A 46,562-nucleotide genomic window follows, 5' to 3' on the forward strand; every position below is an offset into this window, starting at 1 on the left:
AGCACATCCTTTCGGGCGCTAAGATGGTGCGGCGCGATTCGCGGCTCTTCGCGGTGTACCTCACCAACCACGGCTGCGGTCCCGACACCATGCTCGACAAGCTCTTCGCCGAGGAGATGGGTGAGAAGCCCTACCTCACGATCGAGTGCGATGAGCACTTCAGCCGCGTGGGCGTGATCACGCGCGTGGAAGCGTTCCTGAACGCGCTGGCACATCTCTCTGAGGAGGACGCGGAGCGGGTGAGCTCGCCTGCGGGTGTTGGCGCGGATGCGGCCGCGGCCGACGTCGTGTCCGGGCCGTCGTGCGTGCACCGGGATGCGGCTAGCGGGGTCGCGCGCGCGGCGAGTGCGGCCGGTGCCGACTGTGCCGCTCCCTCGATGGCGCTCTCCGTCATACCCGAGGGTGGCGAGGCACTCGATCCCGCGGTGCCCGTGGCGGTGCCCGGGGTGGGCGCGTACGGCGACCTCGCGGCCGCATGGCTGCGCACGCGGGGCTTCGACGCCCGTGCGATCCCACTCGACGCCGTGGCACTCGAGGCCGGGCGTACGGCGACGTCCACCAAGGAGTACGGCTCGTTCACGGCGTTCCTGGGCGCGGCGCTCGTGGCGGCGCAGGCCTCTGTTCCGGGGCCGCTCTCGCTGGCATTGCCTGCCACCTGCGGCGCCGAGGCCGATAACCAATATGACCGCGTGGTCCGCGCGGTGCTGCGCCAGCGTGGCTGCGGTGACGTGGCAATCGCCGCGCCGCGTTTTGAGGTCCTTCCCTGGGAGCTCAACCGCCGGCTGGGCGCAGGGGCGGTTTCCGAGCTCTTCGGCGTGCTGCTCGCGGGCGATGCCGCCTATGCGCTGCCGGTGTCGACACGGGCGGGTTTCGTGCGCGCCTGCGTGGAGCAGCTTGTCGCCGGGGGAGCTTCCTCGCTGGACGTGCCGCGGATCGCGCGGCTCGTCGCGGAGTTCGCAGGGGGCGATGCCCCCGATGTTGTCAAGTGGCTCGCCTTGGTGGGGGAGTGGCCCTGGGTCTATGCCGACGAGCTTACGGGCGAGCTGTGGGACGAGGTCGCGCAACGCGGCTATCGGCTCGCGCGCATGCCGCTCTCGGAGTTCTTCTGGATGATGTGGCAAGACGAGTGGGAGCAGGACTCCTCGCAGGGGTCTCGCAGCGGGGTGAAGGGCATGCCCTGGGGGCCGGGAACGCAGACGGGGGTCGCCGCGGCTCCTGCCGCTGCGCCGTCCGATGCCGTGTCCGCCGTCGAAGTGCCGGCCGATCCCTTTGCCGTCCCGGCGGACGAGTTGGCGGACCGCGCGGCCTTGCTTGATGCCTTCCGCTGCCAGATGGCTGCGCTCTCGGCTGCCCTTGAGAATGTGCTCGGCGCGGGTTCGAGCTCGTTCGCCGTGAATCCGGGCGAGCTCATCGCCGCGGCGGATGCAGGCATCCCGCGCTTCCGCGGAGCCGGTGCGCGGTATCGCTTCGCTAAGGTCGCGCTTGAACGTCTGCGTTCGGCGGGCGTGGTGACGGTGGCGTCGATGTACGAGAACGTCGACACCATCCTGCGGCTCAAGGCCGATAACGATGAGGCGCGGGAGGACATCGAGCGCGGTGGGGCCGCCGGCGCGCCGGTGCTGCGCCTCGCGTTCGACGGCACGCTCGACACCTCGAACATCGAGAAGCTTCGTTCGTACCTTTACTATATATAGGTGCCATCTTAGAAGGGAGGCCCCATGGGGCTACGAAACCTGCCGACCGACGTCGCGCGCCCGCTGACGTCGCTCATTGACGACGCCGAGCCCGGTCGCGTCTCGAGCTGCTCGCTCACACGGCTCTCGGACGCATGCCAGATCATGCTGCTGTCCTTTGCGGCGGGAGAGAGCGTCTCGGACGAGGAGTACCCGGCGGACACCATGTACTACCTGCTCGAAGGCTGCGCGTGCATCACCTTCGCGCGGGAGGGACGCGTGCCCGTGCCGCTTGCCGCCGGCGAGGTGCTCCTTGTGCCCGCAGGTGTGCGGCACGCCGTGGAGCCTGCGGGTGCCATCAAACTGCTGCAGCTATCCTTGTAAGGGGACGTCTATCCAAAGAAGGCCATCGCAGAAAGGAACAACCATGGCAGAGCTCATCAAGAACATCGAGAAGGAGACCGTCTTCAAGCTGGCCGAGCAGGTGAAGCTCGAAGGCGGCAAGGTCAACAGCCTCACCCTCGCGCAGACGCCGGCCACCAAGATCACCGTTTTTGCTATCGACGCCGACGAGGGCATGTCCAGCCATGCGGCGCCCGGCGACGCGCTCATCACGGTACTCGAGGGTACCGGCGAAATCACGGTCAACGGCGTCCCGCATCAGCTGGGGGCGGGCGAGAGCACCGTCATGCCCGCCGGCGCGCCGCATGCGGTGCGTGGCATCACCCCGTTCAAAATGCTGCTCGTGGTGGTATTGGCTGCGTAGGACGGCCGACGGGAAACGAAAAGGCGGCGCGACCACGCTCGACGAGATGGAGAAGGCTCACTTTGAGCCGAACGTCAAGGGCGGCGGATCCAATGGGGTCCGCCGCCCTTTTTCGTGCGACAATCAATGGCGTTGAACGTGAGCACATGGCAAGGAGCTATGCAGATGAAAGACGAGAACGAGACGAATGCACCGGTAGCCGACGCCGCGCCTGCCGTACCCAAGCCTGCACCAAAGCCTGCGCCCAAGCCGCGCGACCCCTACATTCGCGCCGAGAACGAGGACGATGACGGCTACGATCCCTACAGCGATCGCCGCCCCGAGCGCGAGCCGATGTTCGAAGCCGACCCGTGGCGTTAAAGTAGCTAAAAGACCCCCGTCCCAAAAAGACTGCCCTCGCTGCGGCCGGCTAGTCCTGAGCCTTGATGCTGGACAGCAGAAAAACTTGATTATCTATTAATCAAGTTGCACGCAATCTTGCTCTCCTGCTAATCAAGAATCGTTATAATCTTGATTAGCAGGAGAGCAAGATTGGAGAATTATGGCATTCAACGACTTGGTGGCTCAAAAAATAAAGGACTTTGAGCAACAGGGGATTCCGCAGGTCTTTGAGCGCGACCTTGATCTGGGCAACCCGCAGGAGCCAAAGCGCGACAACATCGTATATGTGATTGTGGGCGCCCGTCGTTGTGGAAAGACGTATCGCCTGTATCAGGAGATACGGCGGCTTCAGGGCCAAGGCGTCGAGCTTGACCGGATGCTATATTTCAATTTTGAGGATGAGCGCTTGCGTCCGTATGAGCCATCGCTACTAGCGGACGTGCTCGATACATTCTATGCACTATATCCTGCTGCTCGAGGCGAGGGCGCCTACCTTTTCTTTGACGAGATCCAGGAAATACCCGAATGGGGTGCGTTTCTGCGACGCGTGGTCGATACGGAGAAGGCGACCGTTTACGTGACGGGATCTTCTTCTAAGATGCTGTCCTCAGAACTTAAGAGCGAGTTCAGGGGCCGTTCTCTTGTGCGAGAGCTTTTTCCGTTGAGTTTTTCGGAATACGTCCGATATAAGACGGGGGGCGTTCCTGAGTCGAACGCGCCCTTCTCCTCGAGCGATGCAGCGTTGCTCCGACACCATCTGGTCGGATATCTCGAGCGAGGGGGATTCATCGCGACACTTGAGCAGACGCCCGCAGACGCGATTCAGCTGCTACAGGAATATGCGTCGCGAACGGTCGCCATGGACGTCGTTGAACGTTACGACGTCAAGAACCCCCGTTTGGCCTCGCTGTTTCTGGCGCGGTGCATGGCATCTTCGGGACGAGAGCTGTCAGTGAACAAAGTGTACAACGAGTTCAAGAGCAGACAGATATCCGTCAGTCGAAATACGCTCAGCGACTTACTTGAGTATTACGAGGACGCCTACCTGCTGTTTTCGGTGCCGGAGTTCACGCGTTCGCTTGCAAATAATACGCGGTCTGCGTCTAAGGTCTACGCCGTCGATCCTGCGATGTTCGGAGCGTTCTCCCCCGCATCGGCATTGGATCATGGTCAGAGGCTCGAGACCGCGGTGTTCAATGCGCTCAGAAGAAGGACCCCCGCCGTGCGGCCCGGTTCGGTTTGCCGCCTGCTGATTAAAGATAAGAATAAAAGCCATGAGGTGGACTTTGTGGCTGGGGATGCACTGCTCATGCAGGCTTACGGCCTGATTCAGGTAAGTGTGGATATGACAAGCGAGAAAACGCGCGAGCGCGAAATTGCCGCGCTCGATGCCGCGATGGCCCAGTTTGATCTTGGCGAGTCGGTAATCGTTACCATGGATGAGCAGGCCGATATTCCATGCAAACACGGCGTGGTACATGCTGTGCCCGCATGGAAGTGGCTCCTTTCCTAATCGTCTATGGATTTGCGAGGCCAGGACTCAGGTGTCATGGTCCGCTAGTCCTGGGCCTTGATGCTCGGCAGGAGAATCTGGGCGAGGTAGTCGGTCTCGAGTTTGGTCGCGGCGTCTGCCTTGCCGTCTTTGCCGACCAGTACGTTCTTGATCTGGCTATAGGTGTAGCGGTTACCGGTCGTGAGCTCGACAAGCTCAATGGCCGAGTCCATAGGGTAGGTCGACACGGGATTCTGCGTCCGTCCGTTGATGGTCTGGGGCACCACGTACGGATAGACGGGACCGCTGGCGTAGACGGTATAACCGTTGCCTAGGTTGGCCGCACCCAAAACCGTATCGCCCTCATCGGGCGTAAAGCTCTCGCCCTCGCGCACTGCGACGAGCGTCACAATCGGTGTATCGCTGTCGCCGGCAAGATAGATGCATAGCGTGCTGCCATTTTGCCAAGTCTCGACCTTGCCGTACCACTCGACGGGGATATCGAGCTGGTAGAGGTCGGTTGCCTTGTGGCGGGCGTCGGCATCACGGGCCGCCTGTGCCTTTTGCGCGCTCACGGCATTGACGGCGGCGTCGCGCCGCGCGGTTGCCGCCTGCTGGAGCACCTTGGCGGTGGCGGCGGAGCTCGCGCCTCCCTCCTCGGCATATTTGGCGGCGGCATCGATCTGGTCGTCAGTCACCGTGTCGGCCGAAGGCACCTTGAGCTTAAAGGCGGCCTGGCTGCTTAGGTCCTGTCCGTCGCTCTTGATCGTGACCTGCGCCTTGGTGGTCGGGACGGTATAGATGGTGCCGTCGGCCGCGATGGGAGAGGCAGCGATGGAGAGCGTGTAATCGCCGGGCAGCAGTTTGATGCCGCGGCCGTGCTCGTCAACATAGAGCGTTTCGCTCACGGAGGATCCGTCAGAATCCTGGCCACTCACTTGTACGGGAATCTTGGAGCCGGTGGAACAGTCGAGGCCCGCGGCATGTACGCCAATCTGCACCGACATCATCGTGTGGGCATTGGCGGCGGCGATGGCAGCCTGCTCTTGCCGGTATCCGTTCCAGGCTGCGTAGCCTGCGCCGCCGGCGACGAGCGCAACGGCCACAGCGCCGGCAACCATCAGGTTGCGGCGCTTGGGCGACATCTTGCGATGGCGAGCCTCGGCTTCGCGTGCCGAGGGGACGGACGGTAGGGGAATATCGCCCATGGCGATGGTCTCGTCCACGGCAGGCGCGGAGCCTAAGCCAGGGAGCTCGCGGGTCAGCGAATCTTCGGCCGGTAAGCTGTCGAGCAAGACGGTTTCCTCGCCCGTGTCGGATTCGAGCTGATTGCCGGCCTCGCTTTCGGTGTCTTCGTGACCTGCCTCATCTTTGGCAGGCTCAACGTCGTCTGCATCCTGATCATCGGACTGCGCCTCGATTTCCGGCTCATCCTGCACATCAACGCTCGAATCGTCAAACGTAATCTCGGCCAGCGCGATCTGGTCTAGACTCTCCAGGGCCTCGGCACACGCTTCTGCATCTTGGACCGCATCCTCTTGGCCCATCGTCTCATCTTTCATATATCCCCCAAGCTCAATATCGGGACAACAATGTACCCAAAAACGGGGCTCCATAGAGCCGCCGCATGATTTGAAATCCGATTTTATATATGCGCGTGTTTTTGAATAGATGAATAGAGGCGCAACGACAAAAAGCCCCCGGAAAGCGAGCGAAACGCTTTTCGGGGGCTCTGCGAGACATTGGATTGAAAGGCCTGGTGAGCGGGCCTATGCCCAAGTGCCAACAGCGGCCAACATGTTACTCGGCGTGCGCGTAATCAACCTTGGCACGGCGAGCGGTGGCCTTCTCCCAATCGCTGGTGCCCTCAAAGACATCCTGCTTGTAGGGATTGCGGCCGAGCTTCTTGGCGCGGTAGGCGATGTAGATGATCGCGGCGACGTTGGCGACCAGTGCGGCGATCGAGACCGCGGTAGCGGCGCCGGGGTCGAGCGTGGAGTGGGTCACAAAGATGGACTCCTCCTGGAAGTACGGGAACACCTGGGCAAACATGCACCAAATAGCAAGCGTAAAGGCGCGGTTCTGGATCCAGCCGCCCTTGTTCCAGATAAAGGCGGCGACGGTGGGCGCCAGCAGCAGCGCAAAGCCGCAGAACCAGGAGTGGGTGGGCAGGCAGTTGTAGGTGTAGCAGAAGTTCCAGATATCGTAGGCGATGATGTAGACCCAGGTCATGTCGGGCCACAGCATGTCGGTCTTGTCCTCGGAGGCGTAGACGCTCCACCAACCGGTCATGCAGAAGATGTTGATGATACCGGCGATGCCGTTGAACACGTTGTTCCAGCCGGCCAGCTGCGTAGCACCTTCGGAGGTGACCCAGGTGGACTCGCCCAGGACAAAGAAGTGATAGGCGCTCTCGAAGTCGGACACGACGGCGATCATGATGTTGATGGCGACGATCACAAACGGCCACGCGCGGAACCAATGCGCCTTGCCGATCTTGCCCCACTGGTACTTAATGGCAATGAAGCCCCAGCAACCGGCCAGCGCCGCGTACACCTTGGCGTAGTGGAACCAGCTGTTCTGGTACACATGGGTGGGGTTGGTGAGCGCCCACTCGGCACCCTGCGAGACGCCGATGGCGATGGCGACGCAGTAGATGGTCATGGCCAGCGGAGCCACGCCAAAGATGATGGCCGCGCCCAGCTTGGTGCGGCGGCCGACCTCGTTGAGCACGATCAGGCCAATAAAGACCATGGCCCAGCCGGCCCAGTGGATAAGGGTATCGCTACCCCAAACATCGAACAGCATGCTGCTCTCCTTTCACACGCCCGCGGCCCCTCTTCCGATCGCGGGCAGTTTGGCCAAATGTCGTCAGTTTTGGGGCTTGCGCTCCGGATACTTGGCGGTATAGCCCTCGATGTGGAGTGTCGAGGCGATGATTTCCTTGACCGTCTCGTCGGGCACATCGGGGTGCGTGCGGATATACATCAACAGTCCCATGATGAGGGTGTAGAACGTCTCGTAGACATGGTCGATGCGCAGCTCATGATGGGCGACAAAATCCACCACGGTGGTGTCGCAGATATACTGCGCCACGCGCTGGACCACGTTGTGCAAAAAGCCGCCGTAGAGCGCGCCGCTGCTCGAGGTGAGCGTGCTCGGCAACTCGTGGCCGCTCACGACCAGGCGCTTAAAGAGCGGAGCAACGGTGTCGAGTGCGCCTTCGATGTCGCCAACCGTGCGGCTGGCGTTCCACTGCTCGAGCTCGGCGATAAAGCCGTCGATTGCCTCGTCCATAACGGCGGTGACGGCGGCATCCATATCGGCAAAGTAGTGGTAGAACAGCGAACGCGTGCAGCCAGCCCGCTTGGTCACGGCCGATACCGAAAGATGGGACACACCAAGCTCGGCGCTCACGGCGCGCACAGCGGCGAGGATCTCGCGACGGCGCTCGTCGCCCGTCAGGCGTTTTGCCGCGCTATCGGATGCGGGGACGGCATCGACCACAGAGATATCTGCTGCGTTGTTGCCCATGTTTTGCCGCCTTTCATCCTCTTTTGCCTGACCGTTCGCCTAACAGTCTTGAATATTGTTGACGGTTCGTCAATACTATTTTTGACACAATGTCAACAATGGCGGGTGAAAGGCATGGGGGCATGCCCGGCCTGCAAAAAAAGAGGGGCGCTGCGGTCTCGCCGGGCTGTGGCAAGAGAAGGGACGACTATGATTCTCAACGGACCGGGGATTAGCTATACCGAGCCCGATATCGGCGCGGAGTTCGTGCCGCCGATACCGGAGCATCCGCGCGAGGCCATCGTCAAACTGTGTGAGCACTGCACCAACCGCCTGCTGCACCGCGACGAGCTGCTGGGCTACGAGTACTGGTCGTTTGCCGAGGCCGCAACCGACGAGCAGGCCGAAGTGCTCTGCAAGATGAAGATGCGCCGTCCCTATACGCTGCCCGAGATGGTCAAGCTCACCGGCATGCCCGAGGCCGATATCGAGAAGATGCTCGACGACATGAGCTACACGGGTCTGCTCGAGTACAACTGGGAAAACCCCGAGCGCGCCAAGCAGTGGGTGCTGCCCATGCTGGTGCCGGGTTCCGCCGAGTTCCTCAACATGCGCGTGAGCCAGCTCGAGGAGCATCCGGTCTATGCCAAGTTCTTTGAGCAGGCGTCCAAGGGACCGCTGTCCAAGGCCACGCCGATGGTGCCGCCCGGCGGTGCCGGCATCGGCATGCATGTCATTCCGGTCGAGAAGGCCATCGATGCCGCGAGCACCTCGGTGCCGATCGAGCATATCGAGCATTGGCTCGACAAATACGAAGGTAAGTATGCCGCTAGCACCTGCAGCTGCCGCGCGAGCCGTCGCGTGATGGGAGAGGGCTGCGCCGACGACCCGGCCGATTGGTGCATCGCCGTGGGCGATATGGCCGACTACGTGGTCGAGACCGACCGCGGCCATTATGTGACGCGCGAGGAGGTCTACGACATCCTGCGCCAGGCCGAGGACAACGGCTTTGTGCACCAGATCACCAACATCGACGGTGAGAACAAAATCTTCGCCATCTGCAACTGCAACGTCAACGTGTGCTACGCCCTGCGCACTTCGCAGCTGTTCAACACGCCCAACCTGTCGCGCTCGGCCTACGTCGCCAAGGTCGAGAAGGACAAGTGCGTGGCCTGCGGTCGCTGCGTTGAGGTGTGTCCGGCCGGCGCCGCCAAACTGGGCCAGAAGCTCTGTAGCAAAAAGGCTGGCGGACAGGTGCCCGAGTATCCGCGCCAGGAGCTGCCCGATGCCACCAAGTGGGACCACACCAAGTGGTCGCCCAACTACCGCAACGACAACCGTATCGAGACGCATGAGTCCGGCACCGCTCCCTGCAAGACGGCCTGCCCCGCGCACGTTGCCGTTCAGGGCTATTTGAAGCTCGCGGCGCAGGGCCGCTATGACGAGGCGTTGGCGCTCATCAAGCGCGAGAACCCGTTGCCCGCTATCTGCGGCCGTGTGTGCAACCGCCGCTGTGAGGATGCCTGCACCCGCGGTCGCGTGGACGAGGCCGTGGCCATCGACGAGGTCAAGAAGTTTATCGCCCAGCGCGATCTGGATGCCGCGACTCGCTATGTCCCACCTGTGGTGACCCCGACGCGTGCCGGCGGCTTCGACCAGAAGATCGCCATCATCGGCGCCGGTCCGGCCGGTCTGTCCTGCGCCTTCTATCTGGCCGAGAAGGGCTACAAGCCCGTCGTGTTCGAGAAAAACGAGCGCCCGGGCGGCATGCTCACCTACGGCATTCCCAGCTTTAAGCTGCAGAAGGACGTTATCGAGGCCGAGGTCGAGGTCATTCGCCTGATGGGCGCCGAGTTCCGCTATGGCGTGGAGGCCGGTCGCGATGTGACGCTCGACGAGCTTCGCGCGCAGGGCTTTAAAGCCTTTTACGTGGCCATTGGCTGCCAGGGTGGCCGCCTTGCCGGTATTCCGGGCGAGGATGCCGAGGACGTGACCGTGGCCGTCGACTTTTTGCGCGAGGTCAACAGCGGCAAGATCGACGCGCTGCCCGGGCGCACCATCGTGGTGGGCGGCGGCAACGTGGCCATCGATGTCGCGCGCAACGCCTGCCGTCTGGGTTCCGAGCACGTTGAGATGTTCTGCCTGGAGAGCGAGGTCAAGATGCCTGCCAGCGAGGAGGAGCGTCGCGAGGCCATTGAGGACGGCGCGCACATTAGCTGCGGCTGGGGCCCCAAGGAGATTCACCTGGACGAGGCCGGTCGTGTGTGCGGTATCACCTTTAAGCGCTGCACGCGTGTCTTTGACGACGAGGGCCGTTTTGCGCCCGAGTATGACGAGAACGACTTGCGCCGTGTCGATGCCGACCGTGTCGTCATGTCGATTGGCCAGTCCATTGTGTGGGGCGACCTGCTGGCTGGCTCCAAGGTGGAGCTCGGCCGCAGCCAGGGTGCCCTTGCCGATCCGCAGACGTACCAGACCGCCGAGCCCGACATCTTTGTGGGCGGCGACGTCTACACCGGTCCCAGCTTTGCTATCGACGCCATCGCCGCCGGTCACGAGGCCGCCGTGTCCATCCATCGCTTTGTGCAGCCGGGCTCCACGCTCACCATCGGCCGCAACCAGCGCCGCTACACCGCGCTTGACCGCGACGATGTTGTGATTGAGAGCTATGACAACGCAAGCCGCGAGGTGGCACGTGTCGACCGCGAGCGCGAGAAGGCTGCGCCCTTTAGCGAGTACGTCGAGACCTTTACCGAGGAGCAGGTGCGCGCCGAGACCGCTCGCTGCTTGGGCTGCGGTGCCTCGATCGTCGACCCCAACAAGTGCATCGGCTGCGGCCTGTGCACCACCAAGTGCGCGTTTGACGCCATCCATCTGGATCGCGACCGCCCCGAGTGCTCCACGATGGTCAAATACGAGCAAAAGCTCCCCAGCCTGGGCAAGTACGCACTCAAGCGTGCCATCAAGATTAAATTCGGTCGCAAGTAAGTAGCCATAACGGGAACGGCAGAAGGAATCAAAAGTGCACGAGCTCGGAATCGTCTATCACATCATTCGCGATGTTGAGAATGTGGCGCGCGCCAATGGCGTGCGTCGCGTTTCGAGCGTGACGTTGCTGCTGGGCGAGGTCTCGGGCGTCGTTCCCGACCTACTGCTCGACGCTTGGCGTTGGGCGGCGGATAAAATGCCTATCACCGAGGGCTCGGAGCTTATCGTGGAGCCCGTTGAGGCCGTGACACATTGCGAGGCGTGCGGCCGCGACTACGCGACGGTCGAGCACGGCAAGACCTGTCCTCATTGCGGTAGCGGCGATACCTATCTGCTCCAGGGCCAAGAGGTCATGATCAAGCAGATCGAGACCCTCGACGAGGATCCGGCAGACACTGCCCCCGACGGTCCTTCTGACGCCCCCGACGCCGTCGACGCCGCCAACCCCCTCCACATCGCCTAACTTAGTCGTTGGGGACGTTCTTAAACGACTAGTCATTAAAGAACGTCCCCAACGACTACTTTGCTAGAGCATATTTCTTACCAGTAGTCAAGCACCATCTGTTTAAACGAAATAGCCTCAACCCGAGCACATTTGTGTCTGTTTAAAACCGGCAATAATGAACAGCGTGCTCAATTCGGTCATGTAAATAGATCAGCTATCAATCCTCAGCAGCAAATCAGCCAAAATACTGGAATGTAATCAGCTTGTAACAAAACAAGACGTTTAAACAAATAATGCTACCTTTTGCAGTTTTTCAAACAATTCTGCTGTATTTGCAGCTATACTCCATAACTGTCGTGTAGGAATTACGTAGACAAAAAGGAGGTTATGTGATGGTAAGTATTGTTCTTGCTAGCCATGGTGACTTGGCGGCTGGAATCAAGCAGACGGGCTCGATGGTCTTTGGCGATCAGCCGTCTGTAGCCGTGGTCTCGCTCGAGCCGAGCATGGGCCCCGACGACTTCCGTGCCAAGGTCGAGGAAGCAATCGCTTCCTTCGAGGACCAGGAGCAGGTGCTCTTCCTCGTTGATCTGTGGGGCGGCACGCCGTTCAACCAGATCAGCGGGCTCATCGAGGGCCACGATTCCTGGGCTATCGTCACCGGTGTCAACCTGCCTATGCTCATCGAGGCATATTCGCAGCGCTTTGACGCAAAGAACACTGCACATGCGATCGCAAAACATCTCGTGACTGAGGCTAAGGCTGGCGTGCGTGTCAAGCCCGAGTCTCTGGAGCCCGAGGAGAAGAAGCCGGCTGCGGCCGCCGCTGCTCCTGCAGGCGCCATCCCTCCGGGAACGGTGATCGGCGACGGGCACATCAAGATCGCCCACGTCCGTATCGACACCCGTCTGCTGCATGGTCAGGTGGCCACCACGTGGACCAAGCAGATCAACCCCAACCGCATTATCGTGGTCTCCGACGGCGTTGCTCACGACGAGCTCCGCAAGACCATGATTGAGCAGGCTGCCCCTCCGGGAGTCCATGCCAACGTCGTGCCCATCAAGAAGATGGCCGAGGTCGTCAAGGACACGCGCTTTGGCGACACCAAGGCCATGCTGCTCTTCGAGAACCCGCAGGATCTGCTCAGGGCCATCGAGGCCGGCGTCGACATCAAGGAAGCCAACATCGGTTCCATGGCCCACTCCAAGGGCAAGGTCGTCGTCACCAACGCTGTCGCCATGGGCGATGACGATGTCAAGACCATCGAGGCTCTCAAGGCCAAGGGCGTCAAGTTCGAGGTCCGCAAGGTTCCTTCGGATTCCTCCGAGGATCTCGACGCCATGTTGAAGAAAGCTAAGGCCGAACTGGCCGCTCAAGCATAGTAAAGGAGGGTCCGATACATGTCTGCAATCACTATTCTGCTTGTTGCGATTGTCGCGTTGCTTGCCGGTATGGAAGGCATTCTGGATGAGTTCCAGTTCCATCAGCCGCTCGTGGCATGCACGCTTATCGGTCTCGTAACCGGTCACCTTCAGGAGGGCATCCTCCTGGGCGGTTCGCTCCAGATGATGGCCCTTGGCTGGGCTAACGTCGGCGCCGCCGTCGCGCCTGACGCCGCTCTGGCCTCGGTCGCTTCTTCGATCATCATGGTGCTCGCCCTCAACGGTGGCGCCACCGATTCGGCCAAGGCCGTTACCGCCGCCATCGCCGTCGCCGTCCCGCTGTCGGTCGCTGGTCTGTTCCTGACCATGATCTGCCGTACCCTGGCTACCGCTATGGTTCACGGCATGGACGCCTGCGCCGAGAAGGGCGACTTCGCCGGCATCGAGCGTTGGCAGTACGCCGGCATCCTCATGCAGGGTGTTCGTATCGCCATCCCGGCAGTACTTCTGTGCATCATCCCGGCCGAGGCCGTTACCAACGCGCTTAACGCTATGCCCGACTGGCTGTCCGGCGGCATGGCTGTCGGCGGCGGCATGGTCGCTTCCGTCGGTTACGCCATGGTCATCAACATGATGGCCACCAAGGAGACCTGGCCGTTCTTCATCCTCGGCTTTGTCCTTGCTGCCATCCCTCAGCTCACGCTGATCGCCCTTGGCCTCATCGGCATCTCCCTTGCCCTCATCTACCTTGGCCTTAAGGATCTGGCCAAGCAGGGTGGCGGCATGGGCGGTGGCTCCGGTGACCCGCTCGGCGACATTCTGAACGATTACGAGTAGGAGGGGAGTGATACATATGGCAGAGAACAAGATTCAGCTCACCAAGGCTGACCGTAAGAAGGTTTGCTTCCGTCATCAGTTCCTTCAGGGCTCGTGGAACTACGAGCGTATGCAGAACGGCGGCTGGTGCTTCGCAATGATCCCTGCGATCAAGAAGCTCTACACCAGCAAGGATGACCAGATTGCCGCTCTTAAGCGCCACCTGGAGTTCTATAACACCCACCCCTATGTTTCCGCCCCCGTCATTGGCGTTACCCTCGCCCTCGAGGAGGAGCGCGCCAACGGTGCTCCGATTGACGACGTCGCCATTCAGGGCGTCAAGGTCGGTATGATGGGCCCGCTCGCCGGCGTCGGCGACCCCGCCTTCTGGTTCACCCTTCGCCCGATTCTGGGCGCACTGGGCGCTTCCCTGGCCCTGTCCGGCAGCATCGCCGGTCCGCTGCTGTTCTTCTTCGCGTGGAACATCATCCGTTACGCCTTCCTGTGGTACACGCAGGAGTTTGGCTACAAGGTCGGCTCCTCCATCGCCAAGGACCTCTCCGGCGGTCTGATGGGCAAGGTCACCGAGGGTGCTTCCATCCTGGGTATGTTCATCATCGGCGCCCTGGTCGAGCGCTGGGTGTCCATCTCCTTCACCCCGGTCGTCTCCAAGGTCACGCAGTCTGCTGGCGCCTATATCGACTGGGCCAACCTGCCCGCCGGTTCTGAGGGCATCAAGCAGGCGCTGTCGATGTACAGCTCTGTCGGTGCCACCGCACTCGACCCGGTGAAGGTCACCACGCTTCAGGCCAACCTCGATCAGCTCATCCCCGGCCTTGCCGCCGTGTGCTTGACCCTTCTGGTCTGCAAGCTCCTCAAGAAGAAGGTCAGCCCGATCGTCATCATCCTGGCTCTCTTCGCCGTCGGCATCATCGGTCGCGTCTGCGGCTTCATGTAAGCACGCTTCGGCTTAAGACCGAGAGTTGCTAGGCAAGGGCTTTTGAGCCATTGAAACGGACCGCACCCGGTGGGTACACTGGATGCGGTCCGATTGTTTTTATTGGAGGGCGAGGCGCGTATGGCGCAATCTCAAAACAGCACGGTCGATCTGGCAACGCCGGCAACCTGCCTGATGGGGCTTACCAGTCACGGCAACGTAATGGTGGGGAATAAGGCGTTTGAGTACTATAACGAGCGCAATCCCGAGGACTTTATTCAGATCCCGTGGGACGAGGTCGACTATATCGCCGCCGAGGTTTTGCGCGGCACCAAGAAGATCACGCGTTTTGCGATCTTTACCAAAGAGAACGGTCACTTTACGTTTTCGACGCGCAATGACAAGGAAACGCTACGCGCGGTGCGTAAGTACATTAACGAGGACAAGCTCGTTCGTTCGCCCGACTTTATCGATGTGACGGCCAAGGGCGCCAAGAGCATCCCCTCCGTTATCAAAAACCTTTTCCACAAAGGCAACTAGTCATTAAAGAGCGCCCCCTCAAAGTGGGGCGCAGTCTCCCATGTGGCTCGATCGGGAAAGTGCATCCCAGTTCGAGTGCCGATTGCGGGATGAAGTTTCCGGAACGGGCCCGTTTGGGAAACCGTGTCCCGTTTCGAGCCGAAATTCTGGGACACAGTTTCCCGGCGAGGTCTCATGGGGAAAGTCTGACCCTGAATTTGCCTGGATAGTGGGACGCACTTTCCGGAGGGCTGTTCCACCGCAACTTCGAAGAGTGGGTATACGCTGCATTACAGCGGCGTAAATCTGCTACACTAGTACAGCATGCCTCCGTAGCTCAGGGGATAGAGCACCGCTCTCCTAAAGCGGGTGTCGACGGTTCGAATCCGCCCGGGGGCACCAGAAGATTATAACGGCGTCGCGAGAGCGGCGCCGTTTCTGGTTTGTGGGAGCTGCCGACGGATTAGGACCGTCGACACCCGCGTCACCAATTTCCCCGCGGGGGGAGTTTTCGAATCCGCCCGGGGGCACCAGAGATTTGTCGAGCCCGGTACACCGCCACGGTGCCGGGCTCTTCTGGTTCATGCCATGTCAAAAACGAAGCGCCCGCTTGCTGGGGGAGCAAGCGGGCGCCTGTGAGCGAATATGTTTGCGGCGAGAGCCGTAATGAGCGGTTGGGTTGCGACTAGTTGGTCGTACCGGAATCGTCGCCCGTGCTCGTGCCTGAACCCGAACCCGAGCCAGAAAGTGCAACCGTCAGCGTAATCGTGCTGTCGGTGGACTGTTTGCCGGTGGGGGAGACGCCCGTGACGGTGGCGTTTTCGTTGCCACTCACGGGGTTGCCGTTCTGATCGCAGAACGCGATGTTGTAGAAGCCGGCGTTGTTGAGCGCGGTGACGGCGGCGGAAATGCTCTTGCCGTACAGGTTGCCCGGGACGGTGGCCTTGCCGGACTTCTTGGCAATGACGACGGTAATCGTGGCACCGGGCTTCTGCTTGCCGCTGGGGTTCCAGCTGATCACGGTGCCCTCGGTAACCGAGTCGTTCTCCTGGTAGTTCACGTCGACGCCAAAGCCTGTCATATCGAGGGCGTTGCGCGCCTGGGCCTCGGTCATGTCGGTCAGGTCGGGGACGGACGTGGTATCCGGGCCACTCGAGACCTTGTACGAGATGGTCGTGCCCTTCTCGACTTCCTTGCCGGCGTCGGTGCCCTGCTCAAAGACCTGGCCTTCGTCGGCCTCGTTGGCCTCCTCGGTGGCGTTGCCCTTTAGGCCAACGCTTGCCAGTGCCGCCTCTGCCTGGTCCTTGGTTAGACCGACAAGCTGGGGAACCTCAACCTTCTCGGAGGGCTTGGGGCCCTTGGAGATCACCAGGTTCACCTTGGTGCCTTTGGGCTTCTTGGTGTTGCCGTTGGGGGTCTGCTCGGCAACCTTGCCCTCGTCGACATCGTCGTTATAGCTCTGGTCGATGGTGCCGACCTCAAGGCCTTCCTCCTTGATCAGCTCGACGGCAGTCTGCTGGTCCTTGCCCAGCACGTCGGGCACGGTGACCTGTTCGCCGCCAAAGAGTCCTGTGGCAAAGGCCACCACGATGCCGATGACGGCAACGGCTGCCACCACGGCGGCGATAATCTTGTTCTTGTTGGACTTGGGCTTTTCGACCTCGTAGGAGCCGGTGGAGCCCGAAACTGAGCTACGGGCGGTATTCTGGCCGCTCACGCCCGAGACGGGACGCACCATGGCGCGCGTCTGGTCGGAAAGCTCGCGAGTCTTGGTGGCGCCCAGCTCACCGGGGGCACCGATGATGCGCGTGGGCTCCGAGATGTTGACGGCACGACCGGACAGGTAGCTGTTGAGCACCTGACGCAGCTCGTCAGCGGTCTGGAAGCGGTTTGCCGGGTCCTTCTCCATGCACTTGAGGATGATGCGCTCAAGGTCGGCGTCGACACCGGAGTTGATCTGGCTCGGCGGAATAGGCAGCTCGTTGACCTGCTTGAGTGCGACCGAAATAGCGTCGTCACCGTCAAAGGGGACGCGGCCGGTGGCGCACTCGTACATCACGACGCCCAGCGAGTAGATATCCGAGGTGGGGCCGAGGTCCTGACCGCGGGTCTGCTCGGGGCTGACGTAGTGGGCGGTTCCCAGCACGTTGTTGTCTTGCGTGAGGTGGCTGTTCTTGGCGCGCGCGATGCCAAAGTCCATCACCTTGATGTTGCCGTCGGGCAGCACCATGATGTTCTGCGGCTTGATGTCGCGGTGGATGATCTCGTGCTTGTGGGCGACCGAAAGCGCGGAGCTGATCTGCGAGCCGATCTGGGCGACCTTCTTGGGGTCGAGGGCGCCGTGGCTCTTGATGCCGCTCTTAAGGTCGGTGCCGCGCAGGTACTCCATGACGATGTAATAGGTGTCGCCGTCCTTGCCCCAATCGTAGACGCCCACGATATAGGGGGAGGAGAGACCGGCTGCTGCCTGGGCCTCCTGCTTAAAGCGTGCGGCGAAGGTTGCGTCGCCAGCATACTGCGGCAGCATGATCTTGACGGCTACCGTGCGGTCGAGGACCTGGTCCTGTGCACGGTAGACGGTCGCCATGCCGCCTGTTCCCACCTTATCCTTGAGGAGGTATCTTCCCCCGAGGACCCTCTGTTCCATTCCTGCTCCTAACATAACTATTCGCTCAACGATGTGTGTAGTACCTACGATGTGGCCGCTGGGGCCGTGTGGCGCGTTGCCGCTAACTCTTCGGCCGCGGCGCGCCTCGGGTGTCCGATTCGATCATGGGCATCACGCTCCCTGTGCGGCGAGCGCCGCGGTCAGGACGATGCCGGCAATCTTGGCCGCCTTGACGTCGTGTTTGTCGTAATCCTCCAAGGCCACCGAGATGGCGACCGTGGGTGAATCGTAAGGTGCAAAGCCAACGAACATCGAGTTGACGTTGGTGCCGCCGGTCTCGGCCGAGCCGGTCTTGCCGGCGACCTTGACGCCGGGGACCTGGGCATCGGTGCCGGTACCGGACTGGACGACGGCGAGCATGGCCTGCTTGACCTGGTCGGCCGTGGCGGAGCTGACGGCCTGACCCAGCGAGCGGGACTGCGTGGTCTTGACCACAGTTCCGTCCGGGGCGAGTACCTGGGCTACAAAGTACGGGTCCATGACCACGCCACTGTTAGCGATGGCGGCGGCAATCACGGCGTTTTGCATGACGGTGGTCTGCGGCCCGGGCGTGTGGTCCATGCCGACAGGCTGGCCGGCGCCGGCCCAGGCGGTCTCCCACTCGGTCATGAGCGACGGGTCGGCCATGATGGAGGCCGCGGAGGTCAGGTCTTGGCCGAGCTTTTGGCCGTAGCCAAAGGCGTTGGCAAACTGCACGAGCGTGTTTGCGCCAACTTCGTTTGCCACCTGGCCAAAGACGACGTTGGAAGACACGGCAAAGGCCTGCTGCAGGCTGATGGTGCCGTAGCTCTCGTTGGCATAGTTGGTGACCGGCGCGTTGCCGATGTCCATGGAGCCGGGCGCCTGGTAGGTGCTGGTAAGGCTGGCGGTGCCGGTCTCGAGTGCCGCGGAAAGCGTAACGACCTTAAACGTGGAGCCCGGCGTGTACAGCGCGTCCATGGCGCGATTGTACATGGAGCCGTCCTCGCCGCCGCCCGCCTGCAGCAGGGCGTCGATGTTGGTGTTGTCATAGGTGGGCGAGCTGGCGCATGCGAGCACCGCACCGGTACGCGGGTCGATGACCACTACAGCGCCCTTAAAGCCCTTGAGCGCCTGCTCGGCCGCCGTCTGGATACGCGAGTCGATGGTGAGCTTGGCGGTGTTGCCCGGCTGGGTCTGGCCCGCGAGCGACGCGATGGCGTTGTTCCAGCTGGAGTAATCCTTAGAGCCGGTGAGCGTGTCGTTCATGACACTCTCGATGGCGGTGGTGCCATACTGCTGGCTCACGTAGCCAACCACGTGCGCTGCCAGGTTGCCGTTGGGGTAGGAGCGTACGTAGGTGCCGTCCTCCTGCTGCAGCGACTCGGCCAGCGTCACGCCGTCGGACGTGATGATGGAACCGCGCTGGATGTACTTGGAGCGGGCGATAGTGTGGTTGTTGGTCGGCATATCCTGATAGTCCTTGGCCTTGATGACCTGGACATAGGTGAGGTTGCCGATAAGGATGGCGAACAGCGCCGTAAAGGCGAGCACCGCACGGGTTAGACGGTTGGCGAGCGCAACGCGGCCGAGCACACCGGATTCAGGCGTGTCGAGCAGGCGACGGCGCATGCGCGAGCCGACGGAATGGCTGCCGCTGCCGTAGGAAGACGAGGTGGCAAAGCGCGTGCCCGTCGGGGCGGCGGCGGATGCGACCTGATCATCGGTGATGGCGGTCATGGTGCCGGTGCCGGTAAGCTCGGCCTCGCGTCCGGTCGCTTCGTCACCGGCGCGCAGCAGGAGCGCGACGATGATAAAGCTTGCCAGCAGCGAGGAACCGCCCTGGCTCATAAAGGGCAGGGTGACGCCGGTCAGCGGGATCAGGCGGGTAACGCCGCCCACGATCAAAAAGGCCTGGAAGCTGATGGCGGCCGTAAGGCCCGTGGCGCTAAAGGCGGCGAGGTCGGATTTGGCGCGGGCAGCCGTGGTGAGGCCACGCACGGCAAAGAGCATAAACAGGATGAGCACGGCGCCGCCGCCCAAAAGGCCCATCTCCTCGCCGATGGCCGAGAAGATAAAGTCGGACTCGACGACAGGGATGTTGTTGGCCATGCCGTTGCCGATACCAACACCGACCAGACCGCCATCGGCAAGCGAGAAGAGCGACTGGACGATCTGGTAGCCCTGGCCCTGGGCGTCCTTAAACGGATCGACCCAAACCTGGAAACGCACCTGAACGTGAGACAGGAACTTGTAGGCGCCCACAGCTCCAACGGCTAAGAGCGCAAGGCCGATAACGACATACGAAAAGCGCCCCGTGGCAACGTAGAGCATCAGCAAGAAGATGGTGTAGAACAGCACGGCCGAACCCAGGTCGCGTTCGAAGACGACGACGAGCAGGCACACACCCCACACGGCAAACAGCGGCAGCAGCAGTCGCAGGCGAGGGATCTTAAAGCCCAGGATCTTGCGGTTGGAGATGGAGAGCAGCTCGCGGTTCTCGGCCAGGTACCCAGCCAGGAACAGCACGATAAAGACCTTGGCGAACTCGCCAGGCTGGATGGTAAAGCCCGCGATGCGAATCCACAGCTTGGAGCCCGAGATCGTGGTGCCGATAAAGATGGGCAGCATCAGCAGGATGATGCCGATGATGCCAAAGGTGTACTTGTAGCGCATGACCACGTCGAGGTTTTTGACCAGTGCGAGCGTTCCCACCATCAGGGCCACCGAGACAAACAGGATGATGAGCTGTGAGATGGCGAGAGCGGGGGCGAGGCGTGTCACGAACGTGATGCCGATGCCCGAAAGTATAAATACGATGGGTAGGATGGCGGGGTCGGCGCCGGGCGCCAAGATGCGCACGGCGATATGTGCCGCGGCGAAGGCGGCAAAGAGGCCGATCGGCACGGCGAGCGTCTCAAAGGAGATGGCGGCGCCCGCGGTGAGCACGTACATCGCATACAGCAGGATGACGGGGAACGCCGAGGCGATGAGCAAGAGCAGCTCGGTGTTGCGGCGACTCATAAGCGGCACTCCCTTTCTAATTCTTATCGGAGGCTTCGGCCTCGGCGGACTGTTCGGCGGTTTTCTCGGAATCTGATTCGGAGGTCGATCCCTGATTGGTGTTGTCGCGAATCGTCTGCGCGTCAATCACCTGGCGGGTCTGCTCCTCGTCGATCTGGTGGCGGTACTTGGATATCGTGTCCTGCGCATCGTCGACACTTGTTTGCGGAATGCCCGCCTTGAGGCGGTTTTGCGTGTCTTCGGGCAGGTCGGATAGCTTGATGCTGGTTTCGCTTTCGAGCCAGTGGAGCTTGAGTCCGAGCGGCTTGCCGGGCAGGCCGCGCCAGACGGCGACATTGCCCTGGTAGGTACCCAGGTAGTACGAGCCGGTGACACCCGTGTAGGCCCAGATGCCAGCTGCCAGCACAAAGACGAGGGCCAGAATGGCGGCGATAGTAATGTTGCGGCGACGCACGCGCTGCGCCTCGCGCATAACGCCATCGTCAACCAGGTCAACGACTACTACGGTCACGTTGTCGTGGCCGCCGGCGGCAAGCGCAGCGTCCACTAGGTTGTCGACGCAGATTTGCGCGGTTGAGGACTGCGTGGCGATGTTCTCGATATCGCTATCGGGAATCATGCTCGAAAGGCCGTCAGAGCACAGGATCAGGCGGTCGCCTTCCTCGATATGCAGAGTGAAGTGGTCGGCATACATGGCGGGGTCCGAGCCCAGCGCACGGGTGATGACCGAACGGTTGGGGTGGACGCGAGCCTCGTCTGCCGTAATCTCGCCGGCGTCCACGAGTTCTTCCACATAGGAGTGGTCGCGGGTCACGCGGATGAGCGTGCCCTCGTGGAGCAGGTAGGCGCGCGAGTCGCCCACGTGGGCGATGGCGAGCGTATCGTTTTCGATATAGGCGCAAGTGGCTGTGCAGCCCATGCCGGGCTTGCCCAGGCCATTCAAGGCGGCCTCGATTACGGCGGCGTTAGCGGCCTCGACGGCTGCCGCCAGGCGTGCGGCGTCGGCGGACTGCGGGGCCGTCTTGGCAATAGTCTCAACGGCGATGGAAGAGGCCACCTCGCCGGCAGCGTGACCACCCATGCCGTCGCATACGCAAAAGAGCGGCGACTGCACCAGGTAGGAATCCTCATTGTGCGGGCGCACGCAGCCAACGTCGGAGCGGGCGCCCCACATGAGTTGCGTGGTGGTGCCGGCATCATAGGTCGAGTCGGTCTCGATGCGCTCCTCGGTCAGGGGCTCAAAGCTCATGGTCGACCCGGGGTCTTTGAGCTTGGCCTCAACGGCGGCAACGTCGATTTCGGCTGTGTCACCGGGAGAGACGGTGTCGGTCTCGGCGTTTGATTCGGAATCGCCGGTGTCCGGGGAGTCGGGCTCCTCGGAAACGCGGGCGGTCGGCTCGTCATCTTGCGGGCTGACGTCTATAGGCTCGGGCGCCGGCGTAGACGCGGGCGCAACCTCGGATGCCGGGGCTATGGGAAACGCCGGCGCGGCGGGCTCGGGTGCCGCAAACACCGCAGCGCTCTCGTTGATTGCCGCGGCGACGGGCTCTGCAAAGTGAGCCGGCGCCGGGGTTGCTTCGGGCGCTGTGGGCTGTTCCGCAGCATGTGCGCCGATGGGCGCCGCTACGGCATCCTCTTCGTCCTCGTTATCGGCGAGATCCGAAATATCATGCGTTACTTGCGAAAGAGGCAGGGAGAACACGGTGTCCTCGGGCTCCACGGGTGCGGAGCCCGCCGGAGCGGCGTGGGCCGGCGCAGCTGTGGCGGCGGCCGGTGCCTCGGTCATAGTTGCGGACTTGTTCTCCTCGTCGATCATCGACGGTTCACCTTCATGACCACGTCGCCAATCTGGACTTCGTCGCCCTCACGCAGCGTCGCGGGCTCCACGAGCTGGCGGCCGTTGACGAGCGTGCCGTTAAGCGAGTTGAGGTCCTCGATGATGAGCGCCGGGCCCTGCAGCGAAAAGCGCGCATGCGAGGCCGAGACGAACGGTTCGTTGATGCAGATGTCCGAAGACGGAGAGCGACCGACGATGACGGGGCCGAGCATGTCTACGTGGATGCCGCGGATACCGCGCGGGCCCTTGTCCACATCGATCGTCCAGATAGCCGAGTCGCGGCGCTGCCCGCGCACGAGTCCCACGCCGGTCTTCATGACGGCGAACAGGAAGATATAGAGCAGGGCGACCAGGACGATGCGGCCTGCAAAAAGGACGATATCGATGTTCATAAGCGACTATCCCCTAAATTCAAAGGTACTCAGGCCAAACGTCAGCAGATCGCCGTTGCGCAGCGGGCAGCGCGTAATGCGGCGGTTGTTGACGAGCGTGCCGTTGGTGGAATTGAGGTCCTCGATCGACCAATCCGAGCCCGTAAAGGTGAGCTGGGCGTGGCGGCGCGACACGTTGGGGTCGCGCAGGGCAATGTCGGAAACTGAGCGCTCGCGACCGATGGTCACCTGTGCGGAGGTGATGCTATGGCTCTCGCCGCTCACGACGTCGACGAGCTGGGCGAGCGGGCGCTGCGGGGCGCGAGTGCTCGCCATGTTGGAGGCGATACCGGCTGCGGCGCCTAGGCCCACGGCGGCACCGGTCGCGGCGGCTCCGCCCATGCCGGCAAGCGCGTCGCGCGAGACGGTCTGCGGCACCGGGATAGGAGCGGCGGGGTCGGGGACGCTAGGCGCGAAGGGATCTGCCACGGCAAGCGGGTCGGGAGCGGCGGCGCGAGGCGTCGGCTGCTGCTGGGGCATGGCGGCGGGGCGCTGCTGCTGCGGGGCAGCAAACTGCTGCTGGCCGGCGCGCGGGGCGCTGGCGGCACGGCTTGCCGCGGAGTTGTTCTGGCCCAGGCCGTTTTGATAGGCGCGCTCTTCCTCGTACAGGCGACCGAGCGTGGGGGCATCGACGTTCTCGGCAAAGACCGAGAACTTGCCGGCGCGCAGCTGCGGATCGATCATAAAGCGCACGAGGGGCTCGCCGACAAAGACATAGCGGCGCTTTTCGGCCTGCGCCTTCACAAACTCGCGGACCTCGCGCGAAAGCTCGGGGTAGAACGGGGCGAGCATGGGATCGTCGTCGGCGGCGATAAGGATGGTATAGAGTGCCGGCGCCGTGTTGACGCCATTAATCACCAGAGTCTGATCCTCCATGTCGCGAGCGGCCTGCTTGGCAAGCTTCTTAAAGGAGAACGGGGCACGGGTGGCACCGAAGATGCCGGCCACGTGGTCCTCGAAGATGTTCAGGAAGTTCACGAAAGATCACTCTCCGTATAGGTTCTTTGGTATCCGAGCAAATATAGGCATATCCCAACGATTATAGAGGATAGGGTTCCCGCAACCGCCGCCTTGGCGACGACCGCGGCTGCAAGGCCGGCAATTTCCATATGGTGTGCAAGACAGGACGCCGCTGCGCAGCCGATGCCGGTGACAGCGATGGCAGCGATTGCGGCAAGGTTTGAGCCCTGATCGGCACGCTTGGCATGGGCATTGAGCAGCGCGGATGACGCTGCGGCAGTTGCCGCGACCAGCACAAAGGCAGCCCAAAGGAGCGGGTCTCCCAGCGCTGCGGCAACGTTACCGAGCCCCAGCACGCCTCCGGCTGAAAGCGCGACCGTGGCCAGACGGGCAAAAAGCACGCCCATGCCCGTTGCCGCGGCGGCGCTTGCCGGGCCAAGCCAAAATGACGCGACGCCGGCGGCGACCCCAGCTGCCAGGAAGGTGTTGCCAGTCAGACAGCCAAGCGCGAGTGCACAGGTGAGCGCGGCGCTCGCGGCAGCCTCGGTGCGACCCCAGGCGATCCACCAACCGGACATGGCGGCGGCAAAGATCGCCGCGACGGGCAACATCGACAGGATGCCCTGCGCCTGCATGGTGGCGTTGGCCATGAGCACCAAAAAGCCCACAGCCGAGATGGCCGAGCCGATCTGGGGGGCCAGGCCGGCCGCCGCTCCGATCGCGATAGCCGCAATGACCAGGCCGGGAAGCGCCGCGACGCCGGCCGTCTGCATCAGCAAAAAGCTAAAGGCGCCGCACGTTAGCGCCGAGATAGCGTGCATGGCGTAGTCGCGCGCATGGCTCCAGCGCGTGCCTGCCCAGCCGAGTGCGGGGTCGACTTCGATGGTGTCGTCCTCGTAGTGCGACGGCTCGATATCGTCGAGCTCCTGCTCGTCATCCGAAAGTTCGCCAACCATTTGCTCCAGGCTGCGACGGCCTTCGCGCACGCTGCCCAGACCGGCAAGGAGCTGGTCGCAAAATGCCTCGATGCTGTTGGGGCGGTCCTGCGGCATGGGGGAGAGCGCGCTCATGAGCGCGGCCTCGGCTCCCGGGGGAAAGTGTGGTATCAGCTCGCTGGGATAGGTGGCGCCGCCGATGATGCGGCCGAGCGAGTCGGCGGGCGTGGCCGCCATAAAAGGAGCGCTGCCGCACAGGCCCTCGTAGATCACACAGGCGAGGGCAAAGACATCGGCGCGCTCGTCGACCGTGCCGGTCTCGATATCGAGCTGCTCGGGCGGCATGTAGCCGATGGTGCCGCCGCGTGAGCCGCCAAAGCCACCGGCGGACGACAGCCGCGCCATGCCAAAGTCGGTGAGCTTTACATTGCCCGAGTGGTCGATGAGCACGTTGGCGGGCTTAATGTCCAGGTGGAGTACGCCATTACTGTGGGCGAAGGTGAGCGCCTGGCCCAGGGCATCGGCAATGGCCGCGGCCTCGTCAAAGGTAAGTGAGTGGCCGTCCGCGCGGTGCAAAAACTCGGCCAGCGACATGCCATCGACATATTCCATAACCAGGTAGGCATAGGCTGTGTCGTGCGTAAAGTCGATGACCTGCACGATGTTGGGATGTTGAAGCATGGCGGCAGTGTGCGCCTCGCGCAGGACATCCATGATGTCGCTAGCGGGCATGCCGGCACCGTTGATAAGGGGGATGCGTTTAATGGCGACGCGGCGGCGCAGGTGCGTGTCGCGGCAGATCTCGATGGAGCCAAAACCGCCGGTCGCAAGTGTCTCGAGCGGCTGGTACCGCTTGAGCAGCTCGCGAGAGCTGGTGCCCTCCAAAGGAACGTCCGGCGAGAACCGGGCGGTATGTTGCGAGAAAAGCGGCATGGCCAACCCTCGTGCGTTTAAAGTTCGTTTGCGAGCGGCGGGCGCGGGGCCGAGCCGTTCGCGGTGGCATAGATGCTGCTAGTGTAGCACGCTCGGGCAGATGGCGAGGATAGCGGGATGCGAGGTGGCCCGATCGATTCGGCCCGTTTCGGCTCGTTTGGAAAGCGCATCTCAGTTTTCAGCCAAATTATGGGATGCGCTTTCCAAATGGGGTGGGCTGCGGAAACTGCATCCCAGAATATTGCCCTGGAACGGGATGCGCTTTCCGAACCGGCGTCCAAAAGGAAACCGCATCCCGCTTTGATGTGGGGACTGCGAACAAAAGCCGGACCGTGATCTGGCGCGGATTGGAGTTCGCCTGAATCATTGATGCTGGCTGGTGTGAGAACAGAGATAAACGAGCGGCTCGAGCGATATAATGACACGCTATGGAGGCCGTATGCTCTTTTCCCGCCGTTCTGCTACATTTGCCTGCGCCATTGCGCTTGTCGTAATGGCGGTCACCCCTTATCACCGGTTTTCATCTTCAATCGGCCTAGCGTCAGGTGCAATGACCTGGCTCGTTATCCTGGGCGCATGCCTCGCGGCGTTTGTTCATGGTGCTGCGCTATGCAAGGGGGGAATGAGAAGGCCGAGGCATCTCGGTGCCATCGGTGTTTTCCTTGGTGTTATTGCAACGGTTCCCGAATGGGCCGACCTGGCTTTCTATGCTCGCGGAGACTCTATTCCAATCGTGTTTGCACCGATTTGGTTGTTACATGGCGTTTCGTGTGTCTCGTGCTTTGCTGGGTCGCTGCTTCTCTCATATGTTATTTGGGGCACGGCGGACTCTCCTTTGACGCAGAGGTCGACACGGACTGACGAAAGGGAAACTCGTCACCCGCAGGACGCGATTTTTACAGAAACAATAGCCGTCATGTCTTGCCTGCTGTTTTGCTGTCGAGTTTCATGGAGAGTCGTTCCCGAGCCATGGGGGATGCCCCCTGTAACGGCCGCGTCAATTGGCCTTGCGCTTTTAATTCCGTTGGTCTATCTCGCATTGACTGTGGCCCCGCCGTTTTGCCGCCCTCGTGCCTTTGGCCATGGGCGGCGCGACGTGTTTGCCTGTTCTGCGCTCGTAGCAGTTCCTATTGGTCTTATTCCGGCTGTTGAGGCGGCATACTTCGCAAGCGATGCCGTGGTCATTGCATTGCTGGCGATGGGGTCCGTTATCGCTGCTGCCTTCGTATGCATGTTGCTAAGGGGGAAACGGGACAACAATTCGGATATCGCCTGTGCGTCCGACACATTCGATGCGGGGGTGTTTTCCCCTGCCCTGTCGCCTAGAGAAGAGCAGTTTGTTCGACTGCTGCTCAAAGGGAAAACGCCGGCGGAAATTGCCAAGGAGACGGATACGAAGCCATCGACGGTGAGAACAACGCTTCACCGAGCATACGGGAAGGCGTCGGTTGCGGGCTCACGCGAGCTCGTGGCGCTGTTTGCGGGTGAGGGCGATACTGTAGGGCATGAGCTACCGCAGCGGCATGCTGACGATATAGTGGCATCAGCTCGAACGCGCCGGCTGTTTCGATACCTGCTCACATTATTCTTTATCCTCCTTGCGGCGGGGCCCTTGGTAATGGCGGATAGCGATTGGGGGTCCGGTGTTTCGCGGGCTGTCGCCTTTTCCCTCTTAAGCTACGCATTGGGTCTCGGACTGCTTCTGTCGCTACGCTACGCGGGTGGAAAAGCGAATCGTGGCGCTGCGCTGGATAGAGCGGGTGAAGCGATTTGGCTCGGAAGCCCGTACGTATGGGCGGTGCTATCTGCTGTGGAATGGTCTTTTATCTATATCGCGGCATTGATGTGCATACGCGTTCCGTTGATGGCTGTGCCGGTCCTGTTTTGCGGCGTGGCGTCTACGGCTTCGCTCGCTGTTGGGCTGCGTCCGTTTAAGGTGCATGCCCATGCTCGGGCTATCGTGCCGTTGGTGTCAATGGGCATGGTTGCCTTAATCTATGCGGTCGCTAGGGGGCGAATCCATGGACTTGCGGTGCTGACGGGGGTGCTGCTCACATATATAGTGATGCGAAGCTGTCCGCAGCGCAAAATGCTTGGGATATGGATGCTTTGCTTCGGGGCGACGGCTCCTGTTTGGGCTGTCTTGCTCAATATGGTGCAGGATCTGACGGTTTTCGAGCCGTTGTTCCTCGCGTCGTTGTTGGGGCAAAGTTCGGCTGTCAATGTCGTCGTGGCAACGGTGATTGTTTGCTGGTCTGTGCCCATGTTCGTTACGCACATCGCGCTCGCCCGCTCGGTTGAGGACGAGAAGGCCGTCTTGGAGTACCGGGCGAACGGGTCCACCGAAACGGCCCGCGTGCGCCGGCTGGCCCTGCTTACGTCGCGCTCCCTTTCTGATGTTCAGTCGCAAATTTTGCTGATGACGGCAGAGGGGGCAACGACAAAGGCCATTGCGGAGGATGTCGGTTACGCTGCATCTACGGTGCAAGCGCTGCGGTCTGCATCTTACCGCCAGTTGAAGATCAAGAATAAGGCGGAGCTAATTTTATTGTTATCGCAGGTAAATAACGTGTAAACGCCTGAGCAATCAACTCAATAGCGGGTGTTTACAGACATCTTTCTCTATTCATGCGAAGGTTGCCGTGCGTCGACGCATTGTTAACCGCTTTTGATTGGAGAAGGCCATGATTAAGCCAAGGAGCGCTATTGCTCGAATCGGAGTCGGCTTGGTGATTGCAGCTGGTCTGTCCCTAGGGGTTCCCGCTGCATCGTTTGCACAAGAGGAGTTTGACACCTCTCAGGTTTCCAGCATTACTCAAAACGCCGATACGGGAATTACGACCTGTACGAACAATGCCGATAAGGCATTTAGTTTTCAATGTGCCGGGACGAGTGCAACTGGCTACCGTCAAAAGGATGATTCCTCATCGCTCTATCTGGATATCCAGGGCCATACGGGAAATCCGCTTCGGTTATATACAGACGGTGCGTATAACACAAGCGGTAGCGGCAGCATGAATTGTACTCAGGGAACGTATCGTTCGAATCACAAGGGACAGTGGGAAATGTATAACCTCGTCCGTGAGAACGGGCGATCTGCGGCGCGACTGACTGCATGGGCGGAGTCTGGCTACGGCACTGTTATTGGTGTATGGAGCCCCGACTGCGTCGGGCATTTCCACAAGCTTCCCGCATAGTTGTTTGAAATGGCTCCCTTCCGGCTTTCTGGGTCGGAAGGGGGAGGAGGACGTATGAACCAAAAGCTCGCAAGATACGAACTGTCGAAAACGATTAGACGTCCAGCTTTTATCCTTGCTCTCTTGATTGCGGTCGCAGTTGCAATAGCTGCCGCGCTGGAGCCGTGGGCAAATTTGGAAAAAGAGCGCCACAACCTTCTTTCTTTTGGTTACGGCGTTGGCGTGCAAGCCGAAAATTATCTCGGTCAAACACGTGAAAGCAGCTTCGGTAACTGGATTGTTGTGAGCGCGAACGCGCCACTGTCTGCGTCGGTGTTTTTCTATGCACTGCCCCTGCTTGCAATGTTGGCTGGATCTTGGTCGTGTCTCTTTGAGCGTTTGAGTGGTTATGACATGCAGATATGCACGCGCGTTTCCAGAAAGGCGTACGTGAACGTAAAGATGCTGTCTGCTTTCCTCTCCGCGTTTACAGTGACTGCCATTCCTCTGCTCGTCAATTTCCTGATCGTCTCGATGCTTTTTCCTGCGTATCTTCCTCGGGTCGATGAGTCGACTTACGTAGGACTATACCTGCATAGCTACTTCTCCGGTCTTTTTTATTCGCATCCTTTGTCATATGTGCTCGCATACACGCTGTTCGATGCTGTCACGCTCGGGACTTTATCCATGGCTGTAACTGGCTTCTCAATTTTGTTTCGTAGCAGAATCAAAGCGATAATTGTCCCGTATCTGCTAATGGTTGCGTGGCATTTTGCAAATGGCTGGATCTTCGGCGTAATGGCTTGTGTGGGGTTTAACTGCAATATCCTCAACAGCATCAGGTCGGAATCGCTGAATAACTGGCCAGACATTCGAGCCGGTTTTGCGGAAATCATATTATTGACCCTTGCTTCGTTGGCTTTTTCTGGGGCGTGGAAAAGACGCGAGGTGGTCTGATGCTGTTTAGGCTGGTCGCCGCGGACCTGAGGACCGTTTTGAAGAAGAACATCATCACTTTTATTGCAATTGCGGCAGTGACCGTTGCGAACTTGGTGTACGCCTACGGATTGTCTTCTGTGTATGGGGTTAGAACGGATACCTTGGGGTTTGCGGATAATCTTGCGCTCGTGTTTGCCGGATCTGCTCCGTTTGAGCCTAGGCCCGGGGTCATGTTTGTGCCTCCGCTAGGATGGCTATTTCTCATTCTGCTTATTCTCTATACAACACTCGACTATCCGACCGAATCGTTGCACGGGTTTGGTTTGCAAGCGCTTGTTCGATGCCGGGCAAGAACCCTTTGGTGGGTCTCGCGTTTTATCTTGGTGGCGGCAGTAACGGCATTTTCACTGCTCGTGGTGGTTTGCTCTGTTGTGATTTGGAGCTTGGTGGTGAGCTCCTCGTTCAGCGCGGTCATTCATGGTGAGTCGCTTCAACTGGCTAATTTGGCGCCGTGGTTTCTCAAAGCTGCCGAGGCGGATGCGCTGCCGTTTTTCGTAGGACTCTTTTTTGCTTTCGAGGCGCTTGCGTTTGCGCAGGCAGTGATTGGCTTTGTACTTGGGCCGTCGGTCTCGTTTGTGGTTTTAACGAGCTACCTGATCTGCTCGGCATATGCGCGACATTGGGCGCTATTGGGTAACGCCTTGATGCTGTTGCGCTGGGGCGGAATTGTCAAAGAGGGAATCGCGGCGGGCTCGAGTGGCTTGTTTTCAATTGTGATTATGTCGTTATGCCTATCGTTGGGTGGACTGTGGTTTCGAAGGGCCGACCTTATAGAAAAGGGGGACAAGATATGAGCGTGATCGTTAGGGACGTATCGAAGCGCATGGGCAAAAACGATGTTCTGCGCAACGTGTCCATCGAGGTTGACCCTGGGACTGTGGTCGGGCTTCAGGGGATAAACGGTTCGGGTAAGACCATGCTCATGCGAGCGGTTTGCGGGTTGATCAAGCCTACCGAAGGCGAAATCTCTATCGATGGCCAAAGGCTTGGGGCGGACATCTCGTTCCCGCCGAGTCTGGGGATGTTGATCGAGGCGCCTTCCTTTTTGGGATATCTGTCTGGCTACGACAATCTGAAGCTCATCGCTCAGATCAAGGGCGTTGCCACCCCCGAGGACATTCGCTCTGCCCTGCGGCTCGTGGGGCTCGATGCAGACGAAAAAAAGAAGTTCCGAGCATACTCGCTTGGGATGAAGCAGCGTCTGGGGATAGCTGCGGCAATTATGGAGAAGCCGAAGCTGCTTGTTCTCGATGAGCCAACGAATGCCCTCGACGAAGCGGGCGTTGAAATGCTCAAGCGCGTTGTGGCGATGGCGGCATCAACGGGTCGTGAGGTCCTTCTGTCCAGCCATGACGGAGAGGTGCTCGAGGAACTGGCCGATCGGGTTTACTGCATGCGCGACGGTGCCGTTGTGAAAGTTCGGGAAAGGTCGTGAGCGCGATGAAGAAGACCCTGTGGACGAGAAGATCGGCGCTCGCGCTTTTTTGCTGTGCTGCTGCCGGCCTTGCGGGCATGAGGGTGAGCGTCGTTAACGGGAACCGGACGGTCATTCCTGAGAAATATTACGCGGAGGGCGAATGGCTCTCGATGGATGGAGCGTTTCTGGGGTCGAAGGATGTGGTGACTGATGGGTATTCGTTTTGCATAGACGGGGCAGAGTTGCTCACGCCGCGCGAGTATCTCAAACGAGCACATGACGATTATTCAAAATATGGCACCGTGGATACGAAAACGAGACTGAAGGATGCCGACATCACGTGCGTTATCGCCGTAAAGATGCGTGTCAGAAATAGGGATAATATCGACGGTGGAATCAAAGCGTATGTTTGGCATCTGGTTCCGGAGTCTGCGCCAAACTATGATTTTGTAGTCAATACCGATCTGATAACGCAAGCCATGCCGGTCCTTGGCGGCTCTGCTGCGTTTGCCGTGGAGGTTGGGGCAGAAAACGAGTTGCTCGTCCCATTTATGATGCAGAACACCAACGACTATTTCGAAGGTTACGAGACCGTCCGTTTTGAGAAAGCATTTCCCGGGACTTACACGATGAAGATGACCGATCTGCCGGAGCGGAGGCTCTTAAGGTTTGAAGTGAAATAGCTCGAGAGCAAGGCAAAACGGGTCCATTGGCGGTACGCGCGCCCGATTCCAGGCGCCCCGGCCCGGAATCGGGCGCGGGACGAGGCGCCTTCGGTGTCGGCCGGCCTACCGCTTCTTCTTGCTCTTCTTCTGCTTGCGCTGCTTGCCCTTGGTCTCCTGGGGCTTGTCGCCCTGTTTTGCTTCGGCAGCGGCCTTTTCTGCCTTCATCTTCTTGCGTTTGGTCTCGATGCGGAGTTTTTTGTTGATGCGCGCCTTAAGGAAGGGACCGAACTGCTCGGCATCGCCGCGGACAAAGGTGTCCTTAGGGATCGTCACGCCCTGGTCGGCGAACATGGCCACAAAGATGCGCTCGCCGTCGAGCACGTGGTCGAGCTTTTCAAACGGGAAGAACTGCGACTTGCCGCTCGTGCCCCAAACCATCAGGCCGTCCTCGTTGGCGGCGACGCGGCGATAGCGGCCACCCATGGACTCGTCGGCCTCAACGGCGTCGATAAAGTCGCGGGCGAGGGTGTGGTGCAGGTTTTTGCTCCACCAGGCCAAAAAGGCGCCGAATACGATCAAGACGACGCCAAACTTGATCCAGTTGCCGCCGGCCACCAGCATGCCGATGCCGATGAGCGCGGCAATTGCCGCGGCGACATACAGGGAGCCGCGACGCCTGGGCGAGGCGACCAGGCGGGCGAAGTCGGTGACGAGGTCGTTTTCGTACTGGTACTCGTTGAGGTACAGGATGCCGTCATCGGCTGCTGCCTGCTCCTCGAGCGCGACCTCGACCTGGTCGGCTGCTTCGGAGGGAACGAGGTTGCTCTCTGCGTCTGCCATGCTCTTTGGGCTCCTATCGCGGCGGGCTCGCCGTACGGGTTATTATGAATGCAGTATGCCGTGCGACCGCATGGCCGTCGCGGCAACAAGACTCAGTATACCCGGGGGAGCACCCATGGAATCGTTGTATCGAAAGTATCGCCCGCTCACCTTCGACTCCGTGGTGGGCCAGCAGCATATCGTCTCGACGCTCGAGCACGCCATCACCGAGGGGCGCCTGTCCCACGCGTACCTGTTTTGCGGTCCGCGCGGCACGGGCAAGACCACCATGGCGCGCATTCTTGCCAAGGCGCTGCTCTGCCGCAATGCCGAGGCGGCGCGCGCCGAGGGTGCGAGCGGCTGCATGCCCGACGGCACCTGTGAGGAATGCGAGCTCATCGCCGAGGGCAACCACCCCGATGTCTACGAGCTCGATGCCGCAAGCCGCACGGGCGTAGACAACGTGCGCGAGGAGATCATCAACTCCGTCAACTTTGCCCCGGTGCGTGGCAAGTACAAGATCTATATCATCGACGAGGTCCACATGCTCACGACGGCGGCGTTCAACGCGCTGCTCAAGACGCTCGAGGAGCCGCCGGCGCACGTGATCTTTGTGCTGTGCACCACCGACCCGCAAAAGATTCTGGAGACCATCCTTTCGCGCTGCCAGCGCTTCGATTTCCACCGCATCGGTAACGAGGATATCGAGCGCCGCCTGGCATACGTGTGCGAGCAGGAGGGCTTCGATTACGACGACGAGGCGCTCGCCATCGTGGCGCGCCACGCCAAGGGCGGCATGCGCGACGCGCTCTCCACGCTGGAGCAGCTGAGCGTCTTCGGCAACGGCACCGTGCATGCGGACGATGCCCGCTCGCTTTTGGGCGAAGTTTCGGACCAGATTCTGGGCGAGTTTGCGCGCGCCATTGCCGATCGTGATGTCGCCGATCTGTATGGGCTTATTCGCGCGCAGGTCGAGGAAGGCAACGATCTGCTGGAACTGACGCGCGACCTGGTGGCGCACGTGCGCGACGTGTATGTTGCCTGCGTCGCCGGCGCCCGTGCCGAGCTGTTTGAGGGCGGGGCCGAACAGGCCGAGGCGCTTGCTGCCGAGGCCGCTGCCTTTGGCGAGCATCCTGCCGATCGTTTGGCTCGCGTGCTGACGGTGCTCGACGATGCCGCCTTGGAGATGAGGGGTGCGAGCGACGTGCGCCTGGTGCTCGAGATCGCCTGCACGCGCCTGGCGCGTCCCGAGGCCGATTTGACGATTGAGGCTTTGGCCGAGCGCGTTGCGCGTTTGGAGGCCATGGTTGCCAACGCTGCGGTACCGGCGAACGTGGCTGCTGCTCAGGCCGCCGCGCCTGCGGCGTCCGTACCCGTTGCTGCTCAGCAGCCGACGCTGATCTCGGGTGCCCGAGCCGCTACTCCCGCGGCGACTGCCGCCCCCGCTGCTACGTCCGCGCATCAGGGCGGTATGCCTTGGGACCGTGGTGCTGCCGCTCCGGCGGCTCAGTCTGCGCCCAAGTCCGCGGCTCCTGCGTCGGCGCCCAAACCTGTAACGCCTGCACCTCAACCCGTTGCGGCTCCCGCGCCTGCGGCATCGACCGTGCCGGTGTCCAAGTCCAACACTGCCGCTCAGGTTGCTGCCGCCGGCGCCGCCGAGACCCCTGCGGTTGAGGATGCCGGCGAGCTCCAGCGCAAATGGGCCGAGGTTGTCGAGCGCGTCAAGGCTCGTCAGGCCTCCTACGCGGGACTTTTGCTCAACGCCCGCGCCACGTCAGATGACGGCTCCAAGCTCACGGTCTCGTTCCCCGCGGGCTCGACCTTTGCCATCAAGATGCTCGGACGCGCCGACACGCAGTCGGTGGTCCTGCCGACAGTCAGTGCGGTCTTCGGTCGTCGTACCGTCGACTATGTCCTGGATGGGGGTGGCACGCCGGCTCCTCAACATGAGGAGCATTCTCCATCTGCACGGGCTGCGGTATCTGCGGACCCGCAACCCGTGTCCTCGGCGGCCCCTGCATCCTCGAGCGCCAGCGCTCCGCAGCAGCAGGCGACGCCGGTAGCGGCACCGGCCCCGTCGGCGCCTGAGCCCGCTGCGCCCAAAACTGCTGCCCCGGCGCCCGCGCCCAAGCCCGCTGCCGCGCCTGCGCCCAAGTCATCCGACCTGGCTAAGGCCCCCTGGCTGCGCTCCGACAACCCCGCCGGCGTTCCTGCCACGGGCAAGCTCCCGACCGAGCCTGCGCCCCGTGCGCCCGAGCGCGCGTCCGCCCCCAAATCTCAGCCTGCCGCGCAGTCTGCACCGTGGGAATCCGAGCAGGTTCCCTACGACGATGTCATGGTCGGCGGTTTTGCTGCCGATGCCGGCGGGGACGATCTGCCCCCGTTCGACGTGCCGGGTGCGGCGTCCGCGCCCAAGCCCGCTGCAACTGCCCCCAAAGAGGAGGACGCTCCTGCGGCTCCCTGGGAGTCCAACCCCGGCGCGGGCAGCCCCTTCGGCCATCAAGGCGCAGCCCCAAGCATCCCGCAGACCGAGGACGAGGCCAAAGCCCTCATCCGTAGCGTCTTCGGCCAGTCCACCATCTTCAAACCGGTGGAGTAGTCGTACTGGCGGGTATACTGCTCAAGAAGAGACTTCTTTGCTTTGAACGGCGCTCGTTGGACCTAGGGCCTCTAGCCCATCAGGGACTCTTCTTCCGGGCGCATCTGTATTTCGGACATGTGTAGTGTGGTGCCGCGTATATCGCATTCGAGCAGACAGGCGCGTGACGGTCGGCCTAGGATGCTGAGGTCGATACGATACGTCGCATGGCTGTCCGTGTGCTCGACTTGTTCGGAGCTGACGCTTGCTCCGATTGCCGAATAGTCGCCCAGTTCGGCATCGACAATCTTGGAGTCCTTTATCTTGACCTTGAACTCTTGGTAGAGGGACGGGCTGTTGTAGTAAATGGTTCGGGTTCCGTCGGCGCACTCATCGGTCGTCTCCCATTTGACGACGGGCTGGTCCGAGCCGGCTACCAGCAGTTCTGCTCCAAAGGCTATGGCATGGGTGATGATAACCAGTAATACCCAGCCGGCAAAGAGATAGAGAGCCAAATATGCAACGGGGTGTTTTGAGCGGATGCTTTGGAGTACGGCTGGGACATTCACGAGGGCACCTCCAAATTGTCATCTATGACAATCAAATTATACCCCGCCGCCATGCGCACCGCCTCGAGCAGCGGCTTGGCATTTAGCCGTGCGGATAAATTGTCTGATTCCTGCTCAACTAGATTTAGCTTGAGATATTATGCAAGTGTGAATTATTCAACATTGCATAATTCGGGAGTGCATAATGTTTGTCGGACGCGAAGCAGAGCTTGCAAAACTCGAATCCCTTTATGAGCGGCGTTCATTTCAGATGGCCGTCGTGTACGGTCGTCGGCGCGTGGGAAAGACGACGCTGATTAACGAGTTCTGCCGCGGCAAAAGGACGCTCTCGTTTACCGCTCTCGAGCAAAGCGACGCCGACAACCTTGCGGATTTTAATCGCGCTATCGCCAGCTTTTTCAATCTCCCCACATCGATTGGCGGGTTCTCTTCCTGGGCCGACGCGCTGTCCTTCATCGCCGACCGGGCACGAACCGAGCGGTTTGTCTTTGTTTTCGACGAGTTTCCCTATGCGGCGATGCGCAACGAGGCGCTGCCCTCGATTTTCCAGGTCGCCATCGACCGGGCCTTCAGGGAAACGAACGCATTTCTCATTCTTTGCGGCAGCAATCAGGGTTTTATGGAAAGCAATGTGCTGGGACGCAAAAGCCCCCTGTTTGGCCGGCGCACGGCTCAAATCAAGGTGCGCGACCTTGGATTTAGGGATGCAGCCAAGATGCTTCCGGGTCTGAGCGCTCATGAGGCTTTTAAATTTTACGGCTGCTTTGGCGGTGTCCCGTACTATCTGCAGCAGCTGGATTCGAGCATGGGACTCAAGGAGAATCTGGCCCGGCTTTACTTCGATCCCATGGGGTTTCTCTATGGCGAGCCTGAGGGCCTGATTCGTCAGGAGTTTCAGGAGCCGGCAATGTATAACTCGATTTTGCGGGCTGTGGCTGCCGGTGCAAACCGCGCAAAGCAAATCGCAGATCGCGTGGGTGTTGCCCAGACAACGTTGCCCCGCTATCTCAAGGCACTGGAATCGGTGGGAATTATCGAAAAGGTCGTTCCGTTTGGCGAGAGTGTCGAAACCAGCAAGCGCGGAATCTATCGGCTTTCCGAGCCGTGCTATGCATTTTGGTTCCGGTTCGTCATGCCGTATTCGTCCGATATCGAGGGCGGTTTGGGCCAGGCAGTTGTCAACGCGCTTCCAGAAGAGCAACTGAACGAATACCTGGGTCATCGGTTTGAGGCGTTGTGTGCCGAGTGGCTGGTTGAGCAGGCGAAACAGGGCAAGTTGCCAATTCCGGCAACGGCAGTGTCGTCGTGGTGGGGAACGAATCCCGACAAACGGGCTCAGGATGATATCGATGTTTTAGCTGCCGATCGGGTGTCAAAGCGTCTGGTGATCGGGGAGTGCAAATACAGGGAATCGTTTGACGAGTCGGCAGAGATTAACGATCTCGAAAGCAAGCGAGGCTTGGTAAAAGGTTTCACCGCCTCTCATTTCATGTTGTTTTGCAAGCATGATGTGAGCGCCGCGACAAAGAAGAAGCTCGCCGGACGCGAAGATTGGCAAATCGTCACGCTCCAGGACATGTATATCGACTGAGGTAACACGTCCGCCCCGCTTGCTGGCCTCGCGCCGTGGTACGATTTTTGAGTTTGAAAGTCCCGCCGCGCTCCGGCTGCCCTTGCAGCTCGGCGTGCGGCCGCACGTAAAGGAGCCATCATGGCCGGTATGAACATGCAGCAGATGATGAAGCAGGCCCGCAAGATGCAGGAGCAGCTTGCCGCCGCGCAGGAGAACCTCAAGTCCCAGACCGTCGACGCCTCTGCCGGCGGCGGCATGGTCAAGGTGACCGTCAACGGCGAGATGGAGCTCGTCAACCTCACCATCGATCCCGATGCCCTCGATCCCGAGGACGTCGATATGCTGCAGGACATGATCATGGCTGCTGTCAACGAGGCCGTTCGCGGCGTCAACGAGCTCGCCAACAAGCAGATGGGCGCCATCACCGGCGGCCTCAACATCCCGGGCATGCCGTTCTAAGACGCGCATATATATGAGTGCCAACCATAGTCTGCAAAAGCTGCTCGATGAGCTGGGTCGTCTACCGGGCATTGGTCCCAAGTCGGCCCAGCGCATCGCCTATTACCTGCTCGAGGCCGATGCCGAGGAGGCCCGCCGCCTGGCCGAGGCCATCCTGGAGGTCAAGCAGGAGGTTCACTTTTGTAGCCGTTGCTTTAACTACGCCACGGCCGACGAGTGCTCCATCTGCCAGGACCCGATGCGCGATACCACTCGCATTTGCGTGGTGGGCGAGCCGCGCGACGTCCAGGCAATCGAACGCACGGGCAGCTACCATGGCCTGTACCATGTGCTGGGCGGCGTGATCAGCCCCATGGACAAGATCGGTCCCGAGCAGCTGCATATCCGCGAACTGCTGGCGCGCCTGGGCCACGAGGACATCCACGAGATCATTATCGCCACCAACCCCAACATTGAGGGCGAGACCACGGCGAGCTACCTTGCTCGCACCATCAAGCCATTGGGCGTTGAGGTATCGCGTCTTGCGAGCGGCCTGCCCGTGGGCGGCGACTTGGAGTATGCCGACGAGCTTACGCTTGGCCGCGCTATCGAGGCCCGCCGCGCGATCTAAGCGGCGTCAGCTTCGCGGCATGTCCCGTCGGCCTGCCGCACGGGGCACTCATAATTGGGTGCGCGTTCATTTATTTGTTGTGCAACAAACCTGCTTTTCATCCGCTTATCGCGTGGATGGGTCCGCTCGCACCTCGTATTTGCCCATTCGTTGCGCAACCTTTTGGGTTCGCTGATACACTCAAACGTGGATATGAAAGAATGCGCCGCTTTTAAGCGGCGTGTTTTTGTTGGAGGAGAACGCATGCGGCCCGGGGGCACTCAGACAAAGCACGGCGCCGCGGTGCGCATGCGACGCCGGCTGGGCCTGGCGCCTCGGGCGTATGTGCTGCTGTCTTGCTCGCTCGTGCTGGTCATAGCCAGTGTTTCGGCTTATGGCGTGACGGTACCATCCATGGTGCAGGCGCATGCTGCGCGCGATCTGCATATTGGGCGCAAGGCCAAAAGCGACTTGGGAACGACAACTGGATATGCGTGGGCGAGCGTGGTCTCGCACGTTGTGTTCGGTGGCGACGATGCGGACAGTCCCGAAACATCGGACAACGAGATCACGCTGGCAAACGGCAAGACCATCGTGCTCACCAACACCAAGGTCATTACGAAGCTTTCCAACAACAGCGTGGCATCTATCGTTAACAAGGCGGAGCAGCAGAAGGAACAGGGTACGCAGCAGGCGGGTAAAACCGGCGGCTCGGATGGGTCCGGTTCTGGCACCGGTTCGTCGGGCTCGGACGGCGGTTCCGGTTCGGGCTCCGCTTCTGGCGGCGGATCTTCGAGTGGTGGCTCGATGGACGGCGGCGCCGGCGGCGACACGGGCTCGGGTAGCCTCTCAGCTGCCGAGGAGGAGAGTATCCACAGTTGGCTCGTGACCAAATACAACATGCTCGATGGCTATGTCGCCCGCGCCAATAGCGTGGTGTCGACCTATAACGCCACGGGCGACACCGGACCGTGCGACAGCCTGGTCAATGACATGTTTGTCATCCGTGCCGAGTTTGGCCGGCAGACGTTTCCTCCCCAGTCAAAGTGGTATCGACAATTCGCCAACCTTTGGGGCTGCTACACAAACCTGTGTCAATGGGTCGGACATTACGGCGACGATAACGTCGCGCTCAACAACTTCAATAACAATGTGGCGGCGATCGCTCTGTGATGACCAATCTTGTTTCCGCCACAAGCCAATCGCTTGCCCACGATCCCATGGTGGGCCTGCGCCTGGCGCGCGTCGATGGGTTTGAGCCGGCCGTCGCCCTGGGCACGGACGAGCTTCCCGCCTACCTGCGCCGTTTTACGATGCTGTTTGCCGATGACGCCACCATGCGCCGCGGCGGTATCGGCCGCGTGACGCGTGCCGTCAACGCGCAGGGCGAGGCCGTGGCGCTCAAGCAGCTCATCTTGCCAACGCGCGACGAATTTGATGACGATGTCGCCCACGAGGCACTGGTCACCAAGTTCAAGGCGGCGTTTCGCGAGGAATATGAATGCCATCGTGCCCTTTCGGGCCTTAAGGGCTTTCCCCGCTTGTACGGGTGGGGCGAGGTCGACGGCGTGCCCGCGATTGTCATGGAGTGGGTCGAGGGCGAGACGCTCGCTCGCCTGCGCTCGCGCCTTGCCGTGGACGATGCCGGGCGTCTGTCGCCGCTCGTTGCGGCGCGCCTAGGTCGCGACCTGTTCGATCTGCTCTGCCGCATGAGCTTGGTAGGCGAGGGGTTCGTCCATCGCGATGTCTCGCCCGCTAATATTATGGTGCGCACGGCGCGCCTGCCGCTCGACCGACAGCTTGCCGAAGGCACCTTCGACCTGTGCTTGATCGACTTTGGCTCGTCGCTGGCGCTCGAGCCCGCCTCTGCGGTGGCCGGCGCCGGCGGCAAGGCGTCGTTTACCGAGCGCTATGCCACGTTGCGCCGCGCGACGGTGGCCTACGCCCCGCCCGAGATGCTCACCGACGATATTCCCGACCTGCGCATGCTTCGCATGTCGCCGGCGATCGATGTCTATGCAGCGGCGAGTACGGTCTACGAGCTCATCGCCGGTGTCGCGCCGTACGAAGTAGCGCCGGGTGCGTCGGGTACTTCGGGCTCGCGCAAAAAGACTCGCGATATCGCCAGCCCTTATCGCCTCAAGATGGATACGCTGCCCGATTATCCCGTCGGCGCCCACGCGCCCGGCTGCGACTTGACGCAACTGCTGCGACGCGAGCCCGATGTGGCACTTGCCGCGGCCGAACAGGCTCAGCAGCTGGGGCTCGATCCAAATTCCGAGGATCTGCGCGATGCGCTGGCGTTTGTCGACGCTCAGCTGTTCGATGTGGTGATGGCCTGCCTGTCCTGCCATCAGGAAGATCGTCCCGAGCCGGCTGCGGTGGAGGCGGCGCTCTCGGCATTTTGTGACCACTATGCGCAAAATGTCGCCCGCTCGCTTCGCGCCGAGCCGCTCATGCCGTGCCCGATGGAGGTATCGGGGCACACGGCCCGGCGCGCGGCGATGGTTGGTGCGACGGCGGTATGCGGCGTGCTTTGGGCTGTGGTCGTGGTATCAGCGGCGCTGTTGGCGTCGGGCGCCCATGTGACGCTCATCGTGGGACCGCTTATGTGGTCCGGGAAGCTGCCAGCCATTATCGCCGCGCTGGCGTTGGCGCTGCCGGGCATGGTGGGCATTGCCGCCGGAGCCTTGGCGCGCAATCGCCGCGCGGGGTTCCTGCGGGGCGTGTTGGCCCTTTCCGCCTGCGAGGTCCCGGCTCTGGCTGCACTCGCATGTACCGTGTTTTCCCAGCATGCCGTGGCGGGTGGCCTGGTGGCCGCCATAATTGCAACCTATGCGCTCACGTGGTTTTTGCTGGCGATGGGGTTTGCCTTTGAGCTTCCCGTCGTGTCAGCGCGACGTGTGAAAATTCCCATGGCGACGCCGCTTGCCGGCGGAGCCGCGGCTGCCCGCGCCTTTGGCGGGCCGGCCGAAGTATCCGACACTATCTCTGCGACCAAGGAGGGCTAAGCCATGGCTTCTCAAGCCGAGCTCACCCCGTGCGGGGCAATGTTTGACATCTTTAAGCGCGCAGCGCACCTGAGCCATATCGAACTGTGCGGCCTGGTGCTCTCGAGCCGCCCGCTCGTCGACGGCCGTAGTCCGCAGAGCCGTGCCGCCGATCGCTCCTGGGTTTCGCGCTTTATCGTGCGCGCGCCGGTCGGCACGCTGCAGGAACGTTATTTTGCCGATTACGGCACCTCGGCCGCGCGCATTATGTCGCAGCTGGCCCTGCGCCGTCGCAATCCCATGGACGCCGCGGCCGTGACCAATATGGTGTGCGGCCCCGCTGGCGAGCCCATGGTGCGGGCACTCGAGGAATGCCATCAGGACACGAATCTCTATCGTAATGCGCTCGAGCGCCTGTCGCAGGCGGCTGAGCTCATGCCCGCCGAGCGCGCCGAGGCCATCCTGGTGCTGTTTGTCGCCGTGGGTTGCTCGGCAGATGTCCGCTCGTCGGTGACCTATGCCATCGACTACGCTCATGCGACCTGTGGCGGCGCCACGTCGACGCCGCGCTCGCTGAGCACATCTTCGGTCGCGGGCGAGCACGAGGCCGCGCCGGCGCATCCGTTGGGACTGTTGCGCGTGCAAAACGGCTACGTGGTGAGCGCCCCGCGCTGGATCCAGCCGAGTGAGGAAGGCGTCGAGATCGGCGCGCTGGCAACGGGGGAGGGCGACATCACCGATGTCGGCGACGATGTCTCGGCCCGCCATGCCCATATCTGGTGCGACGATTCTGGCACATGGTTTGTCGAGGACCTGTCGTCCACGAACGGCACCGTGGTGGTAAACGGGGCCACGAGCGTGTGTATTCAAGTAGAGCCCGGCCGCTCCGCCCGGCTCAACCCCGGTGACGAGCTCAAACTCGGCGAATCCACCACCTATGCCATCCTCCTTGGTGCCCTCTAGCCGGCAGATAGGGACGCTCCTTTTCTGCCGGCACTTGGGGACACTCCTTGGCGCGTCAGAGCCAGTCGCCCGGGGATGGAGGGGCCATTTTGGCCCTTGGCGGTCACCCAAGGTAAACCTTTACCGCCCGCCTATATTTGCCGAAATTACACTTGACGGCGGGGTACAATAAACCCGCATGCGGATTTCCGTTGCGGGCGCCTCCCATCGCCGGGGCGTGCCCGGGAGCATCCGGCATGCGGCCTTTGCGGCGCTCGGTCATGTGCAAGACGGGTAGCTGGGCCTGCGGTGCGCAAGCGCCCCTCGCCTTGGCATGCCTTCTCTCCACGCCATGCACCTGCTGCCAAGTCCGCCTGCCAGATGATTGGAAGCAACAGCGAAAATCCCATCACGCCAACATCCCGGCGATCGCCGGGGCCTGTATACCTATATGAGAGGAGAGGGGTATATGGCGCGTAAGTTTAAGTCTATGGACGGCAACGAGGCGGCCGCATATGTTTCGTATGCGTACACCGAGGTAGCGGGAATCTATCCCATTACGCCGTCCAGCCCGATGGCCGACCATGTCGACCAGTGGGCGGCCCAGGGTCGCAAGAACATCTTCGGCACCCCGGTCAAGGTCGTCGAGATGGAGTCCGAGGCAGGTGCAGCCGGTACCGTTCACGGTTCGCTGGGCGCCGGTGCTCTGACCACCACCTACACGGCTTCTCAGGGTCTGCTCCTGATGATCCCGAACATGTACAAGATCGCGGGCGAGCAGCTCCCGGGCGTTTTCCACGTCTCCGCGCGTTGCGTCGCTTCGCACGCCCTGAACATCTTTGGCGATCACTCCGACGTCATGGCCTGCCGTCAGACCGGCTTCGCCATGCTCGCCGAGGGCAACGTCCAGGAGGTCATGGACCTCTCGCCGGTGGCTCACCTTGCCGCCATCGAGGGCAAGACCCCGTTCCTTAACTTCTTCGATGGCTTCCGCACCAGCCACGAGATCCAGAAGGTCGCCATGTGGGACTACAAGGATCTTGCCGAGATGTGCGACATGGACGCCGTCCAGGCTTTCCGCGATCACGCGCTCAACCCTGAGCACCCGCATACCCGCGGTAGCCACGAGAACGGCGATATCTTCTTCCAGAACCGCGAGGCCTGCAACAAGGTCTACGACGAGCTTCCCGCCGTCGTCGAGGGCTACATGAAGAAGATCAACGAGAAGCTCGGCACCGATTACGGCCTGTTCAACTACTACGGCGCTCCCGATGCTGATCGCGTCGTCGTGTGCATGGGCTCCTTCTGCGACGTGCTCGAGGAAGTCATCGACTACCTCAACGCTCACGGCGAGAAGGTCGGCCTGGTCAAGGTTCGCCTGTTCCGTCCGTTCTCCATCAAGCACTTTGTCGACGTTCTCCCCGAGACCGTCCAGAAGATTGCCGTCATGGACCGCACCAAGGAGCCGGGTTCCATCGGCGAGCCGCTCTACCAGGACGTCGTTTCTGCTCTCTACGAGGCCGGCAAGACGGGCATCAAGGTCGTCGGCGGCCGTTACGGCCTGGGCAGCAAGGACACGCCTCCCGCGTCCGCGTTCGCTGTCTTCGAGGAGCTCAAGAAGGACGAGCCCAAGCGCGAGTTCACCATCGGCATCGTCGATGACGTGACCAACCTGAGCCTGCCCGAGGCCGAGGATGCGCCCAACACTGCAGCCCCCGGCACCATCGAGTGCAAGTTCTGGGGTCTGGGTGGCGACGGTACCGTCGGCGCCAACAAGAACTCGATCAAGATCATCGGCGACCACACCGACAAGTACGTCCAGGCCTACTTCCAGTACGACTCCAAGAAGACCGGCGGCGTCACCGTCTCGCACCTGCGCTTTGGTGATTCCCCGATTCGTTCGCCGTACTACGTGACCAAGGCCGACTTTGTTGCCTGCCACAACCCCAGCTACATCGTCAAGGGCTTCAAGATGGTCCGCGACGTCAAGCCGGGCGGCACCTTCCTGGTCAACTGCCAGTGGAGCGACGAGGAGTTCGCCGAGCACATGCCCGCCGTGGCCAAGCGCTACATCGCGAACAACAACGTCAACGTCTACCTGATCGACGCTATCGACCTGGCCGCCAAGGTCGGCATGGGCAAGCGCACCAACACGGTGCTCCAGTCCGCCTTCTTCGCGCTGGCCAAGGTCCTGCCCGCCGAGGACGCCCTGCAGTACATGAAGGACGCGGCTACCAAGTCCTACATGAAGAAGGGCCAGGCCATCGTCGACGCCAACCACAAGGCCATCGATGCCGGCGCTACCGCCTTCCATAAGTTCGAGGTTCCGGCCGACTGGGCTACTGCCGAGGATGCCGCTCCCGTCGAGCTCTCCGAGGAGACCAAGTCCGCCATCGCCCAGCAGGTCAAGAACCTGCTCGAGCCCATCGATCGCATGGATGGCGACAGCCTGCCCGTTTCCGCCTTTGTCGATTGCGCCGACGGCCAGTTTGAGCTGGGCGCCTCCGCATACGAGAAGCGCGGCGTCGCCGTGGTCGTTCCTCACTGGGACGAGACCAAGTGCATCCAGTGCAACCAGTGCGCCTATGTGTGCCCGCATGCCACCATCCGTCCGTTCGCGATGACCGAGGACGAGGCTGCCGCCGCGCCCGAGGCTACCCGCACGCTCGACGCCATGGGCCCCAAGGCCAAGGGCATGAAGTTCACCATGGCCGTGTCCCCGCTCGACTGCATGGGCTGCACCAACTGCGTCAAGGTCTGCCCCAAGGGCGCCCTCGAGATGGTTCCCACCGAGCAGGAGATGGACCAGCAGCCCGTTTGGGACTACATGGTCGAGAACGTCTCCGAGAAGAAGGAGCTCATCGCGGCCAACGTCAAGGGCAGCCAGTTTAAGCAGCCCTACCTGGAGTTCTCTGGCTCCTGCGCCGGCTGCGCCGAGACCGCCTATGCACGTCTGGTGACCCAGGTCGCCGGCGACCGCATGTTCATCTCCAACGCCACCGGCTGCTCCTCCATTTGGGGCAACCCCGCTGCCACCGCTCCTTACTGCAAGGACAAGGACGGTCACGGCCCGGCGTGGAACAACTCCCTGTTCGAGGACAATGCCGAGCACGGTCTGGGCATGGCCGTGGGCTATGAGGCTGTTCAGCACAAGCTGATTGCCGCCACCCAGGAGATCATCGCCGCCGATGGTCCGTCCGACGAGCTCAAGGCTGCCGGCCAGGCTTGGATTGACTCTGTCAACGACGCCGAGGCCTCCAAGACCGCTGCCGCTGCCTACGTTGCCGAGCTCGAGAAGTGCGGCTGCGAGGCTTCCAAGGCAATCCTCGCCGACAAGGCTTACCTCACCAAGAAGTCCTTCTGGATCTTCGGCGGCGACGGTTGGGCCTACGACATCGGCTTCGGTGGCCTGGATCACGTCCTGGCTTCCGGCCACAATGTCAACGTCTTTGTCTTCGACACCGAGGTTTACTCCAACACCGGCGGTCAGGCCTCCAAGGCCTCGAACCTGGGCCAGGTTGCTCAGTTCGCCGCTGCCGGTAAGGTGACCAAGAAGAAGTCCCTGGCCGAGATTGCCATGAGCTACGGCTACGTCTACGTGGCGCAGGTCGCCATGGGCGCCAACCCGGCTCAGACCCTCAAGGCCATCCACGAGGCCGAGGCCTACGACGGCCCGTCCCTCATCATCGGCTACAGCCCCTGCGAGATGCACTCCATCAAGAAGGGCGGCATGCAGAACTGCCAGGCCGAGATGAAGAAGGCTGTCGAGTGCGGTTACTGGAACCTCTTCCGCTTCAACCCCGAGGCTGCTGCCGGCAAGAAGTTCTCGCTCGATTCCAAGGAGCCCGCGGGCGGTTATCAGGAGTTCCTGATGAACGAGGCCCGTTACGCTTCGCTGACGCGTTCCTTCCCCGAGCGCGCCGAGGAGCTCTTCAAGGAGAACGAGCAGGCCGCTATGGATCGCTACGCTCACCTGCTGAAGCTCAAGACGGTGTACAACGAGGCCTAAGTCTCCCACCGCAGGATCTGAGGGCTGACCTTCGCGGACGTCCTCGGACATGAAGGAACCCCCGCTGCGCACTGAACTGCGCCCCAATTCTTGGACGGGCTAATAAGCGGCCTACGCCG

At 61.4% G+C, this 46,562-nt stretch carries 36 protein-coding genes and 1 tRNA gene (1 of these 37 only partly in view); 26 read left to right on the forward strand and 11 right to left on the reverse strand.

Annotated features, from left to right (window positions below; translation table 11 throughout):
* From DWZ15_RS05145 to DWZ15_RS05165, 5 genes are all read left to right on the forward strand, one after another.
* A protein-coding gene (locus tag DWZ15_RS05145; protein WP_199580036.1) for an acyl-CoA dehydratase activase crosses the window boundary here: on the forward strand, positions 1 to 1,694 show its 3' end. The gene continues 2,683 nt to the left of window position 1, outside the view; only the last 1,694 of its 4,377 coding nucleotides appear in the window; its start codon lies beyond the left edge, outside the window; the stop codon is at positions 1,692 to 1,694.
* A 24-nt stretch (positions 1,695 to 1,718) separates the two neighbouring features.
* On the forward strand, positions 1,719 to 2,057 hold the full coding sequence (locus DWZ15_RS05150; protein ID WP_118449770.1) for a cupin domain-containing protein: 339 nt from the start codon (positions 1,719 to 1,721) through the stop codon (positions 2,055 to 2,057).
* A gap of 43 nt (positions 2,058 to 2,100) precedes the next feature.
* Positions 2,101 to 2,439 (forward strand): cupin domain-containing protein, encoded by a 339-nt coding sequence (locus tag DWZ15_RS05155; protein ID WP_118449772.1) that lies wholly within the window; start codon positions 2,101 to 2,103, stop codon positions 2,437 to 2,439.
* A 165-nt stretch (positions 2,440 to 2,604) separates the two neighbouring features.
* Positions 2,605 to 2,799 carry a hypothetical protein gene (locus DWZ15_RS05160; protein WP_233544642.1) on the forward strand — a complete coding sequence of 65 codons (195 nt, stop codon included), beginning with the start codon at positions 2,605 to 2,607 and terminating at the stop codon, positions 2,797 to 2,799.
* Between the two features lie 181 nt (positions 2,800 to 2,980).
* Positions 2,981 to 4,333, forward strand: a complete 1,353-nt coding sequence (locus tag DWZ15_RS05165; RefSeq protein ID WP_118449776.1) for an ATP-binding protein — start codon at positions 2,981 to 2,983, stop codon at positions 4,331 to 4,333.
* A gap of 44 nt (positions 4,334 to 4,377) precedes the next feature.
* On the opposite strand, the gene DWZ15_RS05170 is transcribed toward DWZ15_RS05165, so the two are convergent.
* From DWZ15_RS05170 to DWZ15_RS05180, 3 genes are all read right to left on the reverse strand, one after another.
* Entirely contained in the window at positions 4,378 to 5,874 is a 1,497-nt protein-coding gene (locus DWZ15_RS05170; protein WP_147352313.1) for a hypothetical protein, read from the reverse strand.
* Positions 5,875 to 6,112: 238 nt separating this feature from the next.
* Positions 6,113 to 7,120, reverse strand: a complete 1,008-nt coding sequence (locus tag DWZ15_RS05175) for a DUF5692 family protein (RefSeq protein ID WP_035136631.1) — start codon at positions 7,118 to 7,120, stop codon at positions 6,113 to 6,115.
* Positions 7,121 to 7,183: 63 nt separating this feature from the next.
* Entirely contained in the window at positions 7,184 to 7,846 is a 663-nt protein-coding gene (locus DWZ15_RS05180) for a TetR/AcrR family transcriptional regulator (protein WP_117634468.1), read from the reverse strand.
* Positions 7,847 to 8,035: 189 nt separating this feature from the next.
* On the opposite strand from DWZ15_RS05180, the gene DWZ15_RS05185 reads away from it, so the two are divergent.
* The 7 genes from DWZ15_RS05185 (at position 8,036) to DWZ15_RS05215 (ending at position 15,314) form a co-directional block, all read left to right on the forward strand.
* Positions 8,036 to 10,813, forward strand: coding sequence for an FAD-dependent oxidoreductase (locus tag DWZ15_RS05185; protein ID WP_199580037.1), 2,778 nt, complete (start codon positions 8,036 to 8,038; stop codon positions 10,811 to 10,813).
* A gap of 34 nt (positions 10,814 to 10,847) precedes the next feature.
* Positions 10,848 to 11,276 (forward strand): hydrogenase maturation nickel metallochaperone HypA, encoded by a 429-nt coding sequence (locus tag DWZ15_RS05190; protein WP_118449780.1) that lies wholly within the window; start codon positions 10,848 to 10,850, stop codon positions 11,274 to 11,276.
* Positions 11,277 to 11,650: 374 nt separating this feature from the next.
* Positions 11,651 to 12,640, forward strand: a complete 990-nt coding sequence (locus DWZ15_RS05195) for a PTS sugar transporter subunit IIB (protein ID WP_089573275.1) — start codon at positions 11,651 to 11,653, stop codon at positions 12,638 to 12,640.
* Positions 12,641 to 12,658: 18 nt separating this feature from the next.
* Positions 12,659 to 13,477: a PTS mannose/fructose/sorbose transporter subunit IIC gene (locus tag DWZ15_RS05200; RefSeq protein WP_089573274.1), complete on the forward strand. Its 819-nt coding sequence runs from the start codon at positions 12,659 to 12,661 to the stop codon at positions 13,475 to 13,477.
* Positions 13,478 to 13,493: 16 nt separating this feature from the next.
* Positions 13,494 to 14,414, forward strand: a complete 921-nt coding sequence (locus DWZ15_RS05205; RefSeq protein WP_117633812.1) for a PTS system mannose/fructose/sorbose family transporter subunit IID — start codon at positions 13,494 to 13,496, stop codon at positions 14,412 to 14,414.
* Between the two features lie 120 nt (positions 14,415 to 14,534).
* Positions 14,535 to 14,933 carry a DUF956 family protein gene (locus tag DWZ15_RS05210; RefSeq protein WP_118449782.1) on the forward strand — a complete coding sequence of 133 codons (399 nt, stop codon included), beginning with the start codon at positions 14,535 to 14,537 and terminating at the stop codon, positions 14,931 to 14,933.
* A 305-nt stretch (positions 14,934 to 15,238) separates the two neighbouring features.
* Positions 15,239 to 15,314, forward strand: a tRNA-Arg gene (locus tag DWZ15_RS05215).
* Positions 15,315 to 15,597: 283 nt separating this feature from the next.
* Here the strand turns inward: DWZ15_RS05215 and pknB are convergent.
* The 6 genes from pknB to DWZ15_RS05245 all read right to left on the reverse strand — a co-directional run bounded on the left by pknB (position 15,598) and on the right by DWZ15_RS05245 (position 25,658).
* Positions 15,598 to 17,559, reverse strand: a complete 1,962-nt coding sequence (gene pknB / locus DWZ15_RS05220) for a Stk1 family PASTA domain-containing Ser/Thr kinase (protein ID WP_118449784.1) — start codon at positions 17,557 to 17,559, stop codon at positions 15,598 to 15,600.
* A 132-nt stretch (positions 17,560 to 17,691) separates the two neighbouring features.
* Positions 17,692 to 20,562 carry an FtsW/RodA/SpoVE family cell cycle protein gene (locus DWZ15_RS05225; protein ID WP_117820982.1) on the reverse strand — a complete coding sequence of 957 codons (2,871 nt, stop codon included), beginning with the start codon at positions 20,560 to 20,562 and terminating at the stop codon, positions 17,692 to 17,694.
* A gap of 16 nt (positions 20,563 to 20,578) precedes the next feature.
* Complete coding sequence (locus DWZ15_RS05230; RefSeq protein ID WP_118449786.1) at positions 20,579 to 22,378, reverse strand: Stp1/IreP family PP2C-type Ser/Thr phosphatase; 1,800 nt, start codon at positions 22,376 to 22,378, stop codon at positions 20,579 to 20,581.
* A complete protein-coding gene (locus DWZ15_RS05235; RefSeq protein WP_006235180.1) occupies positions 22,375 to 22,791 on the reverse strand; it encodes an FHA domain-containing protein in 417 nt (138 codons plus the stop codon). Before DWZ15_RS05235 ends, DWZ15_RS05230 begins: the two co-directional genes overlap by 4 nt.
* 6 nt (positions 22,792 to 22,797) lie before the next feature.
* Positions 22,798 to 23,808, reverse strand: a complete 1,011-nt coding sequence (locus DWZ15_RS05240; RefSeq protein WP_070097545.1) for an FhaA domain-containing protein — start codon at positions 23,806 to 23,808, stop codon at positions 22,798 to 22,800.
* Positions 23,805 to 25,658, reverse strand: a complete 1,854-nt coding sequence (locus DWZ15_RS05245; protein ID WP_118449788.1) for a serine/threonine-protein kinase — start codon at positions 25,656 to 25,658, stop codon at positions 23,805 to 23,807. Before DWZ15_RS05245 ends, DWZ15_RS05240 begins: the two co-directional genes overlap by 4 nt.
* A gap of 439 nt (positions 25,659 to 26,097) precedes the next feature.
* Between DWZ15_RS05245 and DWZ15_RS05250 the strand changes: the two genes are divergently transcribed.
* The 6 genes from DWZ15_RS05250 (at position 26,098) to DWZ15_RS05270 (ending at position 31,933) form a co-directional block, all read left to right on the forward strand.
* A complete protein-coding gene (locus tag DWZ15_RS05250) occupies positions 26,098 to 28,233 on the forward strand; it encodes a LuxR C-terminal-related transcriptional regulator (RefSeq protein WP_158572498.1) in 2,136 nt (711 codons plus the stop codon).
* 109 nt (positions 28,234 to 28,342) lie between these two features.
* Positions 28,343 to 28,855 carry a hypothetical protein gene (locus DWZ15_RS10415; protein WP_124785772.1) on the forward strand — a complete coding sequence of 171 codons (513 nt, stop codon included), beginning with the start codon at positions 28,343 to 28,345 and terminating at the stop codon, positions 28,853 to 28,855.
* A 54-nt stretch (positions 28,856 to 28,909) separates the two neighbouring features.
* On the forward strand, positions 28,910 to 29,791 hold the full coding sequence (locus tag DWZ15_RS05255; RefSeq protein ID WP_089573265.1) for a hypothetical protein: 882 nt from the start codon (positions 28,910 to 28,912) through the stop codon (positions 29,789 to 29,791).
* A gap of 38 nt (positions 29,792 to 29,829) precedes the next feature.
* Positions 29,830 to 30,627 carry a hypothetical protein gene (locus DWZ15_RS05260; protein ID WP_147349620.1) on the forward strand — a complete coding sequence of 266 codons (798 nt, stop codon included), beginning with the start codon at positions 29,830 to 29,832 and terminating at the stop codon, positions 30,625 to 30,627.
* A 29-nt stretch (positions 30,628 to 30,656) separates the two neighbouring features.
* Positions 30,657 to 31,268, forward strand: a complete 612-nt coding sequence (locus tag DWZ15_RS05265) for an ATP-binding cassette domain-containing protein (RefSeq protein ID WP_231500810.1) — start codon at positions 30,657 to 30,659, stop codon at positions 31,266 to 31,268.
* A 5-nt stretch (positions 31,269 to 31,273) separates the two neighbouring features.
* Entirely contained in the window at positions 31,274 to 31,933 is a 660-nt protein-coding gene (locus DWZ15_RS05270) for a DUF5028 domain-containing protein (RefSeq protein ID WP_117584193.1), read from the forward strand.
* A gap of 105 nt (positions 31,934 to 32,038) precedes the next feature.
* Here DWZ15_RS05270 and DWZ15_RS10490 read toward each other — a convergent pair whose 3' ends face one another.
* Complete coding sequence (locus DWZ15_RS10490; RefSeq protein WP_089573261.1) at positions 32,039 to 32,755, reverse strand: hypothetical protein; 717 nt, start codon at positions 32,753 to 32,755, stop codon at positions 32,039 to 32,041.
* Between the two features lie 115 nt (positions 32,756 to 32,870).
* Here DWZ15_RS10490 and dnaX point away from each other — a divergent pair, with 115 nt between their 5' ends.
* Positions 32,871 to 35,333, forward strand: coding sequence for a DNA polymerase III subunit gamma/tau (dnaX, locus tag DWZ15_RS05280; protein ID WP_158572499.1), 2,463 nt, complete (start codon positions 32,871 to 32,873; stop codon positions 35,331 to 35,333).
* A gap of 71 nt (positions 35,334 to 35,404) precedes the next feature.
* Here the strand turns inward: dnaX and DWZ15_RS05285 are convergent, their stop codons facing one another.
* The gene (locus DWZ15_RS05285; RefSeq protein ID WP_118449796.1) at positions 35,405 to 35,881 is read right to left on the reverse strand and encodes a hypothetical protein; all 477 of its coding nucleotides are present in this window, start codon (positions 35,879 to 35,881) and stop codon (positions 35,405 to 35,407) included.
* Between the two features lie 184 nt (positions 35,882 to 36,065).
* Between DWZ15_RS05285 and DWZ15_RS05290 the strand changes: the two genes are divergently transcribed.
* The 7 genes from DWZ15_RS05290 to nifJ all read left to right on the forward strand — a co-directional run bounded on the left by DWZ15_RS05290 (position 36,066) and on the right by nifJ (position 46,443).
* Positions 36,066 to 37,472, forward strand: a complete 1,407-nt coding sequence (locus tag DWZ15_RS05290; protein ID WP_118449798.1) for an ATP-binding protein — start codon at positions 36,066 to 36,068, stop codon at positions 37,470 to 37,472.
* 120 nt (positions 37,473 to 37,592) lie between these two features.
* Complete coding sequence (locus DWZ15_RS05295) at positions 37,593 to 37,913, forward strand: YbaB/EbfC family nucleoid-associated protein (RefSeq protein ID WP_006235174.1); 321 nt, start codon at positions 37,593 to 37,595, stop codon at positions 37,911 to 37,913.
* Positions 37,914 to 37,926: 13 nt separating this feature from the next.
* On the forward strand, positions 37,927 to 38,523 hold the full coding sequence (gene recR / locus DWZ15_RS05300) for a recombination mediator RecR (RefSeq protein ID WP_118449800.1): 597 nt from the start codon (positions 37,927 to 37,929) through the stop codon (positions 38,521 to 38,523).
* A gap of 243 nt (positions 38,524 to 38,766) precedes the next feature.
* Positions 38,767 to 39,675 (forward strand): hypothetical protein, encoded by a 909-nt coding sequence (locus DWZ15_RS05305; protein WP_147352314.1) that lies wholly within the window; start codon positions 38,767 to 38,769, stop codon positions 39,673 to 39,675.
* Positions 39,675 to 41,513: a hypothetical protein gene (locus DWZ15_RS05310; protein WP_118449804.1), complete on the forward strand. Its 1,839-nt coding sequence runs from the start codon at positions 39,675 to 39,677 to the stop codon at positions 41,511 to 41,513. The genes DWZ15_RS05305 and DWZ15_RS05310 overlap by 1 nt, the downstream gene beginning before the upstream one ends.
* 3 nt (positions 41,514 to 41,516) lie before the next feature.
* Complete coding sequence (locus DWZ15_RS05315) at positions 41,517 to 42,455, forward strand: FHA domain-containing protein (RefSeq protein WP_118449806.1); 939 nt, start codon at positions 41,517 to 41,519, stop codon at positions 42,453 to 42,455.
* 448 nt (positions 42,456 to 42,903) lie between these two features.
* A complete protein-coding gene (nifJ, locus tag DWZ15_RS05320; protein ID WP_118449808.1) occupies positions 42,904 to 46,443 on the forward strand; it encodes a pyruvate:ferredoxin (flavodoxin) oxidoreductase in 3,540 nt (1,179 codons plus the stop codon).
* Positions 46,444 to 46,562: the final 119 nt, after the last annotated feature.

The sequence above is a fragment of the Collinsella sp. AF29-7AC genome, from assembly GCF_003475665.1.
Taxonomy (GTDB): Bacteria; Actinomycetota; Coriobacteriia; order Coriobacteriales; family Coriobacteriaceae; genus Collinsella.

Bases quoted from the DNA above. Each gene is read 5' to 3' on its own strand.
- DWZ15_RS05150 (WP_118449770.1), top strand. From the start codon at position 1,719: ATGGGGCTACGAAACCTGCCGACCGACGTCGCGCGCCCGCTGACGTCG.
- DWZ15_RS05155 (WP_118449772.1), top strand. From the start codon at position 2,101: ATGGCAGAGCTCATCAAGAACATCGAGAAGGAGACCGTCTTCAAGCTG.
- DWZ15_RS05160 (WP_233544642.1), top strand. From the start codon at position 2,605: ATGAAAGACGAGAACGAGACGAATGCACCGGTAGCCGACGCCGCGCCT.
- DWZ15_RS05165 (WP_118449776.1), top strand. From the start codon at position 2,981: ATGGCATTCAACGACTTGGTGGCTCAAAAAATAAAGGACTTTGAGCAA.
- DWZ15_RS05170 (WP_147352313.1), bottom strand. From the start codon at position 5,874: ATGAAAGATGAGACGATGGGCCAAGAGGATGCGGTCCAAGATGCAGAA.
- DWZ15_RS05175 (WP_035136631.1), bottom strand. From the start codon at position 7,120: ATGCTGTTCGATGTTTGGGGTAGCGATACCCTTATCCACTGGGCCGGC.
- DWZ15_RS05180 (WP_117634468.1), bottom strand. From the start codon at position 7,846: ATGGGCAACAACGCAGCAGATATCTCTGTGGTCGATGCCGTCCCCGCA.
- DWZ15_RS05185 (WP_199580037.1), top strand. From the start codon at position 8,036: ATGATTCTCAACGGACCGGGGATTAGCTATACCGAGCCCGATATCGGC.
- DWZ15_RS05195 (WP_089573275.1), top strand. From the start codon at position 11,651: ATGGTAAGTATTGTTCTTGCTAGCCATGGTGACTTGGCGGCTGGAATC.
- DWZ15_RS05200 (WP_089573274.1), top strand. From the start codon at position 12,659: ATGTCTGCAATCACTATTCTGCTTGTTGCGATTGTCGCGTTGCTTGCC.
- DWZ15_RS05205 (WP_117633812.1), top strand. From the start codon at position 13,494: ATGGCAGAGAACAAGATTCAGCTCACCAAGGCTGACCGTAAGAAGGTT.
- DWZ15_RS05210 (WP_118449782.1), top strand. From the start codon at position 14,535: ATGGCGCAATCTCAAAACAGCACGGTCGATCTGGCAACGCCGGCAACC.
- pknB (WP_118449784.1), bottom strand. From the start codon at position 17,559: ATGGAACAGAGGGTCCTCGGGGGAAGATACCTCCTCAAGGATAAGGTG.
- DWZ15_RS05225 (WP_117820982.1), bottom strand. From the start codon at position 20,562: ATGAGTCGCCGCAACACCGAGCTGCTCTTGCTCATCGCCTCGGCGTTC.
- DWZ15_RS05230 (WP_118449786.1), bottom strand. From the start codon at position 22,378: ATGATCGACGAGGAGAACAAGTCCGCAACTATGACCGAGGCACCGGCC.
- DWZ15_RS05235 (WP_006235180.1), bottom strand. From the start codon at position 22,791: ATGAACATCGATATCGTCCTTTTTGCAGGCCGCATCGTCCTGGTCGCC.
- DWZ15_RS05245 (WP_118449788.1), bottom strand. From the start codon at position 25,658: ATGCCGCTTTTCTCGCAACATACCGCCCGGTTCTCGCCGGACGTTCCT.
- DWZ15_RS05250 (WP_158572498.1), top strand. From the start codon at position 26,098: ATGCTCTTTTCCCGCCGTTCTGCTACATTTGCCTGCGCCATTGCGCTT.
- DWZ15_RS10415 (WP_124785772.1), top strand. From the start codon at position 28,343: ATGATTAAGCCAAGGAGCGCTATTGCTCGAATCGGAGTCGGCTTGGTG.
- DWZ15_RS05255 (WP_089573265.1), top strand. From the start codon at position 28,910: ATGAACCAAAAGCTCGCAAGATACGAACTGTCGAAAACGATTAGACGT.
- DWZ15_RS05265 (WP_231500810.1), top strand. From the start codon at position 30,657: ATGGGCAAAAACGATGTTCTGCGCAACGTGTCCATCGAGGTTGACCCT.
- DWZ15_RS05270 (WP_117584193.1), top strand. From the start codon at position 31,274: ATGAAGAAGACCCTGTGGACGAGAAGATCGGCGCTCGCGCTTTTTTGC.
- DWZ15_RS10490 (WP_089573261.1), bottom strand. From the start codon at position 32,755: ATGGCAGACGCAGAGAGCAACCTCGTTCCCTCCGAAGCAGCCGACCAG.
- dnaX (WP_158572499.1), top strand. From the start codon at position 32,871: ATGGAATCGTTGTATCGAAAGTATCGCCCGCTCACCTTCGACTCCGTG.
- DWZ15_RS05290 (WP_118449798.1), top strand. From the start codon at position 36,066: ATGTTTGTCGGACGCGAAGCAGAGCTTGCAAAACTCGAATCCCTTTAT.
- DWZ15_RS05295 (WP_006235174.1), top strand. From the start codon at position 37,593: ATGGCCGGTATGAACATGCAGCAGATGATGAAGCAGGCCCGCAAGATG.
- recR (WP_118449800.1), top strand. From the start codon at position 37,927: ATGAGTGCCAACCATAGTCTGCAAAAGCTGCTCGATGAGCTGGGTCGT.
- DWZ15_RS05305 (WP_147352314.1), top strand. From the start codon at position 38,767: ATGCGGCCCGGGGGCACTCAGACAAAGCACGGCGCCGCGGTGCGCATG.
- DWZ15_RS05310 (WP_118449804.1), top strand. From the start codon at position 39,675: ATGACCAATCTTGTTTCCGCCACAAGCCAATCGCTTGCCCACGATCCC.
- DWZ15_RS05315 (WP_118449806.1), top strand. From the start codon at position 41,517: ATGGCTTCTCAAGCCGAGCTCACCCCGTGCGGGGCAATGTTTGACATC.
- nifJ (WP_118449808.1), top strand. From the start codon at position 42,904: ATGGCGCGTAAGTTTAAGTCTATGGACGGCAACGAGGCGGCCGCATAT.